The 50,134-nt window shown below is 28.9% G+C and carries 42 protein-coding genes, 12 tRNA genes and 1 riboswitch (1 of these 55 running past the window's edge); of the genes, 48 read left to right on the forward strand and 6 right to left on the reverse strand.

Features of this window, described 5'->3' with window-relative positions; translation table 11 throughout:
• The 3 genes from NGI68_RS13535 to NGI68_RS13545 all read left to right on the forward strand — a co-directional run.
• Positions 1–841, forward strand: the 3' portion of a protein-coding gene (locus NGI68_RS13535; protein WP_251862001.1) for a DNA-3-methyladenine glycosylase family protein. The gene continues 77 nt to the left of window position 1, outside the view; the window shows 841 of its 918 coding nt (coding positions 78–918); its start codon lies off the left edge, out of view; it ends in the stop codon at positions 839–841.
• 172 nt (positions 842–1,013) lie between these two features.
• Positions 1,014–2,507 (forward strand): 4Fe-4S dicluster domain-containing protein, encoded by a 1,494-nt coding sequence (locus NGI68_RS13540; RefSeq protein WP_251862002.1) that lies wholly within the window; start codon positions 1,014–1,016, stop codon positions 2,505–2,507.
• A 253-nt stretch (positions 2,508–2,760) separates the two neighbouring features.
• Positions 2,761–3,492 carry a TVP38/TMEM64 family protein gene (locus NGI68_RS13545; RefSeq protein ID WP_251862003.1) on the forward strand — a complete coding sequence of 244 codons (732 nt, stop codon included), beginning with the start codon at positions 2,761–2,763 and terminating at the stop codon, positions 3,490–3,492.
• Between the two features lie 177 nt (positions 3,493–3,669).
• On the opposite strand, the gene NGI68_RS13550 is transcribed toward NGI68_RS13545, so the two are convergent.
• Positions 3,670–4,326, reverse strand: coding sequence for a TIGR01906 family membrane protein (locus NGI68_RS13550; protein WP_251862004.1), 657 nt, complete (start codon positions 4,324–4,326; stop codon positions 3,670–3,672).
• Between the two features lie 314 nt (positions 4,327–4,640).
• Between NGI68_RS13550 and NGI68_RS13555 the strand changes: the two genes are divergently transcribed.
• The 15 genes from NGI68_RS13555 to NGI68_RS13625 all read left to right on the forward strand — a co-directional run bounded on the left by NGI68_RS13555 (position 4,641) and on the right by NGI68_RS13625 (position 24,808).
• Positions 4,641–4,928 (forward strand): co-chaperone GroES, encoded by a 288-nt coding sequence (locus NGI68_RS13555; RefSeq protein WP_003483267.1) that lies wholly within the window; start codon positions 4,641–4,643, stop codon positions 4,926–4,928.
• A 30-nt stretch (positions 4,929–4,958) separates the two neighbouring features.
• On the forward strand, positions 4,959–6,584 hold the full coding sequence (groL, locus tag NGI68_RS13560) for a chaperonin GroEL (RefSeq protein ID WP_251862005.1): 1,626 nt from the start codon (positions 4,959–4,961) through the stop codon (positions 6,582–6,584).
• A 396-nt stretch (positions 6,585–6,980) separates the two neighbouring features.
• A riboswitch (purine riboswitch) is annotated at positions 6,981–7,078 on the forward strand.
• A gap of 87 nt (positions 7,079–7,165) precedes the next feature.
• The gene (guaB, locus tag NGI68_RS13565; protein WP_251862006.1) at positions 7,166–8,620 is read left to right on the forward strand and encodes an IMP dehydrogenase; all 1,455 of its coding nucleotides are present in this window, start codon (positions 7,166–7,168) and stop codon (positions 8,618–8,620) included.
• Between the two features lie 11 nt (positions 8,621–8,631).
• Positions 8,632–10,164, forward strand: coding sequence for a glutamine-hydrolyzing GMP synthase (guaA, locus tag NGI68_RS13570; protein ID WP_251862007.1), 1,533 nt, complete (start codon positions 8,632–8,634; stop codon positions 10,162–10,164).
• Between the two features lie 659 nt (positions 10,165–10,823).
• Positions 10,824–12,146, forward strand: coding sequence for a branched-chain amino acid transport system II carrier protein (brnQ, locus tag NGI68_RS13575; protein ID WP_251862008.1), 1,323 nt, complete (start codon positions 10,824–10,826; stop codon positions 12,144–12,146).
• Between the two features lie 440 nt (positions 12,147–12,586).
• Positions 12,587–14,218 (forward strand): AMP-binding protein, encoded by a 1,632-nt coding sequence (locus NGI68_RS13580; RefSeq protein ID WP_251862009.1) that lies wholly within the window; start codon positions 12,587–12,589, stop codon positions 14,216–14,218.
• A 49-nt stretch (positions 14,219–14,267) separates the two neighbouring features.
• Entirely contained in the window at positions 14,268–15,506 is a 1,239-nt protein-coding gene (gene fldA / locus NGI68_RS13585; protein ID WP_251862010.1) for a 3-(aryl)acryloyl-CoA:(R)-3-(aryl)lactate CoA-transferase FldA, read from the forward strand.
• Positions 15,506–16,300 carry a phenyllactyl-CoA dehydratase activase FldI gene (gene fldI, locus NGI68_RS13590; RefSeq protein WP_251862011.1) on the forward strand — a complete coding sequence of 265 codons (795 nt, stop codon included), beginning with the start codon at positions 15,506–15,508 and terminating at the stop codon, positions 16,298–16,300. The genes fldA and fldI overlap by 1 nt, the downstream gene beginning before the upstream one ends.
• A gap of 4 nt (positions 16,301–16,304) precedes the next feature.
• The gene (fldB, locus tag NGI68_RS13595; protein WP_251862012.1) at positions 16,305–17,528 is read left to right on the forward strand and encodes a phenyllactyl-CoA dehydratase subunit FldB; all 1,224 of its coding nucleotides are present in this window, start codon (positions 16,305–16,307) and stop codon (positions 17,526–17,528) included.
• A gap of 1 nt (position 17,529) precedes the next feature.
• Entirely contained in the window at positions 17,530–18,654 is a 1,125-nt protein-coding gene (fldC, locus tag NGI68_RS13600) for a phenyllactyl-CoA dehydratase subunit FldC (protein ID WP_251862013.1), read from the forward strand.
• A 149-nt stretch (positions 18,655–18,803) separates the two neighbouring features.
• Positions 18,804–19,937 carry a 3-(aryl)acrylate reductase AcdA gene (gene acdA / locus NGI68_RS13605; RefSeq protein WP_251862014.1) on the forward strand — a complete coding sequence of 378 codons (1,134 nt, stop codon included), beginning with the start codon at positions 18,804–18,806 and terminating at the stop codon, positions 19,935–19,937.
• A gap of 12 nt (positions 19,938–19,949) precedes the next feature.
• The gene (gene etfB / locus NGI68_RS13610) at positions 19,950–20,744 is read left to right on the forward strand and encodes an electron transfer flavoprotein subunit beta (RefSeq protein ID WP_251862015.1); all 795 of its coding nucleotides are present in this window, start codon (positions 19,950–19,952) and stop codon (positions 20,742–20,744) included.
• Positions 20,745–20,761: 17 nt separating this feature from the next.
• Entirely contained in the window at positions 20,762–21,958 is a 1,197-nt protein-coding gene (locus NGI68_RS13615; RefSeq protein WP_251862016.1) for an electron transfer flavoprotein subunit alpha, read from the forward strand.
• A gap of 202 nt (positions 21,959–22,160) precedes the next feature.
• Entirely contained in the window at positions 22,161–23,324 is a 1,164-nt protein-coding gene (locus NGI68_RS13620) for a YkvI family membrane protein (RefSeq protein WP_251862017.1), read from the forward strand.
• A gap of 488 nt (positions 23,325–23,812) precedes the next feature.
• Positions 23,813–24,808 (forward strand): D-isomer specific 2-hydroxyacid dehydrogenase family protein, encoded by a 996-nt coding sequence (locus NGI68_RS13625; protein WP_251862018.1) that lies wholly within the window; start codon positions 23,813–23,815, stop codon positions 24,806–24,808.
• Between the two features lie 69 nt (positions 24,809–24,877).
• Here the strand turns inward: NGI68_RS13625 and NGI68_RS13630 are convergent, their stop codons facing one another.
• A complete protein-coding gene (locus NGI68_RS13630) occupies positions 24,878–25,882 on the reverse strand; it encodes a D-2-hydroxyacid dehydrogenase (RefSeq protein ID WP_251862019.1) in 1,005 nt (334 codons plus the stop codon).
• 502 nt (positions 25,883–26,384) lie between these two features.
• Complete coding sequence (locus NGI68_RS13635; RefSeq protein ID WP_251862020.1) at positions 26,385–26,792, reverse strand: GNAT family N-acetyltransferase; 408 nt, start codon at positions 26,790–26,792, stop codon at positions 26,385–26,387.
• A 435-nt stretch (positions 26,793–27,227) separates the two neighbouring features.
• On the opposite strand from NGI68_RS13635, the gene NGI68_RS13640 reads away from it, so the two are divergent.
• The 4 genes from NGI68_RS13640 (at position 27,228) to NGI68_RS13655 (ending at position 30,128) form a co-directional block, all read left to right on the forward strand.
• Positions 27,228–27,872, forward strand: a complete 645-nt coding sequence (locus tag NGI68_RS13640; RefSeq protein ID WP_251862021.1) for a TetR/AcrR family transcriptional regulator — start codon at positions 27,228–27,230, stop codon at positions 27,870–27,872.
• A gap of 206 nt (positions 27,873–28,078) precedes the next feature.
• A complete protein-coding gene (locus tag NGI68_RS13645; protein ID WP_251862022.1) occupies positions 28,079–28,246 on the forward strand; it encodes a zinc-ribbon domain-containing protein in 168 nt (55 codons plus the stop codon).
• Positions 28,247–28,328: 82 nt separating this feature from the next.
• Positions 28,329–29,681 carry a glucose-6-phosphate isomerase gene (locus tag NGI68_RS13650; RefSeq protein WP_251862023.1) on the forward strand — a complete coding sequence of 451 codons (1,353 nt, stop codon included), beginning with the start codon at positions 28,329–28,331 and terminating at the stop codon, positions 29,679–29,681.
• Positions 29,682–29,693: 12 nt separating this feature from the next.
• Complete coding sequence (locus NGI68_RS13655; RefSeq protein WP_251862024.1) at positions 29,694–30,128, forward strand: YaiI/YqxD family protein; 435 nt, start codon at positions 29,694–29,696, stop codon at positions 30,126–30,128.
• Positions 30,129–30,230: 102 nt separating this feature from the next.
• Here NGI68_RS13655 and NGI68_RS13660 read toward each other — a convergent pair whose 3' ends face one another.
• On the reverse strand, positions 30,231–30,392 hold the full coding sequence (locus tag NGI68_RS13660; protein ID WP_251862025.1) for a hypothetical protein: 162 nt from the start codon (positions 30,390–30,392) through the stop codon (positions 30,231–30,233).
• 134 nt (positions 30,393–30,526) lie between these two features.
• Here NGI68_RS13660 and NGI68_RS13665 point away from each other — a divergent pair, with 134 nt between their 5' ends.
• The 12 genes from NGI68_RS13665 to NGI68_RS13720 all read left to right on the forward strand — a co-directional run bounded on the left by NGI68_RS13665 (position 30,527) and on the right by NGI68_RS13720 (position 46,091).
• Positions 30,527–32,530, forward strand: coding sequence for a triple tyrosine motif-containing protein (locus NGI68_RS13665; protein ID WP_251862026.1), 2,004 nt, complete (start codon positions 30,527–30,529; stop codon positions 32,528–32,530).
• Between the two features lie 58 nt (positions 32,531–32,588).
• Complete coding sequence (locus tag NGI68_RS13670; protein ID WP_251862027.1) at positions 32,589–33,260, forward strand: lytic transglycosylase domain-containing protein; 672 nt, start codon at positions 32,589–32,591, stop codon at positions 33,258–33,260.
• An 83-nt stretch (positions 33,261–33,343) separates the two neighbouring features.
• Complete coding sequence (locus NGI68_RS13675) at positions 33,344–34,060, forward strand: pseudouridine synthase (protein ID WP_251862028.1); 717 nt, start codon at positions 33,344–33,346, stop codon at positions 34,058–34,060.
• Between the two features lie 305 nt (positions 34,061–34,365).
• The gene (locus NGI68_RS13680) at positions 34,366–34,665 is read left to right on the forward strand and encodes a YerC/YecD family TrpR-related protein (RefSeq protein WP_251862029.1); all 300 of its coding nucleotides are present in this window, start codon (positions 34,366–34,368) and stop codon (positions 34,663–34,665) included.
• A 126-nt stretch (positions 34,666–34,791) separates the two neighbouring features.
• Positions 34,792–37,008, forward strand: coding sequence for a DNA helicase PcrA (pcrA, locus tag NGI68_RS13685; RefSeq protein WP_251862030.1), 2,217 nt, complete (start codon positions 34,792–34,794; stop codon positions 37,006–37,008).
• A gap of 11 nt (positions 37,009–37,019) precedes the next feature.
• The gene (ligA, locus tag NGI68_RS13690; protein WP_251862031.1) at positions 37,020–39,014 is read left to right on the forward strand and encodes an NAD-dependent DNA ligase LigA; all 1,995 of its coding nucleotides are present in this window, start codon (positions 37,020–37,022) and stop codon (positions 39,012–39,014) included.
• A gap of 91 nt (positions 39,015–39,105) precedes the next feature.
• The gene (locus NGI68_RS13695; RefSeq protein WP_251862032.1) at positions 39,106–39,375 is read left to right on the forward strand and encodes a hypothetical protein; all 270 of its coding nucleotides are present in this window, start codon (positions 39,106–39,108) and stop codon (positions 39,373–39,375) included.
• Between the two features lie 401 nt (positions 39,376–39,776).
• A complete protein-coding gene (locus tag NGI68_RS13700) occupies positions 39,777–40,988 on the forward strand; it encodes a dicarboxylate/amino acid:cation symporter (RefSeq protein WP_251862033.1) in 1,212 nt (403 codons plus the stop codon).
• A 138-nt stretch (positions 40,989–41,126) separates the two neighbouring features.
• Positions 41,127–41,414: an Asp-tRNA(Asn)/Glu-tRNA(Gln) amidotransferase subunit GatC gene (gene gatC / locus NGI68_RS13705; protein WP_251862034.1), complete on the forward strand. Its 288-nt coding sequence runs from the start codon at positions 41,127–41,129 to the stop codon at positions 41,412–41,414.
• A 37-nt stretch (positions 41,415–41,451) separates the two neighbouring features.
• Positions 41,452–42,909, forward strand: a complete 1,458-nt coding sequence (gene gatA / locus NGI68_RS13710; RefSeq protein ID WP_251862035.1) for an Asp-tRNA(Asn)/Glu-tRNA(Gln) amidotransferase subunit GatA — start codon at positions 41,452–41,454, stop codon at positions 42,907–42,909.
• A gap of 34 nt (positions 42,910–42,943) precedes the next feature.
• Positions 42,944–44,374, forward strand: a complete 1,431-nt coding sequence (gene gatB / locus NGI68_RS13715) for an Asp-tRNA(Asn)/Glu-tRNA(Gln) amidotransferase subunit GatB (protein WP_251862036.1) — start codon at positions 42,944–42,946, stop codon at positions 44,372–44,374.
• 145 nt (positions 44,375–44,519) lie between these two features.
• Positions 44,520–46,091: an ABC transporter substrate-binding protein gene (locus NGI68_RS13720; protein WP_251862037.1), complete on the forward strand. Its 1,572-nt coding sequence runs from the start codon at positions 44,520–44,522 to the stop codon at positions 46,089–46,091.
• A 2-nt stretch (positions 46,092–46,093) separates the two neighbouring features.
• On the opposite strand, the gene NGI68_RS13725 is transcribed toward NGI68_RS13720, so the two are convergent.
• Entirely contained in the window at positions 46,094–46,249 is a 156-nt protein-coding gene (locus NGI68_RS13725) for a hydroxymyristoyl-ACP dehydratase (RefSeq protein WP_251862038.1), read from the reverse strand.
• A 112-nt stretch (positions 46,250–46,361) separates the two neighbouring features.
• Entirely contained in the window at positions 46,362–47,735 is a 1,374-nt protein-coding gene (locus NGI68_RS13730; protein ID WP_353505405.1) for a hypothetical protein, read from the reverse strand.
• A gap of 103 nt (positions 47,736–47,838) precedes the next feature.
• Here NGI68_RS13730 and NGI68_RS13735 point away from each other — a divergent pair, with 103 nt between their 5' ends.
• The 14 genes from NGI68_RS13735 (at position 47,839) to NGI68_RS13800 (ending at position 50,067) form a co-directional block, all read left to right on the forward strand.
• Positions 47,839–48,441: an XTP/dITP diphosphatase gene (locus NGI68_RS13735; protein WP_251862040.1), complete on the forward strand. Its 603-nt coding sequence runs from the start codon at positions 47,839–47,841 to the stop codon at positions 48,439–48,441.
• Positions 48,442–48,453: 12 nt separating this feature from the next.
• A complete protein-coding gene (locus NGI68_RS13740; RefSeq protein ID WP_251862041.1) occupies positions 48,454–48,924 on the forward strand; it encodes a metallophosphoesterase in 471 nt (156 codons plus the stop codon).
• Between the two features lie 139 nt (positions 48,925–49,063).
• Positions 49,064–49,139 (forward strand) — tRNA-Pro (locus NGI68_RS13745).
• Positions 49,140–49,146: 7 nt separating this feature from the next.
• Positions 49,147–49,220, forward strand: a tRNA-Gly gene (locus NGI68_RS13750).
• Positions 49,221–49,226: 6 nt separating this feature from the next.
• Positions 49,227–49,303, forward strand: a tRNA-Arg gene (locus NGI68_RS13755).
• A gap of 5 nt (positions 49,304–49,308) precedes the next feature.
• Positions 49,309–49,384: transfer RNA gene (locus NGI68_RS13760), tRNA-Lys, on the forward strand.
• A 15-nt stretch (positions 49,385–49,399) separates the two neighbouring features.
• Positions 49,400–49,475, forward strand: a tRNA-His gene (locus tag NGI68_RS13765).
• Between the two features lie 3 nt (positions 49,476–49,478).
• Positions 49,479–49,553 (forward strand) — tRNA-Gln (locus NGI68_RS13770).
• 4 nt (positions 49,554–49,557) lie between these two features.
• A tRNA-Lys gene (locus tag NGI68_RS13775) sits at positions 49,558–49,633 on the forward strand.
• 15 nt (positions 49,634–49,648) lie between these two features.
• Positions 49,649–49,732: transfer RNA gene (locus tag NGI68_RS13780), tRNA-Leu, on the forward strand.
• Between the two features lie 16 nt (positions 49,733–49,748).
• A tRNA-Gly gene (locus NGI68_RS13785) sits at positions 49,749–49,823 on the forward strand.
• A gap of 4 nt (positions 49,824–49,827) precedes the next feature.
• A tRNA-Gly gene (locus tag NGI68_RS13790) sits at positions 49,828–49,901 on the forward strand.
• A 6-nt stretch (positions 49,902–49,907) separates the two neighbouring features.
• Positions 49,908–49,984 (forward strand) — tRNA-Arg (locus NGI68_RS13795).
• Positions 49,985–49,991: 7 nt separating this feature from the next.
• Positions 49,992–50,067, forward strand: a tRNA-His gene (locus tag NGI68_RS13800).
• The last annotated feature ends 67 nt before the right edge of the window (positions 50,068–50,134 follow it).

The following is a 50,134-nucleotide window of genomic DNA, read 5'->3' on the forward strand; positions in this document are numbered from 1 at the left end:
TTTTGAATGTGGCCAATGCTTTAGATGGTATAAAGAGGAGAATGGTTCTTATATAGGTGTGGTACATGGAAAAGTTATAGAAATAGAAAAAGTTAATAATGATGTGGTATTATATAATGCAACGGAAGAAGATTTTAAAAAAATTTGGGTAGAATATTTTGATTTATACAGAGATTATGGTGAAGTGAAAAATATATTAAGCAAAGATGACATATTAGCTGAATCTGTTAAATTTGGTCACGGTATAAGACTTTTAAAACAAGATCCTTTTGAAATAATAGTTTCATTTATAATTTCTGCTAATAATAGAATACCTATGATTAAAAAAGCTATAAGAAATATAAGTGAAAGGTGGGGGGGAGCCATAGAATATAAAGGTAAGGTATACTATAGTTTCCCTAAAGTGGAAGAACTTAAAAATGCTACAGAAGATGAATTGAGGTCATGTGGTGTTGGTTTTAGAGCTAAATATATAAAAGATACAGTAAATAAAATATATCAAAATTCTATACAAGAATGTAAAGAATATAATAAAGAATACGATATGCTATGGATAAAAAATCAGGAAGATGATATATGTCATAAAATGTTACAAAACTATAGTGGTATAGGAGCTAAAGTTGCAGACTGTGTTATGTTGTTTTCTATGGGAAAATATTCTGCATTTCCAGTAGATGTTTGGGTTAAAAGGGCTATGCAATATTTTTATTTAGCTCCAGACGTATCTTTGAAAAAAATAAGAGATTTTGCACGAGAAAAATTTGGAAATTTGTCAGGATTTGCTCAGCAATATTTGTTTTATTATGCAAGAGAAAACAAAATTGATGTTAATCAGAAATAATGTTAATAAAATCACATATAGAAATTAATATTTATCTTAAAATAACTCAAAAATTTTGTTATAATTTAAATGTTTATGTATTAAAATTTTTTTGTTTGGTTTACTAATGAAAAAATATATACAAATTATAAAATGATGTTCAATGAACATTTAAGAATATGGAGGATGTTTCATGATAAAGTTTGAAACTGAACTAAAAAGGATAAAATATTTAGTTCTAAAAGATGTGGCTGAGTTAGCTCAACAAGATAATATTAATAAGCTAGAAATGTTAAAAATACCATACAAAATATTAAATGAAAAGCAAGCAGAATATAGATGCTGCGTTTATAGAGAAAGAACAGTAGTATACGAAAGGGCTCAGCTAGCTGCAGGAATAAACCCTGACGATAATTTAACAAATGAATTAGAAAGCATAAAGGATAGTAATCAAATAATGTATATAATAGCATCTGCCTGTGATCAGTGTCCTATAAACAGATTTACAGTAACAGAAGCTTGCAGGGGATGTATACAACATAAATGTATGGAGGTCTGTTCTGCTAAGGCTATAGCTAGAATAAATGGTAAAGCATATATAGATCAAAATAAATGTAGAGAATGCGGTTTATGTAAAAAGGTGTGTCCATATAATGCTATAGTAGAAGTTATGAGACCGTGTAAAAAAGTATGTCCTACTGGAGCATTAGAAATAAATCCAGAGGATAAAAGAGCTATGATAGAAAATGAAAATTGTATTAACTGTGGAGCTTGCATGGCTGCATGTCCATTTGGAGCTATTTCAGATAAGAGCTATATAGTTGATATAGTTAAATTATTAAAGGAAAAGAAAAAAGTGTATGCAGTAGTAGCACCAGCTATTACAGGACAATTTGGACCATTAGTAAAAGTTGGACAAGTGAAGAATGCTTTAAGAAAAGCAGGCTTTAAAGATATGGTAGAGGCTGCATGTGGAGCAGATGCAGTAGTATTTAGTGAGTCTGAAGAATTTGTAGAAAGAATGGGACAAGGCCAAAAATGCATGACAACATCTTGTTGTCCAGGCTTTGTAAATTATATAGAAAACCAATTTAAAGATTTAGCAGGAAATATATCTACTACAGTATCTCCTATGGTTGCTACTGGAAGAATGATAAAAGAAATGGACAAAGATGCCTATGTTATATTTATAGGACCTTGTACTGCTAAAAAGAGTGAAGTTTTAAAAGAAGAATTAAAAGATGCAGTAGATTATGTTATGACTTTTGAAGAAATAGCAGCACTTTTAGGTGCTTATAAAGTAGAACCATCAGAATGTGAAGAAGATCAGGTTCAAGATGCTTCTACTTTTGCCAGAGGTTTTGCTCAAAGTGGTGGGGTTATATCAGCAATACAAAACTTTATTGATTCTAAAGAAATAGATATAAAATTTAATCCAACTAAGGTTAGTGGAAAGGATGAAATCAAGAAAACTCTCATGTTAGCTAAAGCAGGAAAAATTCCTTTTAACTTTGTAGAGGGAATGATGTGTGAAGGTGGATGTATTGGAGGTCCGGCAACTATGGTTTCACCTATAAAAGCCAAAGGTCAATTAATTAAGTTTAGCAAGGAATCTGAAAGTAAGGATGTTGTAGAAAATAAGAAAATGGAAAATTTTGAAAAAGTAAATATGCATAAGCATAAATAATAAACAAAAGTATTTTATTTGATAAATAGCTATAAAATAAGTGATACCTATAATTGTATTGTACTTATTTATAGCTATTTATTTTCTAAAAAGTAAATTTTATTTTAATAATTTTAAAAATTTTCATATAAATTTAATATAATTTTAAAATATTAAAAAAATAATAAGATTTAAAAATGGTAATTTATAAAGCAAAATATGATATCATTTATATAAATAAAAAAATACTAATTCGTAAAAAATAGGAGAATTTATGATGAAAAATATAAAAAAATATATAGAAAAGAATGTAAATATTATTAAGCAATTATTAGTTGATAATAAGGCAACCATAATAGTATCCTTATTTTTTTTATTTATAATTTTTATAGGATATATATATTTTAAAAATTTTACTGTACTAAAAGATCCTAATAAGATCAAAAATATTATATTATCTTATGGTAGTTATGGGATTATCATATTTTTATTATTTCAAATAATTCAAGTGGTTGCTTTTTTTATACCAGGAGAGGTAATACAAATAACTGGGGGATATATATACGGGACTTTACTAGGAAGCATATATTCTCTTATAGCAATAGCATTAGGAAGTATATTAGTATTTTCACTGGCCCATGTATATGGTAGACCTTTGGTACATAAAATAATTTCTAAAAAAGATTTAAAATTTTTTGATAGATTGCTAAATATAAAAAATATAAAATTAATTGTATTTTTGTTATATTTAATACCTGGAATACCTAAAGATGCATTAGGATATATATGTGGTATATCTGATATTAAATTTAAGGATTTCTTTATATTATCTACATTAGGGCGAATTCCAGGCATTCTAGCCTCTGCTTATTTTGGAGCAAGTATACACAGAGGCAATAAATCTATTTTAATAATAGTAGGGGTTATAGCATCCTTGCTTTTCGTAGTAGGTGTATTAAAAGGAGAGAAGATGATAAGAAAGATAGGGAAAAATAGTGACAAGTAGAAAATGTTGGGACTTAAAAAATATGCTACAATTGGTATTAAAAACAGGATATGTGTTTAGAAGGTGGATATTATTTCAATTAGGATATTGGAATTTTCATATAATACCTTTTGTATCACATATCCATATTTTTTATGATGCTAATAGAGTATAGGGTTTTTATGTTTGGTAGCATAATTATTTTTTTAAATGTGCTTTATGTGTGTTTTTATACAATATATAACATATCAAAGAAGAAAGTATTATGAAAAATAGTATAAGTAATAAGCAATGAAAAAAGAAGGTCTCAGGTAATAAATCTATAATAGGATCTTTGTCAGGATCGAATAGCCAGTAGTTGTTAGAGAAAAAAATCTCATGGAAGATAGTAAACCCTTTATCAAAATTTAAAGCTAATGGAACAATTAATAATAAAGGAATAATAATAGACGAAATAGAAGAATATTTTAAAAACCTAACACTTTTAGTTATTTTTAATTTATAATATATAGCATGTATGGAAATAAAAATATTTATAATTAAAAATTTATCTAAGAAATTAAATATATTTTTAACATCCCTAAAATGTATTATCCCTTTTTTGGATGAAGGTAAGCTAGGAAGAGAGAATATAATGTTTTTATGACTATTTAAATAATAGACCAAATAATTGTAATTTTCTTTTATTTCTTTTATATTCAAATCTGTGTTTTTAGTTAAAGATAAATTTGTAATATCCCAGTAGTATAAGATTTTAAAATTAAGTGTTATTTTAACAGAAATAACTATAAATATAATAGTTAAAATAATTGATAATAGTATATCTATAAAAAAATCTTTGTTCTTTAATTTCATAACGGAATCTCCTTAGCTATAAAACGTATATGTATATTCTATAACAAATACGGTATAAAAAACATATTTTTGTGATAATAATACAAATATATAAAAACCATAGAAAATAATACTAAAATAACAAAATATCGATATATAGCATTATAAATTCAAAATATGGCTATAATTAAGCTATTAAATTCTTATTTCAAATTTGATATTATAAACGCTATTGCCTATTATAATAATTGTATTAGCACTCAAGATTAACGAGTGCTAACAAATAAAAGATAATAATTATTTAAAATATAAAAATATTTTAAGGAGGGGTTTAAATGAAGATTAGACCACTTGGAGACAGAGTAGTAATTAAAAGAGTAGAAGCAGAGGAAACCACAAAAAGTGGAATAGTATTACCAGGAGCTGCTAAAGAAAAACCACAGGTTGCAGAAGTAATAGCTGTAGGACCTGGTGGATTAGTTGATGGAAAAGAAGTTAAAATGGAATTAAAAGTAGGGGATAAGGTATTATTCTCAAAATATGCTGGTAACGAAGTTAAAATTGAAGGCGAAGAAGTAACTATACTAAAGCAAGATGATATATTAGCAGTAGTTGAAGGTTAATTAAATATTTTATATTAGGAGGTATGAGATATGGCAAAAAGTTTATTGTTTGGAGAAGAAGCTAGAAGATCAATGGAAGCTGGTGTTGATAAGTTAGCTAATACAGTAAAAGTAACACTTGGACCAAAGGGAAGAAATGTTGTTTTAGATAAAAAATTTGGATCACCATTAATAACAAATGATGGTGTTACAATAGCAAGAGAAATAGAACTAGAAGATCCATATGAAAATATGGGTGCACAACTTGTAAAAGAAGTTGCCACTAAAACAAATGATGTAGCAGGTGATGGTACTACTACAGCTACATTATTAGCTCAAGCTATAATAAGAGAAGGATTAAAAAATGTTACAGCAGGAGCTAATCCAATACAAATAAGAACAGGAATAAGAAAAGCTGTAGAAAAAGCTGTAGAAGAAATCAAAGCTATTTCTAAGCCTGTAAATGGGAAAGAAGATATTGCTAGAGTTGCTGCTATATCAGCTGCTAGCGAAGAAGTAGGAAAACTTATTGCAGATGCTATGGAAAAAGTAGGTAATGATGGAGTTATAACTGTAGAAGAATCAAAATCTATGGGAACTGAACTAGAAGTAGTTGAAGGTATGCAATTTGATAGAGGCTATGTAAGTTCATACATGGTAACTGATACTGAAAAAATGGAAGCAGTATTAGATGACGCGTATATCTTAATAACTGATAAGAAAATTTCTAATATACAAGAAATATTACCTATTTTAGAGCAAATAGTTCAACAAGGCAAAAAATTATTAATAATTAGTGAAGACATAGAAGGTGAAGCTCTAGGTACATTAGTAGTTAATAAATTAAGAGGAACATTCACTTGTGTAGGTGTAAAAGCACCAGGATTTGGAGATAGAAGAAAAGAAATGCTTCAAGATATAGCTGTTTTAACAGGCGGTCAAGTTATTTCTGAAGAATTAGGAAGAGATTTAAAAGATGTCACTATAGATATGTTAGGAACTGCAGATAGTGTAAAAGTTACTAAAGAAAACACTACAATAGTTAATGGTAAAGGTGATAAAACTGCTATAAAAGAAAGAATATCTCAAATAAGAACACAAATTGAAGATACAACTTCAGAATTTGATAAAGAAAAATTACAAGAAAGACTTGCAAAATTAGCAGGTGGAGTTGCGGTTATAAGAGTAGGCGCAGCTACAGAAACTGAATTAAAAGAACAAAAATTAAGAATAGAAGATGCTCTTGCAGCTACAAAAGCAGCAGTAGAAGAAGGAATAGTTCCAGGTGGTGGAACAGCATATATAGATATTATACCTAAAATGGCTGATTTAACTTCTGATGTTACAGATATTAAATTAGGAATAAACATAATAAGAAAAGCCCTAGAAGAACCTGTAAAACAAATAGCTAATAACGCAGGTGTTGAAGGATCAGTAATAATTGAAAAAGTTAAGGCTAGCGAACATGGTATGGGATATGATGCTTTAAATAATAAATATGTAGATATGCTAAAAGTTGGTATAGTTGATCCAACTAAGGTTACAAGATCAGCATTACAAAATGCTGCTTCAGTTGCATCTACTTTCTTAACAACAGAAGCTGCAGTAGCAGATATTCCAGAAAAAGAAAATTCAGCGCCAATGGCACCAGGAATGGGAATGGACGGAATGTATTAATAAAAATAAGAGACTCGATGTATCGAGTCTCTTATTTTTATTATTATATAATTACTTATATTTTCAAATGTTTTTTTGTATATATTACATAATTATTTATAAGATTTTTCATGGAACAGGAATAAGATTTTTCTAATTTGAACATTAAATTGTTCATTTTTTCTCTGATAATTTTCTTATCTTTAGGACATGTACTTATAAATTACATGTAATTTTTATAATATTATTACATGGATTCTTAATAATATTAATAAATGTTTAACATGAAAAATAAAATTTCAACACTAAAAATGAAATTGGTATTGAATTTATCTTTTTTATGAAGTATAATACTAACAAATATTTTTAATAAAAAGAATAAAAAAAATCATAATAAATTGTAAATGCAATAAAAAAATCAATATTTTAAAAGTAACTCATATATCCCCATAATAAGGATGGGAGTATCTACCGAAAACCGTAAATTTTCGACTATGAGTGATCATTAATGATGCTACAATAAGAGCGTATTAATTTTCACTTATAGTTTTAGTGTTAATTAATGTGTTTTTTTTTATATTTTTATAGAAGGGATGATTTAAATGGCAAAAATAATAAAACAAGCATATACTTTTGATGATGTTCTTTTAGTTCCAAATAAATCAGAAGTTTTACCAAAGGAAGTTAGTTTGAATACGTATTTAACTAAAAAAATAAAATTAAATATACCCCTTATGAGTGCAGGAATGGATACAGTTACGGAAGCCAAAATGGCAATTGCTATAGCTAGAGAAGGCGGCATTGGAATAATACATAAAAATATGACTATAGCAGAGCAAGCTAGTGAAGTGGATAAGGTAAAAAGACAAGAAAATGGAGTAATAACAGATCCATTTTATCTTGCACCGGATAATACCATACAAGATGCATTAAATCTTATGAGTAGATATAGAATATCTGGAGTACCTATAACTACAAATGGAAAATTAGTAGGAATAATAACTAATAGAGATATATTATTTGAAAATAATTATGAAAAAAAGATAGAGAAAGTTATGACTAAACAAAATCTTATAACTTCATCAGAAAATACAACTGTAGAAGAAGCAAAAGAAATATTAAAATCCCATAAGATAGAAAAGTTACCTTTAGTTGATAAAGATAATAATTTGTGTGGGCTTATTACTATAAAAGATATAGAAAAAATAAAGAAATTTCCTAACAGTGCCAAAGACTCTAGAGGAAGACTTTTATGTGGTGCAGCAGTCGGAGTTACAAAGGATATGATAGAAAGAGTAGATGCCTTGGTAAAAGCTCAAGTAGATGTAATAACAGTAGATACTGCACATGGCCACTCTAAAGGAGTTATAGAAGGAGTTAAGGAAATAAAGGCCAAGTATCCACAGATTCAAATTATTGCAGGAAATATTGCAACAGCTGAAGCAACTAAAGATCTAATAGATGCAGGAGCAGATTGTATAAAGGTTGGAATAGGACCAGGATCTATATGTACAACTAGAGTAGTTTCAGGGGTTGGAGTTCCTCAACTTACAGCAGTTATGGATTGTGTTGAAGAAGCAAATAAAAAGGGAATACCAGTAATAGCTGATGGTGGAATTAAATATTCAGGAGATATAGTTAAAGCATTAGCTGCTGGAGCTAAAGTTGTTATGATGGGTTCAATGTTTGCAGGTTGTGCAGAAGCACCAGGAGAGACAGAGATATATCAAGGAAGAAGTTATAAAGTATATAGAGGAATGGGATCATTAGCTGCTATGGCCTGTGGTAGTAAAGATAGATACTTCCAAGAAGATAATAAAAAATTGGTTCCAGAAGGTGTAGAAGGAAGAGTGCCATTTAAAGGAGCAGTAACAGAAACTATATATCAAATGTTAGGTGGTATTCGTTCTGGTATGGGATATTTAGGAGCTCCTACATTAAATGATTTATATGAGAATGCTACATTTGTAGTTCAAACATCTTCAGGTATAAGAGAAAGTCACCCTCATGATATTTCAATAACAAAAGAAGCACCAAATTATAGTGTTAATCAATAAAGGAGGCACATATGAATAAAGAATTAGTGTTAGTAGTGGACTTTGGAGGACAATATAATCAATTAATAGCAAGACGTGTAAGAGAAAACAAAGTGTATTGTGAGATTATACCTTATAGTACATCAGTAGAAAAAATAAAAGAAAGATCACCTAAAGGAATAATATTTACAGGTGGACCTAATAGTGTATATACACAAAATGCACCTAGAGTTCAAAAAGAGTTATTTGATTTAGGAATTCCAGTTCTAGGTATATGCTATGGAGATCAACTTATGGCTTACAGTTTAGATGGTGAAGTAAAAAGTCCTGATAAGAGAGAATATGGAAAAACAGAAGTAAACTTAAATAACAGTAGTTTATTGTTTAAGGGTATAAAAGAAAAAGATCAATGTTGGATGAGTCATACAGATTACATTTCAAAAGTGCCAAAAGGATTTAAAATTATAGCAACAACAGATGAGTGTCCTTGTGCAGCTATGGAGAATATAGAAAAAAAATTATACGGAGTTCAATTTCATCCAGAAGTAGAGCATACTTTGTTTGGAAAAAAAATGCTTGAAAATTTCTTGTTTGACATATGTGGTTTAAAAGGTGATTGGACTATGAGTTCCTTTGCAGAAGAACAAATAAAATCTATAAAGGAAAAAGTAGGAAATAAAAAAGTAATATGTGCTTTATCTGGTGGAGTAGATTCATCAGTAGCAGCGGTAATTGTTCATAAAGCCATAGGAAAACAATTAACTTGTGTATTTGTTGATCATGGTTTACTTAGAAAAGATGAAGGTGATCAAGTAGAAAAGATATTTAAAAATCAATTTGATATGAATTTGATAAGAGTTAATGCACAAGACAGATTTTTAGGAAAATTAAAAGGGATTTCAGATCCAGAGAAAAAGAGAAAAATAATAGGAGAGGAATTTATAAGAGTATTTGAGGAAGAAGCTAAAAAATTAGGTGACATAAGCTTCTTGGTTCAAGGTACTATATATCCTGATGTAGTAGAAAGTGGAACAAATACATCAGCTACTATAAAAAGTCATCATAATGTAGGTGGACTACCAGAAGACATGGAATTTAAATTAATAGAACCTTTAAGAGAATTATTTAAAGATGAAGTAAGAGCTGTGGGAGAAGAATTAGGTATACCACATAAATTAGTGTGGAGACAGCCTTTTCCAGGACCAGGTTTAGCTATAAGAGTATTAGGTGAGGTTACAGAAGAAAAACTAGCTATTACAAGAGAAGCAGATGCCATCTTTAGAGATGAGATAGCTAAAGCAGGCTTAGAAGAAAAGATATGGCAATACTTTGCTTGTCTTCCAAATATCCAGTCAGTTGGAGTTATGGGAGATGAAAGGACATACTGTCATACAATAGCTTTAAGAGCAGTTACATCTTCAGATGCTATGACTTCAGATTGGGCAAAAATACCTTATGAAGTATTAGACAAAGCATCAAGAAGAATAGTAAATGAAGTTAAAGAGGTTAACAGAATTGTTTATGATGTAACTTCTAAACCACCAGCAACTATTGAGTGGGAATAGAAAGGATTTTAGCTTCAGTTTTAATTTTAAAAGTATGTAATTTAAAATAATAAAAGACAGGGCATTACTTTAAAGTTTATGATTAGTATTAAAATAAGACAACAAATGTATGGTTTGGGGTAATTTTCATATATAAAATTAACTAAAGCAATATGAGAATTTAATTACTGTATGAAAGTTTTATTAAAATTGATATTTGTATGATATAAAAGGTGTTTTAATTTATTTTAAAGTTACCAAATATTAAGTAACTTTAAAACGCCTTTTATATTTTTTTGTATTAATTTCTGTAAAAATTTAAGTACTAAATAAAGATATTAAAAATTTAATATATTAAGCAAATTGAATTATTAATATTTTAAAAATTGAAAAATATATTTTCTATTTTTGAATATATTTATAATATTCATATAACAGAGTATTATATTTCAAAATTTATATATATTTGTCATGAAGATTTTAGTTGATAATAAGATAAGGTTAATGTAATATCGGCATGATTGTTCAGGTTATATTGCCCAACAATGATTTATGAAACAAAGATGAGAAACTGATAATTTTCAAATTTTGGTTAAATTCAGAATAATTGTTATATTGACTAGATTTTACTTATGTGGTACATTGATAAAGAATAAACAATTAAATAAGGAGTGTGAAAAATGACAAAACAAAAAACAAAAAAGGATATTTTTGTACCAGGATTCGCACTATTTGCTATTTTTTTTGGAGCTGGAAATCTAATTTTCCCACCTAGTTTAGGTATGGCTTCAGGGAAAAGTTGGGCTTTAGCTGCATTTGGATTTTTACTTACAGATCCGGTACTACCAATTTTAGGTGTTATTGCAACAGCTAAAGTAGGAGGAAAGGCTGAAGACTTAGGTAAAAGAGTTAGTCCTAAATTTGCAAAGGCTTTAGGAGCTTTGTGTATATTAGTTGTTGGCCCTTTATTTTCGATTCCAAGAACTGCAGCTACTGTATATGAGATAGCTATAAAGCCAGTAGCACCAAAAGTGCCAATTATAGTTGTATCATTGATATTTTTTATAATAACTTATATGTTAGTTAGTAATCAAAGTGGTGTAATGGACAAGATTGGCAAATATTTAACTCCATTATTGTTAATTTTTTTAGCTCTTATAGTAGTGGCAAGCATAGTAACACCTGTAGGAGAAATAGTACAAACAAAGCCTAATAAGTTTTTTTTAGTAGGTTTCCAAGAAGGTTATCAAACTATGGATGCACTAGGAGCGTCATTGATGTCTGGAATAGTGTTAACAGATTTAATTTATAGAGGATATAAAGATAGTAAAGATCAAGAATATATGACTATTAGAATAGGTTTAGTTGCAGGATTTTTATTATTATTAGTATATGGTGGACTTACATTTGTAGGAGCTACTGGAAGTGGAATATTTAAACCTGGCATTACTAGAGTTGATTTATTATTACGTTTAGTATCTGGACTTTTTGGAAAATTTGGTGCAGTTGCTATAGCTATAATAGTAGCATTAGCCTGTTTAACTACTGCAGCTGGTCTTACTACAACAGCAGCAAATTATTTTAATAGTATAAGTAATGGAAAACTTTCATACAAGGGTATTAGCATAGCTGTAGTATTATGTAGTATATTTTTATCTGTAATAGGCGTAGAGGGACTAATAAATATAGCTGTACCAATTTTATCAACTATATATCCAGTAATGATAGTTCTAATACTAATGACATTATTTGATAAGCATATTCCTAATGGTCACGCATATACAGGAGCAGTATTAGGAGCTTTCTTAGTTAGTCTTATTATAAACATAAATAGTACATTGGGAATATTAAATGGACCTATGAAAATAATAAAAAAATTACCTCTTTTTGATGGAGGATTTCCATGGATAGTACCAACTATTGTATTAGGTCTTATATTTATGATATATGGTAATATAAAGAACGCCAAAAATTTAGAACATGAAAATTCCTTAAAAGGTTAGGGTGCTAAAGCACAACAGTGATAGAAAGCAATTATATAAATATTAAAATTTTATACTAATATAACTATAAAATAGATAGTTTAAATGGAAGAAAAATATTGATAAAATTTCAACAGGGAAATTCATGAAATGAAAAATAAGGGATATAATTTATTAACTATGAAAAGTGCATTAAAGCTAGATAATCAACGGGATAAGCTTTAATACTACAAATATAAATATATGGGAATTCCAGTAAAAATGAAATTTTTACTGGAATTTTAATTCATTGATACTATTAAATTACAAATTAAATTGACAAAAATAAAACGATATGATAATCTGTCTTTGACAGAAAAACTTATTATATGATACTATATTCCATCATGCTATATTTAAACAGTTATTTTAATATTATTCTACCAATAAGTTGATAAATTTAACGAATCCGAGGTGTAGTTATGGGACTTTATAATGTTACTATAGGTGAGTATCTTAAAAAAACTTGTAGAAAATTCCCTAATGATGTTGCTATTCAGTCTTTAGAAGTACCTGATGGTATTTTATGGAGTGAATTAGATCAAATTACAGATGATATAGCTAAAGGCATGATTGTATTAGGACTTAAAAAGAAAGATAAGTTAGTTCTTTGGGGTTCCAATAAAAAGGAATGGATTTACATATTTTTAGCTGCAAGTAAAATAGGCGTATGTACAGTTACTTTGAATACTAATTACTTGCTACAAGAAGTTGAAAAAATTTTACAAATGGCTGATGCGAAAGCTATAGCCTTTATGGAATCATTTCACAATACAAGTTATATAGACATTATTGAAGAAATTAAAGAGAGATATGACAAAGGATTATCTAAAATACCACAAATAATGAAGTATTTTATCTATTTTGGAGAAAAAAATCGACCAGAATATACAGGAATAGAACATTTAATCTCTTTAGGCAAAAAATTAGAAGAAGATAAATTTATTTCAACTTGCAATGAAATAAAACCAGATGAAGTTGTTAATATTCAATTTACATCAGGGACTACCAGTTCTCCGAAAGGTGTTATGTTAACACATTATTCTCTTGTAAACAATTCATTTATAACTGGTGAGGCTTTAGATATTACAAATAAAGACAAGCTATGTTTAGTTGTTCCATTTTTCCACTGCTTTGGATTAACAGTAGGAATACTTTTATCTATAGGTAGAGGATGTTCCATGGCCTTAGTAGAATCTTATAAAATAGCTCCACTTATAAATACTATAGATACATTTAAATGTACAGTTCTACATGGCGTTCCTACAATGTTTTGTAGAATATTGGAGGATGACGGCACGAATATAAACGTTTTCAATACCGTAAGAACTGGAATATTAGCAGGAGCAAATACTACAGACGAGCTACTGGATGGAATTATAAAAAAGTTAAATATAAGAGATATTCAAGTGGCGTATGGACAAACGGAGACTTCTCCTGGATGTACTCAAACTTTAAAGAAAGATTCCATTGATAAAAAATATAATAGTGTTGGTAAGCCTTTACCCTATGTGGAAATGAAGGTTATTGATATAAATACAAAAAAAGACTTGCCCGTAAATAATGTTGGCGAAATATGTGTTCGAGGATTTAACGTTATGAAAGGCTACTACAAAAATGATGTATTAACTAGAAAAACCATAGATAGACAAGGCTGGCTTCATACTGGGGACCTAGGATTTGTAGATGAAGAAGGTTATTATCATATAACTAGTAGGATAAAAGATATAATTATAAGAGGTGGAGAAAATATAAATCCTCATGAAATTGAGGAAAAATTATTATGTCATCCTGAAGTTTCAGAGGTAGAAGTTATAGGTGTTCCAGATAAAACATATGGTGAAGAAATAGTAGCATGTATAATTCTTAAACCAGAAAGTTGTCTAACAGAAAAAGAAATAAAAACATATGTTTGTGAAAATTTAGCTCATTATAAGGTTCCCAAATACATAGAATTTTATGATGAGTTTCCTTTAACAGATACAGGAAAAATAAAAAGGTATGAACTACAAAAATGTTTTGAAAGAAAATTTGAATTAAGACAATCTATTTAAATTAATAATAAATTCTATTAATAAAAATCTATTTAAGGAGGCTTTTTTTATGGAAAACAATACAAATATGTTTAGTGGAGTAAAGGTTATCGAGTTAGCAAATTTCATAGCTGCTCCAGCAGCAGGTAGATTCTTCGCTGATGGTGGTGCAGAGGTAATAAAAATTGAATCACCTGCAGGCGATCCTTTAAGATATACAGCTCCATCAGAAGGAAGACCATTACTTGAAAATGAAAATACTACTTATGATTTAGAAAATGCAAACAAAAAAGCAGTAGTTGTAAATCTTAAGAGTGAAAAGGGTAAGAAGATTTTACATGAAATGTTACAAGGAGCAGATATATTATTAACTAACTGGAGAACTAAAGCTTTAGTTAAACAAGGATTAGATTATGAAACATTGAAAGAAAAATACCCTAAATTAGTTTATGCACAAATAACTGGTTACGGTGAAAAAGGTCCTGATAAAGATCTTCCAGGTTTTGATTATACTTCATTCTTTGCTAGAGGTGGTATTTCAGGTACTATTTATGAGAAAGGAACTGTGCCTCCAAATGTTGTTCCAGGTCTTGGAGATCACCAAGCTGGTATGTTCTTAGCAGCAGGTATGGCAGGAGCTTTATATAAAGCAAAAACAACAGGAAAAGGAGATAAGGTAACAGTAAGTCTAATGCATAGCGCTATGTATACATTAGGTATTATGATACAAGCTGCTCAATATCCAGATCATGGTTTAGTATATCCAATAAACCGTGAAGAAACTCCTAATCCATTTATAGTTTCATATAAATCCAAAGATGATTACTTTGTTCAAGTTTGTATGCCACCATATGATGTTTTCTATGATAGATTTATGACTGCTTTAGGTAGAGAAGATTTAGTTGGAGATGAAAGATATAACAAGATAGCAAATCTAAAAGATGGCGGTGCTAAAGAAGTAAGCAAGATAATAAAAGATCAAATGATTACAAAGACAAAAGATGAATGGGATAAGATATTTAGAGAAGCGGACATTCCATTTGCTATTGCACAGACTTGGGAAGATATATTAGAAGATGAACAAGCTTGGGAAAATGATTATTTATATAAGATGAAATATCCAACAGGCAATGAAAGAGCTTTAGTAAGACTTCCAGTATTCTTTAAAGAAGCAGGATTACCAGAATATAATCAAGCACCATTAATAGCAGAAAACACAGCAGAAGTTTTAAAAAATATGGGATACACAGAAGAACAAATTAAAGAATTAGAAGCAAATAAAGACATTATGCTAAGGGAAGAAAAATAATGAAAGATATTTATACTTTAGGTGTAGATATAGGTTCAACTGCTTCAAAAACAGTAATATTAAAAAACGGAAAAGAAATAGTAAGTCAAGCAGTAATAGATGTAGGGGCTGGAACAAGTGGCCCCAAGAGAGCTATAGATTCTGTGCTAAAGGAATCAAAATTATCCATTGAAGATTTAGACTATGTTGTATCTACTGGATATGGAAGAAATAGTTTGGAATTTGCTAATAAACAAATTTCGGAGTTAAGTTGTCATGCAAAGGGTGTCTATTTTGATAATAATAAAGCTAGAACAGTTATTGATATAGGCGGACAAGACATTAAAGTATTAAAACTAGCTAATAATGGAAGACTTTTAAATTTTATAATGAATGATAAATGTGCTGCAGGAACAGGAAGATTTTTAGATGTAATGTCTAGAGTAATAGAAATTCCAGTTGATGAATTAGGAAAAAGAGCATTGGAAAGTAATAACCCTTGTACTATTAGTTCTACTTGTACAGTATTTGCAGAATCAGAAGTAATTTCTCAACTTTCAAGAGGAGTTAAAACTGAAGATTTAATAGCGGGTATTTGCAAATCTGTTGCATCAAGAGTTGCTAGTCTTGCTAAAAGAAATGGCATTGAAGAACTAGTAGTTATGAGTGGAGGCGTAGCTAAGAATATAGGTGTAGTAAAAGCAATGGAAGTTGAATTGGGTAAGGAAATTTATATATCTAAAAATTCCCAATTAAATGGAGCATTAGGAGCAAGTCTATACGCTTATGAAAGTTTTCAAAAAGAAAGGAGCTAAAAACATGAGTGATAGAAATAAGGAAGTAAAAGAAAAAAAAGCAAAGCATTACCTTAGGGAAATCGTTGCTAAACATTATGAAGAGGCTCTTGAAGCTAAGAAAAATGGAGAAAAAGTTGGATGGTGTGCATCTAATTTCCCACAAGAAATAGCTACAACATTAGGGGTAAAAGTTGTTTATCCAGAAAATCATGCAGCAGCTGTAGCAGCTAGAGGAAATGGACAAAATATGTGTGAACATGCTGAAGCTATGGGATTTTCTAATGACGTATGTGGTTATGCAAGAGTAAACTTAGCTGTTATGGATATAGGTCATAGCGAAGATCAACCAATACCTATGCCAGATTTTGTACTTTGCTGTAACAATATCTGTAACCAAATGATTAAATGGTATGAACATATAGCTAAGACTTTAAACATACCAATGATTCTTATAGATATACCATACAATACAGAGGACACTATTTCAAAAGATAGAGTTAAATATATTAGAGCTCAATTTGATAATGCAATAAAACAACTAGAAGAAATAACAGGCAAAAAATGGGATGATAAGAGATTTGAAGAAGTAATGAAGATATCTCAAGAAAGTGCAAAACAATGGTTAAGAGCAGCATCCTATGCAAAATATAAACCATCACCATTTAGTGGGTTTGATTTATTTAATCATATGGCAGTGGCTGTCTGTGCAAGGGGTACACAAGAAGCTGCAGATGCATTTAAAATGTTAGCAGATGAATATGAAGAAAATGTAAGAACTGGCAAATCCACTTATAGAGGGGAAGAAAAACAACGTATATTATTTGAAGGAATTGCTTGTTGGCCATATTTAAGACATAAATTAACTAAACTTAGTGAGTATGGAATGAACGTAACAGCAACTGTTTATGCTGAAGCATTTGGTGTTATATATGAAAATACAGATGAATTAATGGCTGCGTATAATAAAGTTCCTAATTCAATTAATTTTGAAAATGCATTGAAGATGAGATTAAATGCTGTTACAAGCACTAATACAGAAGGTGCTGTGATTCATATAAATAGAAGCTGTAAACTATGGAGTGGATTTTTATATGAACTAGGAAGAAGATTAGAAAAGGAAACTGGAATTCCTATAGTATCATTTGATGGCGACCAAGCAGATCCAAGAAACTTCTCAGAGGCACAATATGATACTAGAATTCAAGGGCTGGATGAAGTAATGGTTGCTAAAAAGGAGGCTGAATAATATGTCAAATCCAGATAGATTCTTTAATGAGTTTAAGGATGTAGCGGAACATCCTAAGAAATATATAATGAAACATATGGAAGAAACTGGACAAAAGGCTATAGGATGTATGCCATTATATACTCCTGAAGAACTTATATTAGCTGCTGGAATGTTCCCAGTAGGTATATGGGGAAGCAATGTAGAACTTTCAAAAGCTAAAACATATTTTCCAGCTTTTATTTGTTCAATATTACAAACAACACTAGAAAGTGCATTAAATGGAGAATATGATATGTTATCAGGAATGATGATAACAAATTATTGTGATTCATTAAAATGTATGGGTCAAAATTTTAAACTAACTGTTGAAAATATAGATTTTATTCCAGTAACAGTTCCACAAAATAGAAAAATGGAAGCTGGAAAAGAATTCTTAAAGAGTCAATATAAAATGAATATTGAACAGCTAGAAAAGATATCTGGAAATAAAATAACAGATGAATCCTTAGAAAAAGCTATAGAAATATATGATGAGCATAGAAAAGCTATGAACGATTTTTCTTTGTTGGCATCAAAATATCCAAATGTAATAACACCAACTAAACGTAATTATGTTATGAAATCTGCTTATTATATGGATAAAAAAGATCATACTGAAAAAGTTAAACAATTAATGGATGAGATTAAAGCTACAGAGCCAACTGAATTTAAAGGAAAAAGAATTATAACTACAGGTATAATAGCAGATTCAGAAGATTTGCTTAAAATATTAGAAGAAAATAATATGGCTGTAGTTGGAGATGATGTAGCACATGAATCTAGACAATATAGAACATTGACACCAGAGGCAGGTAACCCAATGGATAGATTAGCAGAGCAATTTGCTAATAGAGAGTGTAGTACTCTATATGATCCAGAAAGAAAAAGAGGTCAAAATATAGTACAAATGGCTAAGGATAGAAATGCAGATGGAATCATATTCTTTATGACAAAATTCTGTGATCCAGAGGAATTTGATTATCCACAAATGAAGAAAGACTTTGAAGAAGCAGGTATTCCACATGTTGTAATAGAAACTGATATGCAAATGAAAAATTATGAACAAGCTAGAACTGCAATTCAGGCTTTTGGAGAAACACTTTAATAAAGATTTTCAATATTCACTGTGAACTTTATTAATTGAAGCATTGATTTCTTTTCACTAATATATTATTAAAATTTATACAAGGTGCATGGAAAGAAATCAATGTTTATATAAATTATCAAATTCATTAATATATTAGGAGGGATATAATGTTTTTCACAGAACAACATGAACTTATTAGAAAATTAGCAAGAGATTTTGCAGAGCAGGAAATAGAGCCTATTGCAGATGAAGTAGATAAAACTGCTGAATTCCCTAAAGAAATTGTGAAAAAAATGGCCGATAATGGTTTCTTCGGAATAAAAATGCCTAAAGAATATGGTGGTGCTGGAGCAGATAATAGAGCCTATGTAACTATAATGGAAGAAATATCAAGGGCATCTGGTGTAGCTGGTATATATTTATCATCACCAAATTCATTGCTTGGAACACCATTCTTATTAGTTGGTACAGAAGAACAAAAAGAAAAATATTTAAAACCAATGATTAAAGGAGAAAAAACATTAGCGTTCGCTCTAACAGAACCAGGTGCAGGTTCAGATGCAGGAGCACTTGCAACAACTGCTAGAGAAGAAGGCGATTATTATATATTAAATGGAAGAAAAACTTTTATTACTGGAGCACCAATATCTGATAATATTATAGTATTTGCAAAAACAGATATGAGTAAAGGCACAAAAGGAATTACTACATTTATAGTAGATAGTAAACAAGAAGGAGTGTCCTTTGGTAAACCTGAAGATAAGATGGGTATGATTGGTTGTCCTACTAGTGATATTATTTTAGAAAATGTAAAAGTCCATAAATCTGATATACTTGGAGAAGTAAATAAAGGATTTATAACAGCAATGAAGACTTTAAGTGTAGGTCGTATAGGAGTAGCTTCTCAAGCTATAGGATTAGCTCAAGCTGCTGTAGATGAAGCAGTAAAATATGCAAAACAAAGAAAGCAATTTAATCGACCTATTGCAAAATTCCAAGGAATTCAGTTTAAATTAGCTGATATGGAAACAAAATTAAATGCAGCAAAATTGTTGGTATATAATGCTGCATATAAAATGGATTGTGGTGAAAAGGCAGATAAAGAAGCATCTATGGCAAAATATTTTGCTGCAGAAGCTGCTATACAAATAGTAAATGATGCACTACAAATTCATGGTGGTTATGGATACATAAAAGATTATAAAATAGAAAGATTATACAGAGATGTTAGAGTAATTGCTATATATGAAGGAACTTCTCAAGTTCAGCAAATGGTAATCGCATCAAATCTTTTAAAGTAAGGAGTGGAGAAATTGAAGATAGTTGTATGTGTAAAACAAGTACCAGATACTAATGAAGTAAAGATAGATCCTGTAAAAGGAACTCTTATTCGTGAAGGTGTACCTGCAATATTAAATCCAGATGATGCTAATGCACTAGAAGAAGCTTTAAAATTAAAAGATAAATACGAGGATGTAAAGGTTACCGTTATTACAATGGGAATACCATCTTCTTCATATATGTTAAGAGAATGTTTAGCAATGGGAGCTGATGAAGCTATATTAGTAACAGATAGAGCTTTTGCAGGAGCAGATACCTGGGCAACATCTAATGCCTTAGCTTCAGCTTTAAGAAAAATTGGCGATTATGATTTAATATTCGCTGGAAGACAAGCTATAGATGGAGATACAGCTCAAGTTGGCCCACAAATAGCAGAAAGACTTAATATACCACAAGTAACTTATGCTATGGGCTTTGAGTATAACAAAGAAGATAATACTCTAATTGTAGACAGACAATTAGAAGATGGTTATGAAAGATTACAAATTAAATCTATGCCAGCATTGATTACTGCTATTAGTGAACTAAACAAACCTCGCTACATGACAGTTGGAGGTATAGTAGATGCATATAAAAAAGATATTAAGATATTTACAATTAAAGATTTAGATGTTACTCCAGATGAGGTAGGTTTAAATGCTTCTCCAACTTCAGTATTTAGATCTTTTGCACCAGATAAAAAATCAAAAGGCGTTATATTAGAAGGAACAGCTAAAGAAAAAGTAGAAAAATTAGTATCAGCACTTCAATCTAAACACTATATTTAAGTTTTGGGAGGTTTATTATGGCTATCAAGATTATAAAAGAAAAATGTAAAGCATGTGGTATATGTGAAAAACAATGCCCATTTGATGCTATTCATGTAATTAACGGATTAGCAGAAGTAAATGAAAAATGTACAATATGTGGAGCCTGCGTAGAAGCTTGCCCATTTGATGCAATAGAAAAAGAAGAAAAGAAAGTTGTGAAAAAAGATATCAGTGATTATAAAGGCGTATGGGTATATGCAGAGCAAAGACAAGGAGAACTTACTCCAGTTGTAATAGAATTATTAGGAGAAGGTAAAAAATTAGCTAATGAAATAGGCACAGATTTATCTGCAATTTTATTAGGAGATAATGTGGCTGAGTTATCAAAGGAATTAATAAAGTACGGAGCAGATAAAGTATATGTAGCCAATGATAAAAAGCTAGAAAATTATACAACAGATGCGTATACAACAGTAATTTCAAATGCTATAAATGAATACAAGCCAGAATCAGTTTTATTTGGTGCAACTCATATTGGAAGAGATTTAGCTCCTAGAATTGCAGCAAGGGTTGATACTGGACTTACAGCGGACTGTACTAAATTAGAAATAGATCCTGAACAGAAAAACGTAAAACAAACTAGACCTGCTTTTGGTGGAAATCTAATGGCAACTATAGTATGCAAAAACCACAGACCACAAATGTCTACAGTAAGACCTGGTGTTATGGAAAAAGCAAAATATGATGAAGGTAATAAAGGGGAAATAATAGATATAAAGGTAACACTAAGCGAAGATGAAATAAGAACCAAAGTTCTGGAAATAATTAAATCTTCTAAAAAGCAAGTTTCTTTAGTTGATGCAGAGTTTATTGTATCTGGTGGTAAAGGACTTGGAAATCCAGATGGATTTAAATTACTACAAGAATTAGCTGATTTGTTAGGTGGAGTAGTTGGTAGCAGTCGTGCAGCAGTTGATATAGGATGGATAGATCATTCACATCAAGTTGGACAAACTGGAACTACAGTAAAACCTGTTATTTATGTTGCATGTGGTATATCAGGAGCTATTCAACACGTTGCTGGTATGTCAAATTCTGATATAACAATAGCTATTAATAAAGATGAAAATGCTCCAATATTTGAACTTGCAGACTATGGAATTGTTGGAGATTTATATGACATAGTTCCAATATTAATAGAAGAAGTGAAAAAAATTAAAAAGGCTAATTAATTACATCAATAATAAGAAGCAAAATGAGTTTTCCCTCATTTTGTTTCTTATATACTTTATATGTAATAGTTAAAAAAATAATAATATTTATTAATTATTATAATAATTTCAAATTTGGCCTATATGTAATATACCTAAATAAACTTATAGATCATGACATATTGGTTTATATAAAATATAAATTTTGAAAGGAGAAGATAAAATGTCAGCAGATAAAAAAAATATAACAGCAGGAACAAAGCAGAAAAAATCAGGTATTCCAATATATCTAGGAATCGCTAGCGTATGGTTTGGAGCACATTGTGGACCAGGGATAGCTTCAGGTAAACAAACGGCTGTTTTTTATAGCGAATTTGGCAAATGGGCATTTATAACTCCTATCATTGCAATGATATTAATGGGACTTTGTATTTATTATTCTGTGGAATATGCTCGTCTAACAAATGCCAAAAATTTTAGAGAATTAACAGATAACTTATTTCATCCATATGAAAAAGTGTTTTCTACATTCTTTGAGATTACATTTATAGCAACTGTTCTTATGGTTGTAGGTGGATGTATAGCAACAGGAGCGGCTGTTTTAAATGAGTATGTTGGTCTTCCAATACTTGTAGGAAGTATAATACTAGTAGTAATTACTATATTATTATCAATGTATGGTGCTAATTTAGTTCGTTCTTCATCAACCGTTATGACTGTATTCATTATAGCTTGTTTAGTAGCTATGGTAGTGGTTGGATTGTTTTCTACAAAAGGTGATTTTTCTGGTAATTGGTCAGCTAAGTCATTTAGTGATGTTTCACCAATGAAAGCTATAATAATGGCTATAGTTTATACTGGCTTTCAGTCAGCTGGAAATATTGCAAATGCTATATCTGTTTGTGGGGGGATAGAAAGCAAAAAGGAATCTAGAAAAGCAGCTATTTTAGGTACTGTATTAAATACATTACTTATTTTAGGAATCGTATTTTTATTATTTGCATACCCAGATTCAGTAAAGAAAACTTTACCAAACTATTTTGTAGCAGATAAAGTTGGATCTTCTGTATTATTATTTTCATATGTAGTAATGGTATTACTAGCAGTTATGAGCACCAATGTTTCTTTTTCATTTTCCGTGGTTGCACGATATGGAGAAAAGCTTCCTATGAAACCAGGAATAAAAAGAGATTTTGCTATAACATTAATTTTAATGATACTTTGCGTAGTAGTATCTGCTTTAGGGCTAGATGCTATTGTAAGTAAAGGATATAAATATTTAGGATATGCTTGTATATTCGTAGTAGTTATTCCAATAATATTAATTGGATATAAGAAAACAAGACGATTATATAAAGCTGAAAGCAAGAGTGAATTTAAAATGTAAAAATAGACTTATTAAAGTCTGTTCTATATGTATTTGATATGAATAATGTGCCTTATTATATTTGACAAATTAAACCCTTATCGTATAAAATATGACAGTGCTAAAGCAATATTTATATATTAGTTTAATATTAAATTAACAATGTCATAAATAATCTGTAATATTATTAATTTAATATAAAGACAATAAAGCTATGATAATGTTAAAATATCATTTGATATTAGATAAAAGCGTAATATTTATAAACTATAACATCTGTTTAGAAATACTTGAATTCATGAGTGAAATAGCGTATAACAGTAATAACATATAATATTAGATATAACCATTTGAATAATAAAAATTTAACAAAAAAAAGTTTCTAAACTTGTATTTTATACTATAATTATGGAATATATTATTTATATTGACAAATAATAAACAATATGATAGGCTGAATTTGGTAGAAAATTATGAAAAAGACAACTTAATATATGGGGGGTATAATTATGAAAATTTTAGCTTACTGTGTTAGACCTGATGAGGTAGACTCATTTAAGAAATTTTCTGAAAAGTATGGACATACTGTTGATTTGATATCAGATTCTTTTGGTCCTAATGTAGCTCATTTAGCTAAAGGATACGATGGTATCTCTATTTTAGGAAATGATACTGCCAATAGAGAAGCATTAGAAAAAATCAAGGATTGTGGTATAAAATATTTAGCCACTAGAACTGCTGGAGTAAACAATATAGATTTTGAAGCTGCTAAAGAATTTGGTATAAATGTAGCTAATGTTCCAGCTTATTCTCCTAATTCAGTTTCTGAATTAACAGTAGGTGTTGCTTTATGCCTAACAAGAAAAATACCATTTGCATTAAAGAGAGTAGAGCTTAATAACTTTGCATTAAATGGATTAATAGGTGTAGAATTAAGAAACCTAACTTTAGGAATCATAGGAACAGGAAGAATAGGATTAAAAGTAATTGAAGGTTTTTCAGGGTTTGGTATGAAAAAAATGATAGGTTATGATATCTTTGAAAATGAAAAAGCTAAAGAATACATTGAATATAAATCTTTAGATGAAATATATAAAGAAGCAGATATAATAACATTACACACACCTCTAACAGATGATAATTATCATATGATAGGAAAAGAAGCTATTGCTAAAATGAAGGATGGTGTTTTCATAATTAATGCAGCACGTGGAGCGTTAATTGATAGTGAAGCTTTAATAGATGGCTTAAAATCAGGTAAAATAGCAGGAGCTGCTTTAGATTCTTATGAATTCGAACAAGGAGTTTTCCATAATAATAAAATGAATGAAATCATGAGAGATGATACATTAGAAAGACTTAAGAGTTTCCCGAATGTGGTTATCACTCCTCATTTAGGATTTTATACAGATGAAGCTGTATCAAATATGGTAGAAATTACTCTTATGAATTTACAAGAGTTTGAATTAAAAGGAACTTGTAAAAATCAAAGAATGTCTAAATAATCCATAGAAAACGTTTTCAAACAGCTTGTGAATTAGCTTGCTTGGAAAACGTTTTCAATAATTAAAAAATTAATTTACTTTGTTTATACTATCACTAGTTTTCAAAACATGCATCACACTATCTAAACTAGTATCTACTATATTTTGAACTGCAGTAGTGGTGAAGAATCCAACATGGTGAGATACTAAAACTTGATCCATTTTTAATAACTTATCTAGTTGAGGATCAGGAATTTTAGTTGGATCTACTATTTTATTTAAGAATAATCCTTCATTTTCAAAAGTATCCAGAGCAGCTCCTGCTATTTTCTTTTCTTCTAAAGCTTCAATAAGATCTTCTGTATTGATAATTCCACCACGACCAGTATTTACTATAAAGGCATCAGATTTCATATATTTTAAATTATCTTTGTTTATCATATGTTTTGTGCTTTTAAGTAGAGGGGTGTGCAGAGTTATAACATCAGCTTCTTTTAATACATCTTCTAATGATTCTTTATAAGTAAGAAGATTATCCTCTTCTAATTTTTTATCAGGATAAGCATCATAAGCTATAACATTAGCTCCCAAACCTTTAAAAAGCTTTGCAGATGTTCTACCTATCTTACCAGTACCAACTACACCAACTGTTATAGATCTGACTTCTCTAGCTATAAGATCAGCTGACCAACGATAGTCACCAAAAGCTATTCTTTTATTAATGGCCTTTATGTTTCTAAGTAAATTCATTGTGTGAGTTACGGCCAGTTCTGCAATAGCATTTGGAGAATAAGCAGGAACATTAGTTACAATAATATTGTAAGCTGAAGCCATTTTTAGATCAATCATATCAACACCGGCAGTTCTTGAAGCTATTTGGTTGATGCCATACTGTTTAAGACAGGAATAAACAGTTTCTCCACCTAGACTATTTGTTTGTTGAATTGCAATTCCATCATATCCTTTTGCTTTAGATACAGTATCTTCGGAAAGAGCTCCATCATATAGGTCAATCTGCACTTCAGGGTTAGCTTCTAGCCATTTCTTAACAGCTGGCTTTTCGTGCTCACGCACACTATACATTAATATTTTCATAATAAATTTACCCCCTTAATAAATTACATATATTTTAAACATAAAAGTTTATCAGAACAGATTAGCGCAAAAGCATAAGAGGAATGTTAATTTTTTGTCTTGAAAAGTTAGAGTCCTATAGTATATATAAATATGAACATAGCTTAGATAATATGACTCTTATACGCTATAAATATATTATTGTAGTTTAAAACATATATAATGACATAAATGAATTATATAAAATGGATGGGAGTATAATAAAAATTACATGTTTATATGGATAGTATTATAATTATAGATGGGAATGGAATTTAAATAGGATGATTACTTCACATTGAAGAAATCATCCTATGTTTTGTAAAGTTAAAATAAATTATTAAAAATAATGAGTATTTAAATTAATAATCCCATAGCTATTAAATCGTTGTACACTCCATCATTAAATGATTCTTTTTTTAATATACCTTCTTTTTCAAATCCAAATTTTTCGTAAAGTTTTATAGCTGTAGGATTATTTTCATTAAGTAAAAAGATTTATTTTTTTAGTTACACCATTTGATTTTGCCCAGTTTATAAGACAATCCATGAGTTCTGTACCTAGGCCTAGTACCCAAAAATCTTTGCTTATAACTATTCCAAAGGTTCCCACGTGTTTACCTTTTTCCTTATATGTAGATTCTATTGATACTATACTTATTATTTTATTTCCATTTAGGGCTAATAGTATTATTGAATTATTCTGTTGATTAGTTAATTCTATTGATTCTTCATAATCTTTTAAAGGAATCTTAAACTCATCTTTGCTAAAGGAGAGAAAATCTGTTTCTCCGCCTACTAAGTTATAGAAATTGATCATAGACTGGGCATCTTCTTTTTTAGCTTTTCTTATGGTTATTTCTTTCCCATTTTTTAAAATTACATTTTTCATATGCTTAATCTCCTTTTAAATTGAAATTATTTTTATTTAATATGAACATTGATTCCTCAAAACTTATTAATATATAAACGTTTTAATAATAAAATATTACCCCTAAAAACGTAAGAGCATTCAACACTAAAAGACAACAAAAGATAAAATTCTTAAAATTTTAATAACTATTTAAAAAAATGTATATTTTAACTAAGATTATTTATATAATATATGTACAGTTTATAAAATGAGCATAAATAATTTTCTATCTTTAGTATGTAATTTGTTATGTTGTAAATAATTTTACACTTATTTATAATATAATTTATTGTGAAATAAAATTAGTTTATAAAAATTTTATAGGAAAATCTATTGATACTATTAAAAAAAGTTATATAATTAAATTAAGAGAAAAATGACTTTAAGTCAATAATTTAGTTGGGAGGACTTAAAATGGTTCTAAAATCTAAGATTAAATCTACTTATGGTGGAAAGTTTTTAGAAAAAAAACTATTAAAAGAAAAAAATTTATATGAATCAGCGTATGAACTTTTTATAACAAAGGGCATAAAAGATACTTCTATAGATGATATAGTAAAAAAAGCAGGGGTAGCTAAGGGGACTTTTTATCTATATTTTAACAATAAATATGATATTATTGATAGGATAATTATAAAAAAAAGTTTGAGTATAATTAAGGAAGCACTGAAATATACTATGACTGAAAGCAAGGGCGATTTTATAGAATCTGTACTTTGTTTTACAGATTATATAATAGAATATCTAAAAAATAATAAAAGATTGTTAAAGCTTATACATAAAAATTTATCCTGGGGTATATTTAGGAAGGCGTTATTAAATTCTAGTCAAACAAAGGAAATTACAGATATAAGAAATATATTTAAGCATATAATAATGGAACAACATTTAGATGAAAAAGAATTTGAAAAAAGATTATTTATGATTATAGAATTAACGGGTACAGTTTGTTATAGCTCTATAATATTAGAAGAACCTTATCCTATAGAGGAGATGAAAGCATCTCTATTTGATGTTATAAGAAAGATAATACAGCCTCTAACCCAAAAGAATTTATAGGATAAAACTATCTGAAACATGGAATAAAATGTAACAAAATAGGAGCCGTTTCTATTGATTAGGCATGAATATTTTGTTATAATATATTAAAATAATAAAATCATGTGAGATTTAAACTGGTAATATAAAGAAGTACATCCCCTTTATTTGGGAATTATGTTCTTTTTGACTGGTTATAAATCCTAAATAAAGGAGGATGTAATACAATGGCAGATAAGACTTTAACATGTGAAGATTGTGGAAAAGAATTTGTATTTACTGAAGGAGAACAAGAATTCTACAAAGAAAAAGGATTCGAAAATGAACCAAAAAGATGTCCAGAATGCAGAAAATCTAGAAAACAAGAAAGAAACAATAGAGGCTTCAGAAGATAATAGAATAATGAGAAAATGGCTGTTGAATTACTTCAACAGCTTTTTATATTAAAATGTAAATAATTACATTGGAGGTATTAATATGAATAAATCTTTAAGTTTAGACCTAAGAAAAGTTAAGTCATATGTAGAGGATCATGAATTACAGTATTTAGAATCAATGATAAAGGAAATGGATAAAAATCTTTCTAGTAAAACAGGTGCAGGAAATAAATTTTTAGGTTGGTTAGATCTGCCAGTAAATTATAATAAAGAGGAATTTGCACGAATAAAAAAATCAGCAGAAAAAATAAAAAATACGTGTGATGTTCTTATTGTTATAGGAATAGGTGGGTCCTATTTAGGAGCAAGAGCTACCATAGAAGCTTTAACTAATACATTTTATAATGATTTAGATAAAAGTGATAGAAAAGCTCCACAAATATATTTTGCAGGTAACAACATAAGTTCTACTTACATGGCTGATTTATTACAATTAGTTAAAGGTAAGGATATATGTGTAAATGTAATTTCTAAATCAGGTACAACTACAGAACCAGCTATAGCTTTTAGAATATTTAAAGAATTATTAGAAAAGAAATATGGAAAAGAAGGAGCAAAGGAAAGAATATTTGCTACTACAGATGGAGCTAAAGGTGCACTAAGAACTTTAGCTGATTCAGAAGGATATGAAACATTTATAATACCAGATGATGTAGGAGGGAGATTCTCAGTTCTAACTCCAGTTGGGTTATTACCTATAGCTGTATCAGGAATAGACATAGATGAAATAATGAAAGGTGCAGCAGCAGCCAGAGAAGAATATTCTTCTAAAAATTTAGAACAAAATGACATATATAGATATGTAGCAGTAAGAAATTCTTTATATAGAAAAGGAAAAACTACAGAAATGTTAGTTAATTTTGAACCATGCTTACATTATTTTGGAGAGTGGTGGAAGCAACTATATGGAGAAAGTGAAGGAAAAGATGGAAAGGGAATATTCCCAGCAGCAGCAGACTTTTCAACAGATCTACATTCAATGGGACAATATATACAAGATGGTCTAAGAAATATGTTTGAAACATTTATAAATGTAGAAAATCCTAGAAAATCAATTATAATAAAAGAAGATGAAGATAATTTGGATGGTCTTAATTTCTTAGCAGGTAAAGATATGGACTATGTAAATCATCAAGCATCAAGAGGTACAGTTTTAGCTCATAATGATGGGGGAGTTCCATCCATAGTGTTAAATGTACCAGAATTGACAGCTTATTACTTAGGACAATTAATTTATTTCTTTGAAAAGGCTTGTGGAATAAGTGGATATGTATTAGGAGTTAATCCTTTTGATCAACCAGGAGTAGAAGCTTATAAAAAGAATATGTTTGCTCTTTTAGGAAAACCAGGTTATGAAGACATGAAAGCTGCACTAGAAGAAAGCTTTAATTAATAGGATTTTTCTATGAGAATATTAGTAGATGCAGATGCTTGTCCTGGAAGAGATATAATAGAAAAAGTAGCTAAAAAATACAAAATAGATATTATAATGTTTTGTGATATAAATCATGTTTTAAAAAGTAATTATAGTATTATTAAATATGTAGATCATGGTTTTCAAAGTGTGGATATGGCTTTAATAAATGAAGCTAAGAAAGAAGATATAATAATAACACAAGATTTTGGAGTAGCTGCTATGGCACTTGGAAAAAAAGCCAAGGCTATAAATCCCAAAGGATATATATTTAGTGATAGTAATATAGATAGAATGCTATTTGAAAGGCATGTAAGTGGAAAAATGAGAAGGGCAGGTAAAAAAAATAATTCTGGTCCTCGAAAAAGAAATTTTGAAGATGATGTTAGACTAGAAAAAAATCTTATAAAACTAATAATTCAGTAGAAAAAATAACATATAAATATATTACTAAATTCTTTTAAATATAATTAAAAGAATTAGCAATGAAATACATGTAATTCATTGCTAATTCTTATTTTTATGTGTTTATTTCATATCTTTAAATTCTAAATTATCTTGAGGCCCTTCAGGAAATATTAATCCATTATTTAATCTTTCTATTATAGGATATCCTTTTTTTGACTTACCAGTAAAAACAGAGGATTTTTTATATACATAATCTCCATCATATCTATCTAATTCTTTCATAAATTTATCAACCTCCTTATAATAAGTTTTCCCAAGGTGGTATAATAATATAAATAGAATAAAATACTATTACATAATTTGGTATTATAGTATAATGTATTTGTTAATGTTTTTAAGAGAGGATGGTATTAATAGTGGAAGAGTTAAATATTATTTTTGATAAGGAAAGTCCTCAGCAAAAAAATTCTAGCATAAAGATTAAAGCTTTTATAGAAAACAATGAAAAATTTTTATATAAATTTATAATAGGAAAAGAAGGTATGTGGAATACAGTTAGTGATTTTAATTATGAGAACACTATAGATTGGTCACCTAAAGAAGAAGGCAAATACATAATAATGGTACAAGCTAAGAAAGAGGACAGTTCCAAACCTTTTGATTTCATTAGTAAATTTGATTATGTAATAGGTGAAATAGACGAAAAATTTATAAGAAATGTGTATTTAAATAAAGATAATCTTAATATAGGAGAAAGAATAGAAGCGGTAGTTGAAAGTAATAGATTCCCTTTGATGTTTAAATATTGGATAAAAGAAGATGATAATTGGAAGCTTATAAAAGATTATTCTACAGAAAATAGTATAACTTTTGTAGTAAAAAAGCCGGGTATACAAGAACTTATGGTTGAATGTAAAGACTTAAAATCTGTTAAAGATTATGATGATTATTTTAAAGTAGCTTTTAAAGTTAATTCTATAGAGAATGTCGAAATAGTAGACTTTAATTGTTTAACTAAGGAATTAATATGTGATGAAGATTTAGTTTTTAAGGTAGAATCTGTTTATGAAGAAGGTAGAGATATATTATATAAATTTATAAAGATAAATAGTAATGGTACACAGGAATGTATACAAGATTATTCTAGTAACAATGTAGTATCATACATAGAAAAAAATAGTGGAGATTACAAGTTATTATGTCTGGTAAAGGATATGTATTCTCAAAACGAATTTGATGATAGAGCCATGCTGAAATTTACTGTTAAGCCTTATAGAGACATTGTTATAAGAAAGTTTACTACTAACTTAAATTCACCTCAAATGACGGATACAGCCATAGAATTAAAAATAAATGCAGAAGGTGGAAAGGAACTTTTATACAAGTTTATAATAGCTGGGAATCATATAGAAGATTCAGGATATATAAGAAATAATATATATACGTGGAAGTCATCTGTACCAGGTAAGTATTCTATAGAGGCATTGGTAAAAGATGCTTCCAGTGAAAATGAATACGATGATAAATCTTCTATAGAATATACAATAAATTTAGAATACATTAAAGAACCTATAAAAATTGAAAAAGTAATATTAGATAAAGGGAAACATGTTTTAAAAGGAGAAGAAGTAGAAATAAGAGCTATAAGTAATGGAGGAAATAGTGTAAGATATGCCTTTTCTATAAAAAAGGATGGTAAGCAGCAAGAAAAGATAGATTTTGGTACTTGTAATTGGGCTAAATTTATACCAAAAGAAACAGGTATATATGAACTAGAAGTTTTAGCAAAACACAAATATTCATCTAGAGAATATGATTCTCATTATGTAGCATATATAAATAGTCATAACTATATACCGGCAATAATTGATTATGTTATATATCCTATCAAAACTAGTTATATAGTGGGAGATGAAATATTACTAAAAGTTATAATTCAAAATACAAAGGATAATTTAATAAAGTATATTTTAAAGATAAATAATGAAAAGGTAGAAGAAACGGATTACATTGAAGATAAAAATTTTAAATATGTACCTAAATGCAGCGGATATTATACTATAGAGGTATTAGCTAAAAATAAAGAGAGCAAAGAAATTTATGATTCTAAAAAAGAAATAAAATTTTATGTAAGAGAAGCTTTACCTATAACAAATACAAAAATAAAAATTAGTAGAACAGACGTAAAATGCAATGAAACTGTAACTTTCAGTGTGGATAGTGATGGTGGAAATGCAGTTCTTTATCAATTTTATATTATGAATAAGGGCGAATGGAATTTAGTTCAAGATTATAGTAGAAAAAAATATTATACATTTATGCCATTTAATAAAGGGAAATATGAAGTTTTGGTATTGTCTAAAAGTAGTTTCTTAAAATGCGCTTATGAGGATTATGATATATTTAAGTTTAAAGTATAAATAAAGCAGTAATATAGACGATAATAGTAAATATATGTTTAAAAGTGGTGGTGAGTTTATGAAAATAAATGGTAGCGAAATGGTATTGCAACAAATGTTACAGATGCAATTGATGGGGCAAATATTAAAATCATCTTTTGGGGATTCATCAAATTTTCAAATAGTTTTAGATAGTCTATTAAAGGCTATGGAAAATAAAGAAAATGGTGATTTAAATAATATATTGTCATTAGATGGAGAAACAAATAGTAAAAATAAATATTACGGTGCAGGACAAAGATTAGAAGAAGCAAAAAGAGAAATAAACAATATAAAAACTGAAGTAAGAACAGGAAATACTACTATAGATAGTGCTGTAGAAAAAGCCTCAAGGAAGTATGGAATAGATAAAAGTTTGTTAATGGCAGTTATAAAACAAGAATCAGATTTTAATCCTAATTGTGTTTCAAATGCTGGAGCTAAAGGATTAATGCAGCTTATGCCAGATACTGCTAGAGAAGTTGGAGTTAAAAATCCTTTTGATATACAGCAAAATATAGATGGTGGAGCAAGATATTTAAAGAGAATGTTAGATATGCACGGAAATGTAAAAGAATTAGCCTTGGCAGCATATAATGCAGGGCCAGGAACACTTCAATGGAGAGGTGTAAAAGATGTTTCTGATATAAGCAAATTACCTAGTGAGACAAAACATTATGTAAAAAATATAATGAGAAATTACGGAAAATAAAAAGGAAAGTGCAACGCACTTTTCTTTTTATTTGTTATAATGGTAATACTGATAGTATAATAATCAAAACTAGGAGGAATTCAATGGAACGTTTAGATAAAATACTAGCTAATTTAGGATATGGTACAAGAAAAGAAGTTAAAGCATTGATAAAAAAAGGCCAGATAAATGTAGATGGTAAAGTTGCTAAAGATAACGGAATGCAAATAGATCCAGAAAAGAATAGAATATCTATATTCGGTAAAGAAATAGTTTATAAAAAGTATATTTATTTGATGATGAATAAGCCAGAGGGAGTAATTTCTGCGACTTTTGATAATCATGATGAAACCGTTGTGGATCTATTAGAAGATGAGGATAGAATTTTTGAACCTTTTCCTGTAGGTAGATTGGATAAAAATACAGTAGGATTACTTTTACTTACCAATGATGGTGAACTAAATCATAGACTTATATCTCCTAGATGGCATGTAGATAAAATATATTATGCTAAAATTAATAAAAAAGTAACTGATGAAGATGTAGAAAAATTTAGAAAAGGGATAGTATTGGATGATGGATATAAATGTTTTCCTGCAAAGCTTGAAATAATAAAATCATATAATGAAGGATCAGAAGTTAGAGTTACTATACATGAAGGAAAATTCCATCAAGTTAAAAGAATGTTTGAAAGTGTTGATAAAAAAGTAATTTACTTGAAAAGAGAACAATTTGGACCACTGACATTAGATGAAAGCTTGAAACAAGGAGAATATAGAGAACTAACAGATGAGGAAATGGATATATTAAAGAACATATAAAATATTAAATATAAATAAAATAATTATAAAATTATGAATTGGAAAGCATCATTTAAAAAAAAGTTTACAATAAAATTTGCAAAAAAATGTTGCATTTATTAATGTCATTCATTATAATAGGTAATGCAAGGATAAGTAAAAAGAATAAATAGCCCCCTTTTTATTTATTAACAGCAGCCTATAACCCCAATAGGCTGTTTTATTTTTTATTATTATATATTTATCTGATTTTATAGATTAATATATTAATACATGATAAAATTAAGGTAATAATAAAGCCGAGTTTGAATAAGGAGCTGAAACATATGGATCAGTATAAATCTAAATTGGAAAGCCAAGAAATGGACTTTCTGTGTGATGCTTTTTTAAGTTTAAAAACCAAAGAGGAATGTTATAGATTTTTCGAAGATATATGTACTATTAATGAGATAAAAGCTTTAGAGCAAAGAATTGAAGTGGCTAGAATGCTTAGAAAGAAAATTACATATTTAGAAATAGCATCAGCTACAGGGGCAAGTACTGCAACCATAAGTAGGGTAAATAGATGCCTTAATTATGGAAGTGACGGTTACAAAATAGTATTAGATAGAATAGAAAATAAATAGATCAAATTAATTATTATGTGCTAGTTTTTGCTAGCACATTTTAAATTTATAATAATGTTTAACTAATATTTAAAATGATATAATATTAAAAGAGTGTAAAACAGATAAACTTAGGGAGCTGATTAAATGGATTTAAAAAATAAATTAAATAAAGAACAATATGAAGCTGCTACTACCATAGATGGGCCTTTATTAATACTAGCTGGAGCAGGATCAGGTAAGACAAGGGTTTTAACTCATAGAATAGCTCATATGATAGAAAATTTAAATATATATCCTTCTAAAATTTTGGCTATAACTTTTACAAATAAAGCTGCTGGAGAAATGAAAGAAAGAATAAAAGCTTTAGTAGGAGATGTAGTAGAAGGAATGTGGGTTTCCACTTTTCACTCTAGCTGTGTAAGAATATTAAGAAGAGAAATAGATAAATTAGGATATGATAAAAATTTTACTATATACGATACTTATGATCAAAAAACTTTAGTTAAGCAATGCATGGAAGAACTTAATATAAATGATAAAGAAATTACAGATAGAGAGATAATAAATACCATAAGTAATCAAAAGGATAATTTAATATCACCAAAAGAATTTAAAAGAATTTCTAGCGGAAATTATAGAACAGATAAGATTGCAGATGCGTATGTTTTATATCAAAAAAAATTAAAGACTAATAATGCATTGGATTTTGATGATTTGATATATAAAACTGTGGAATTATTTAAGACAAACAAAGAAGTGCTAGAGTTTTATCAAAGAAAATTTAAGTATATAATGGTAGATGAATACCAAGATACTAATAAATCTCAATATGAGTTAGTAAAGTTATTAGCTTCTGTTCATAGAAATATATGTGTAGTTGGTGATGATGACCAATGTATATATGAATGGAGAGGCGCTGATATAAGTAATATATTAGATTTTGAGAAAGACTATAAAGAGGCTAAAGTTATAAAATTAGAGCAGAATTATAGATCAAAAGGAAATATACTAAATGCTGCTAATGAAGTTATAAGAAATAATTGCCAAAGAAAAAACAAAGTTTTAAGAACGGAAAATGAAAGCGGAAATAAAATAAAGATATTTAGAGCATATTCTGATATAGATGAAGCAAAATTTGTAGCATCTGAGATTAAAAAAATAATATCAGATAGTGATAAATCTTTTAATGACATTGCTATTTTATATAGAACTAATGCACAATCACGTATTTTTGAAGATGTGTTTATGAAAAGAGATATACCTTATAGATTAATAGGTGGATTAAAATTCTATGATAGAAAAGAAATAAAAGATATAATGGCGTATTTAAAACTTATAAACAATCCATTAGATGATATAAGTTTAAGAAGAATAATAAATGTTCCTAAAAGAAGTATAGGTGATGCTACGGTAAAAAAGGTTCAAGAATTTGCAAATGAAATGGATGAATGTATGTATAGTGTGCTCTTAGATGTAGATCAAATATTTACATTGTCTCAAAGAAGTATAACGTCAATTAAAAAATTTGTAAGTATAATGAATAGTTTTATAAGAAAAAAAGATGAAATGAGTGTGTCTTCTATTATAAAACAAATATTAGATGAAACAGGATACTTAAAAGAATTAAAGAATTCCAAAAATCCAGATGATATAAGCAGAGTAGAAAACTTAAAGGAACTGGTTTCTGCTGCTACTGATTTTGAAAGAGAATCAGAGGATAAATCCTTAGGAATGTTCTTAGAAAAAGTAGCATTGGTTACGGATATAGATAATTATGATGAAAATTCAGATAGTGTAGCTATGATGACTGTACATAGCGCTAAAGGACTAGAATTTCCTGAAGTATTTATGGTTGGTATGGAAAATGGAATATTCCCAGGTACACAATCATTATCAGATCCAAAAGAAATGGAAGAATCAAGACGATTATGTTATGTTGGAATCACAAGGGCAAAAGAGGAGTTATATATAACATCAGCAGAGATCAGAAAAGTATTTGGAAGAACTGTAGCTTATGCCTTATCTGATTTTGTAAGTGAAATATCAAAAGATTTAAAAGAAAACGTAAATATTACTGGAGAAGTTGGTACTAGCAAGGTGTTACCTAAAGATTTTGGTATAAGGTCACAAAGAACAAACAGTATTAATTCCTTTAAAGCTCCTATTCAAAATAATGCACCTAAAAATCATATAGATTCTAATATTCTTAATATAGGTTCAAAGGTAAAACATAAAGATTTTGGAATAGGAACTATAGTTAGTATGAATAAGGTTTCAGGTGATATAAAGCTAACAATTGCTTTTGATCGTAGAGGGATTAAAATATTGATGCTTAGTATGGCTCCAATCGAAGCAGTTTAGGAGGTGTATATATGGATAGCAAATTAGAAAAAATGAAAGTGCTTGTGGAAGAATTAAACCAATATGCCTATGAGTATTATTCATTAGATAATCCTAGTGTATCTGATAAAGAATATGATTTAAAATATGATGAACTGGTATTATTAGAAAAAGAAACTAAAACAACATTGCCATATTCACCAACTCAAAGGGTAGGTGATAGCATATTAGGAGAATTTAATAAATATACTCATAAAGGAAGACTTTGGAGTTTGGATAAAGCTCAGAGTATGGAGCAGTTAATAGAATGGCATAATAGAAATTTAAAAGCTATAGATCAGTACAATTCAATAAATGAAGAAAAATTGCCTCCTTTAAGATATATAGTTACAAAAAAATTTGATGGATTAACAATAAACTGTACTTATGATGAAGATGGAATTTTGATAAAAGGAGCCACAAGAGGAACGGGCATTATAGGAGAAAATATAACAGCTCAAATAAAAACCATAAAAACAATACCGCTAAAGATAAAAAATAATCATGTTATAGAAGTGCATGGAGAAGCTATAATGACTAAAGGGGCTTTTGAAGAGTATAATAAAACCGCTGAAGTTCCTTTAAAAAATTTAAGAAATGGTGCAGCGGGAGCACTTAGAAATTTAGACATTAAAGAGACTTCAAAAAGAAATTTATCAGCATTTTTTTATGATGTAGGTTATAACGAAGGTCCTGAATTTGAAAGTTATACAGAAATGATGGAATTTATAAAAAATATGGGATTGCCACAGGATAAGTACATTAAAGTATGTACTAATATGGAAGAAATAGAAAAGGAAATTCAACATATAGAATCTATAAGAGAAGACTTAGATTATGATATAGACGGTGCAGTAATTGTTATAGATGATATTAAAACAAGAGAAGTATTAGGATATACAATAAAATTCCCTAAATGGGCTATAGCTTATAAATTTGAAGCTAAAGAAATTACTACAAAACTTTTAGATGTAGAGTGGAATGTTGGAAGAAGCGGGAGAGTTACTCCAACAGCTTTATTAGAACCAGTAGAATTAGGTGGAGTTACAGTAAAAAGAGCTACGCTAAATAACATGGATGATATTCAAAGAAAAAATGTAAAGCTAGGGGCTAAGGTTTTGGTTAGAAGATCTAATGATGTTATACCAGAGATAATGGGTGTGGTAGAGGAATCACTTGAAGGCACTAAAGAAATAGAAGCTCCAGAGATATGCCCATATTGTAATAGTCATTTAGTTCAAAATGGAGTGCATTATTATTGTGATAATACATTATCTTGTAAACCTCAAATGGTAAAAAGTATAGTTCATTTTGCTACTAGAGAAGCAATGAATATAGCAGGATTTAGTGAGAAAACAGCAGAACAACTTTTTGAAAAATTAGATATAAAATCTATATCAGATTTATACAAGATAAAAAAAGAACAATTATTAACTTTAGATAAATTTGGGGATAAGAAATCTCAAAATCTCATAGAGGCTATACAAAATAGCAAGAATTGTGATTTGCCATCTTTTATATATGCGTTAGGAATTCCTAATGTGGGTAAAAAGACTACTAATGACTTGGTAGTAAAATTCAAAACTTTAGAAAATATAAAAAAAGCAACAATAGAACAATTAGTAGAAGTTCCGGATGTAGGTGAAATAGTAGCTAAGAGTGTTTATGATTTTTTTCAAGATGAAAAAATTATTAATAATATAGAAGAGCTCTTGAATTTAGGGGTAAATCCTCATTATGAAGAAGCTAAAATTGATGAAAACCCTTTTATGAGTAAGACTATAGTTGTTACAGGCAGCTTAGTTAATTATAGCAGGGGAGAAATAAAAGATAAGTTACAGTCTTTAGGAGCTAAAGTTTCCAGTAGCGTAAGTAAAAATACAGATTATGTATTAGTAGGGGATAACCCAGGATCTAAATATGAAAAGGCAGTTAAACTAGGAGTAAAAATAATAACTGAAGAAGAATTTTCTAATGAAATAAAATAATTACATTACGGTAACGTATATTTACAATGAATTAGAAATAGTATATTATTTAATTTATAGTTATAGCTCAAAGAATGTGGAGAGGATAAGAATGAGAAAGTATATAAACATATTGGGATGGATAATGGTTATGATAACCACTGTGGCTTTGCTAGCTACTTTACTTACTATATATCAATTTACATATATAAAATATTTTGATAGCTATTATACTCTTCAATGGTGTATGTTTTTTACTATGATTGTTTGGGCTATTAAGATGTTGAATTTTTCAAAAGGAACCAGGGATAAATTTTATTCTTTAGTTTGTGTTTTCCTTGCTGTAGCTAATATATTTTTTATATATATGAAAGTATATTAATAAAAATAACTATATTAAACATTAATTGCTATAAGTGAGGTAAATAAATTATCTATTAAATAATTATATTTAATATTTTAGACTTTATTATAAAAAATAATTAACTTTAAAATAGGAAAATCCTATCTAGTTACATTAATACGACTAGATAGGATTTTTATTTATAAGTATTAATATGAAACAATACTACAAATATATTGTAAATTAACTGATTCATTGATTAGAAGCCTTTACAATATAAATTATATTGAATATTTATGTTCTTTATATAAATACATTTGTATAAAAATATAAACAAAAATTATTGACAAAAATAAAGGCAGATGTTATTATATTTTTGTGTTCAAACCGAGGACATGTGTATATATAATAGATACATAGAAGCTAAAGGGGGCAGAAAAATGAAAAAGCTAGGTCTTTTAAGTAAATTAATTTTAGGAATTATATTTGGTATTTTACTAGGAACAATATCTAAGACTTTAGGAATGTACAATGTTGTTAGAGCTTTAAATACATTTTCAGGTTTATTTGGAGGATTTCTTAATTTTTGCATACCATTAATTATAATAGGTTTTGTAGCACCAGGTATTGCAGACTTGGGAAAAGGATCAGGAAAGTTATTAGGAATCACTGTATTATTTTCTTATATATCTACTATAATAGCTGGAATGGCTGCGTTTTTATTAGGACAATCTATACTTCCTAAACTAATTAGAAGTGGTGGAAATGTGTTTAAATCCAATATATATTTAGAACCATTTTTTAAAGTAGATATACCACCAATTATGGGGGTTATGTCAGCACTAGTACTTGCTTTTGCTCTAGGAATTTGTCTTCCTTATTTAAAGGGGAAAAATCTTTTAGAGGCTACAAAGGATTTTAAAGGAATAGTTGAAATAATAGTTAGAAGTGTAATAATACCATTAGTGCCTATTCATATAGCAGGTATATTTTCAAAACTAACAGCTTCTGGAGAAATAGTACAAACATTAAAGACCTTTTCATCTGTATATTTAATAATAATACCACTTCAAATGGGATATATACTATTACAATATATTATAGCTTATGTTGTTTCAAGAAAAAATCCAACTAAAGCCATAAGGAATATGATACCAGGATATATTACTGCTTTAGGAACTCAATCTTCAGCGGCAACTATACCTGTAAATTTACAATGTGCTAAGAAAAATTGTTCATCAGATGATATAGTTGACTTTGTAATACCATTATGTGCAACAATACACTTGGCGGGAGATACTATAACTTTAGTATTAGGGGCTATGGGCATAATGATTATGTCAGGTCAAATACCAACAGCATCTATGATGGTGCCATACATATTTATGTTAGGAATTACTATGGTAGCAGCGCCAGGTATACCTGGTGGCGGGGTATATGCTAGCTTAGGATTACTAAAAGATATGCTTATGTTTAATCCAGTACAACAAGGATTAATGATAGCCATACATTTTGCACAAGATAGTTTTGGAACAGCTACAAATGTTTGTGGAGATGGAGCTATAGCTATAGTTATAGATAAGCTGTTTAAAAAGAAAATAATTTCTGAAGAAAAAACTATTAAAGGAGAGTCTTTAGGGAAGGCTATATAATATAATAAATAAACTACCTAATTTTTACAGGTGGTTTTTTTATTTCTATGTAAAAAACATATATTTGTGGTAAAATAAAAATATTAGCCTTCATAAGGTAAAAAATAATGTTTATATAGTAAGGAAGTGATGGATAAAATGTCAGTTTCAAAAAAGGATGTAGAATATGTAGCAGAGCTTGCAAGGTTAGAATTTAAAGAAGAAGAAAAAGATAATATCCTAGATGACCTAAATAAAATATTAAGCTATATGGAAAAATTAGATGAATTAAATACTGATAATGAGGATATAGTAGTAAACCCATATTATATTGAAAACAAATATAGAGAAGATAATGTAGAAAAATCTATGGAATTAAAAGAAGTTATAGATAATGCACCGGAAAGCTTAGAGGAATATGTAATTGTTCCTAAAGTTATAGATTAATAATGATTCTTTTGATTTCTTAAAAAGGAGGAAAACAATGGATTTAACTAAACTAACTGCACACCAATTAAAAGGTATGCTTAAAAATAAAGAAGTTAAAGCAGAAGAAATTACAAAAGCTTTTTTAGATAGAATACATTCAGAAGATGATAAATTAGGAGCATACTTATATGTTTCTCAGGAAGAAGCTATAAAAGAAGCTAAAAAAGTTGATGAAAAAATAGCAAAAAATGAAGAATTAAAAGTATTAGCAGGTATACCAGTAGGTATAAAAGATAATATAAGTGTAAAAGGAATGCAAAATACATGTGCATCCAAAATACTACAAGGATATACTTCACCTTATAATGCTCATGTAGTAGAAAAAATTAAAGAAGAAGAAGGAATAATCCTTGGTAAGCTAAACATGGATGAATTCGCTATGGGATCATCTACAGAAAATAGTGCATTCAAACTTGCAAAAAATCCATGGGATTTAGAAAGAGTACCAGGAGGGTCTTCAGGTGGATCTGCAGTGGCAGTAGCAGGATGTGAAGCACCATTAGCATTGGGAACAGATACTGGTGGTTCTGTAAGACAACCTGCATCATTTTGTGGCATAGTTGGATTAAAACCTACATATGGAAGAATATCAAGATCAGGAGTTATAGCTTTTGGATCTACATTGGACCAAGTTGGACCAATGGGAAAAGATGTTGAAGATTGTGCATTATTAACATCAGCTATATCTGGCTTAGATAAAAAGGACTTTACAACAGCAGATAAAGAAGTACCAGATTATAAAAAAAGTTTAACAAAAGATATAAAAGGTAAAAAGATTGGTATTCCTAAGGAGTTCTTTGGAGAAGGGCTAGATAAAAATGTAAGGAAATCTGTAGAAGAGGCCATAAAAGTATTAGAAGAAAATGGAGCAGAAGTTAAACCATGCTCTTTACCATTAATGGATTATGGACTATCAGCTTATTACATAATATCTAGTGCAGAAGCTTCATCAAATTTGGCTAGATTTGATGGTATAAGATATGGATATAGATCAAAGAATTTTAAAGATGCTCAAGATATATATTTAAAATCTAGAAGTGAAGGATTTGGAGATGAAGTTAAAAGAAGAATAATGCTTGGAACTTATGTGTTATCAGCAGGATACTACGATGCTTACTATAAGAAAGCACTGAAGGTAAGAAAGCTTATAAAAAATGATTTCCAAAGAGTATTTAAAGAGTTTGATGCTATAGTGTCGCCAACATCTCCAACTACGGCATTTAAAATAGGTGAAAAGAAAGATGATGTAATGGCTATGTATCTCTCAGATATATACACTGTTCCAATTAGTGTGGCAGGAGTACCAGCTATATCATTACCATGTGGCATGGTAGATGGTCTACCAACTGGGCTTCAAATTATATCAGATTATTTTAAAGAAGATGTTTTGTTTAATTTAGCATATAGTTATGAGCAATCAGTAGATTTTCATAAAATGAGAGCAGATTTTTAAGTATATAGTAAAAATAAAGGAGTGAAAAACATAGATGGATTTTGAAGCAGTCATAGGATTGGAAGTACATTGTGAACTTTCAACAAATACTAAAATATATTGTGGGTGCACTACAGAATTTGGTGGTAAACCTAATACTCATGTTTGTCCAATATGTTTAGGACTACCAGGTTCACTACCTCAATTAAATAAAAGAGTAGTAGAATACGGAATTAAAGCAGGATTAGCTTTAAATTGTTCTATAAATAAAGTTTGTAGAATGGACAGAAAAAATTATTTTTATCCAGATTGCCCTAAAAATTATCAAATAACTCAAGATGAAGTTCCAATATGTAGAGACGGATATATTGAAATAGAGCTAGAAAATGGTGAAAAGAAAAAAATCGGTATAGAGAGAATACATATGGAAGAAGATGCAGGAAAGCTGCTTCATACTAATGCTGGAACATTAGTAGATTATAATAGAGCAGGAGTTCCTCTAATAGAGATAGTATCAAAACCAGATATTAGAACTCCAGAAGAAGCTACAAAATATTTAGAAAAATTAAAGAGTATATTATCTTCAATAGAAGTTTCAGATTGTAAGATGGAACAAGGTTCTTTAAGATGCGATGGTAATATATCTGTAAGACCTATGGGCAGTGAAAAGTTTGGAGTAAGATCAGAAATAAAAAATATGAATTCATTTAAAGCTTTAGAGAAGGCTCTATCATATGAATATAATAGACATGTAGAAGCTGTAACTAAAGGAGAAATCTTAGAGCAAGAGACAAGAAGATGGGATGAAGCTAATTCTGTTACAGTACTTATGAGAAGTAAAGAAAAAGCTAATGATTACAGATATTTCCCAGAAGGGGATTTGGTTACATTAAATATTTCACATGAATGGGTAGAAGAAGTAAGAAAGACTATACCAGAATTACCATATGAAAAAGCTGAAAGATTTGTACAACAATTTAAAATACCTAAATACGATGCATCAGTATTAACTCTAACTATGGGTATGGCTAAATTTTTCGAAGAAACAGCTATAAAGAGTGAAGATGCAAAAGCTGCTTCTAACTGGTTAATGGGAGATATTTCAAGACTTATGAACGAAAAAAATATGGAAGTTAAAGAATTGAAATTTAATCCAGAACAACTAGCAGATTTAATTAAATTAATAAATGCTGGAACTATATCTAACAACATAGGTAAAAAGGTTTTAAATGATATGTTTAAGTCAGGTAAAAATCCTAAAGATATAGTTGAAGAAAAAGGTTTAGTTCAGAATAATGATGAAGGTGCTATATTAGAAGTAGTTCAAAGAATTATAGCAGATAATCCACAATCTATAGAAGATTTCAAAAATGGAAAAAAAAGAGCTTTAGGATTCCTTGTAGGTCTTGTAATGAAAGAAACAAAAGGGAAAGCCAATCCTCAAATAGTAAATAAACTAGTAAGTGAAGAAGCAAATAAAATGTAAATATCAAAAATCCTCATATAAAAATATGAGGATTTTTTTATGAAAAATAATTTAAATATATGTAAAGTTTAAAATTATTGTTTATTTTACCTACTAAGTGTGAATAATTAGATATAGCATAACACTTTTGTAACGGGGGGGTAGAATGAAAAAAATTATATGCTTCTTATTAAGTATTACGTTAATTTTATTGACTGGTTGCATAGAAAAAAATAAAGAGGCTAATTCAAATAATTTCAATGAAGGCATAAGAGATTATTTAATATATAATATAGAAACTATGCCCAAGGATCTCATAATGTTAGATGAAACTTCTCCAAGACAAGAAGATTTATTAATAAGTCTATTTGATGGTCTAGTGGGAGTAGATAAAAATAATAATATTGTACCAGAATTAGCTGAAAAATGGGAAATTAGTAAAGATGGTATAGATTACAAATTCCATATTAAAGATAATTTATTTTGGAGTAATGGTAATAAAATAGTAGCTAGAGATTTTGAGGATTTTTTTAAAGATGTTTTTATATATTTCAAAGAAAATAACATAAAATTTAATGAATTAAATTCTATATATGGAGTAAAAGATTATTGGATAAATGGAAATTTAGATAATATAGCTATAAGGGCTAAAAAAAATAACATATTGGAAATAAGATTGAATAATAAAGATTCTGATTTTTTAAAGATTTTATCTAAACCTAAATATAAGTTAAGAAAAATAGATGATGAAACTAAGAACTATAAAGAAAATTTTAATAATATACAATATACTGGAGCATTTCAGATAAGCAAAATAGATAAAGAGAATATAACTATAAATAAAAATAATAAATATTGGGATAAAGAAAATATAAAAATGAATAAAGTAGTATTTAAATCTATAAAAAATAGTGAAGAAGCATTAGCTTATTTAAGAACTGATAAATTAGATTTGTTTATGAATCCTCCTATAGTTGAGCTTGAGAATTTAAATAAAGAAGGATTCATATCTAAAAAATTATCCTTAGAAACAGCAAATATAGTATTTAATAAAAAAGATTATATAGATTTAAATTTAAGAAGAGCCTTGGATGCTTGTATTAATAGACAACAGATATGTTCAGATATATTATATAATAAAGCAGTGCCATCGGTAGCCTATGTACCAAATAACCTAGAAGAAAATGATGGTGTAAACTATAGTAAAAATTATTTTAGTATAAATGAGAATTTAAAAAGAGCAAAAGAGTTTTTACAAAAGAGTGAATATAAAAAATCAAATAAAGATCTAAAAATTATATCAATGGAGGATCCTATTTCTAATAAAATAATTAACAACTTAATAGAAAAAATAAAAGACAATTTAGATATAAACATCCTATTGATTAATTGTAAGAATGAAAAAGAATTGAAACAAAAAATGAAAAATGGAGATTATGATTTAGCTTTTATTGTAAATAAGTCTAATAAAAATAACCCCTTAAAATTTTTGTACAGTTATACTGGCTATTCTGTTCAGTATAGAGAAGCTCTAAATAAAATTGAATCGGAAGATAACATGTGGAAAAAAAGAGAACACATAAATAAAGCACAAGATATTTTAGTTAAAGACTTATATAGCATACCGGTTTGTTTCTTTTACGATATATTGTGTAAAAAAAGTAGGGTACAAGGACAGTATATTGATATGAATGGCAATATTGTTATAAAAAAAATAACCCTAGTACCCTATAATTAATATTATTTTATAGTAGTTTTATTTTTAGCGGAGTTAATAGGAAGAAAATAAGCACAATTAGCATTTTCTTCGTGAATACTTAAAAAGGGACTAATATAATTTAATATGCATCTTCCATTTCTATTGTTTTTACATTTTTCAGAACAAGGTATATTCATACAAAGCCCTCCTGTAAAGTATTTTATTACCAATGCTTGTACTTATTGATATATGATTATTATATCCAAAAAATAAATTAATATGAGGATATTGCACTGCAATATCCTCATATTAATCTTTAAGAGTATATAAAGTTAAGAACCATATAAATAAATTTTTGTCACTATCAAAAGAAGTTCTAACATTAGTAAATTGCTGCTTCTTTATATTGTACTGTACATATTTACCTAGAACTGGTGCTATTTCAATATCCTCTGGACATGGTATAGATGCCATTCTAAAGTATTGTTCATCTAGCAAATCTTCTGATTTTAAAGAAAAATTTTTATATCTTTGAATATCATTTAGAGCAGGCTCTTGGGGCCAGCTTAATATTATTCCAGAATTTATTATCTGATTTCTGTAAAATTTAAGTAATAGGTTTTTATCTGAGTTTTCTTTATCGAATTTACGTTCATTAAGCAATACTAAAAGATATAATATTAATTCATCAGAAGAATATTTTATTTCTTTTTTATCAGTATTTTTAATGAACATGCTTAAATTATCATTATATAATTTTGTTAATGATGCATATATTTTTTTACTTAAATGTTTAAATTTTAGTATGCCTAAGTTATGGTATGACATTAAAAAGTTTATATAGGATAGGCAATAAGTATCAACTTTTTTCTCAGTATTTAAATCTTTTTCTTTTAATTTCTCATATAAAAGTTCTGATAAATCAAGTAATAATACCTTGCTATCATCATTTTTGGAATATTTATAGAATACATTCATTCCTAAGCATAATTTAGATATTTCATCTGTAGAAAGATTATAAAGTTCATCCTTATATTCTAAGAACATATTAAGTATATCTAGAGAAAAATCTTTATAGTTAGAACAATAATCGTCTTTATCCAATAAAGAAACACCATAGTAAGCGCACATTAAAAAACATTGATCTGAAAAGTTAAACTTTTTATCTTTTTCCTTAAAATTTATATTAGATAATATGCTATCGCATGCATCTACTTTATTAACAAATACTCCTTCTTCATTTCTAAAGTAAGTTACAAAGAATTCTAATTGTTTTTTACATAATTTATTGTATAATTTAGTATAAGAGTATAAATTTTTATCTTTATCTTTAAATTGTTCATAATATTCTATTAATTGAAGAAGAGATAAAACCATAAAGCTATTACCTAATATGTTTACTTCTTTTTTGAATTTACTATCATTCCATACTAATTTTTTATCTGAATTTATAAGTTTAGGATTAGCTTTTTTATATATACATAATAACGGTGTTAATGAATTTAAGTTTTTAACATTGCTACAATCATTTTTCAATTTTAATTCGCTAATTGGTATACAAATACCACAGTTGGAATGAAGTATTATGTTTTCTAGAGATTCCTTAGCTAGAAAGTTCATTTGGGAGTAAATGTTACTTGTATTTAATGTATTCATTCTTAAAAAAGGACCTATATATTTCAAAAAACACACCTACCATAAATTAATTCTTATACTATAATATGTTATAGAAGGGTGATTTAGTGATACATAAATAAAATATTTAATTTGTTCGGAGGATTGACATATGAAAAAGAAAGTTATTGTTGCAAGTAATAATAAAGATAAAATAAGAGAAATAAAACAAATATTAAAAGAATTTAATATAGATGCTATATCAATGAAAGAAGCTGGTATTGATATGGATATAGTAGAGGATGGTAATACATTTTTAGAAAATGCGTACAAAAAAGCATCAACTATACATAAAATCTTACCAAATTATATGGTAATAGCAGATGATTCTGGACTTATGGTGGATGCTTTAAATGGAGCTCCAGGAATATATTCTGCTAGATTTGCAGGTGAGCATGGAAATTATAAAAAAAATAATGAAAAATTATTAAAAGAGCTAGAAGGGAAACAGGAAGAGGAAAGAACAGCTAAATTTGTTTGTGCCATAGTATTTATAATAGATGTAGATAATGTAATAAAAGTTCAAGGAGAAATTAATGGTGTTATAAGAGAAAAAGAAGAAGGACAAGATGGATTTGGTTATGATCCTTTATTCTATGTACCAGAGTATAAAAAAACTTTTGCCCAAATGGATTCACAAATCAAAAATTCTATAAGTCATAGAGGAAAGGCTTTTGAAAAATTAAAGTGTGAATTAAAAAACATATATAGATAAGGAGGGTAAATTTTGAAGATTGGCGTTATTAGTGATACACATAGATATATAGGAGATGTTAACCATTTTATAAATGTTTTAGGCAATGTAGATTTAATAGTCCATTTAGGAGATAACGTAGAGGATGTAAAAATATTATCTTCTGTTTATAGAGGGAAAATAATTAATGTGCGAGGAAACTGTGATTTTTCAAAGGTAGCTCCATCAGAATTAATAGAAGAAATAGGAGGAAAAAGATTTTTTATAACTCATGGGAATAAGTATGATGTAAAATATGATTTATCTAGATTAAGATATAGAGCATTGGAATTGGGAGTGGATATAGTACTATTTGGGCATACTCATGTATCACAAATAGAGTATATAGATGGCATATGGTTTATTAATCCTGGCAGTCCATCATTACCCAGAAATGGAGTTAAAAGCGTTGCAATTATAGGCCTTGAAGGGGATAAAATCGTTCCTGTTATAAAGAATATATAATAAAGTTTTAAAAAAAGATAAAAAAAAGTATTGACGAATATAAATATATGATGTAGAATAGTCTATGTCGTTGAGAGTTGTAACAGCAACGAAAAAAATGACAAAATAAAATAATAACTCGAAAAAAACTCTTTAATATCGGGGTGTGGCGCAGATGGGAGCGCGCGTGGTTTGGGACCATGAGGTCGCAGGTTCGAGCCCTGTCACCCCGACCAAAAGAGTGCGGGTGTAACTCAATGGTAGAGTGCTAGCCTTCCAAGCTAGTTACGAGGGTTCGATTCCCTTCACCCGCTCCATAATATGCGTCTTTAGCTCAGATGGATAGAGCAACGCCCTTCTAAGGCGTGGGCCAGGGGTTCGAATCCCTTAAGACGCACCAAATAAGTGCCATTAGCTCAGTTGGTAGAGCACCTGACTCTTAATCAGGGTGCCCAGGGTTCGAATCCCTGATGGCGCACCAATTTAACCTAATATGGTGGGCATAGTTCAGTTGGTAGAGCGCCAGATTGTGGTTCTGGTTGTCAAGGGTTCGAGTCCCTTTGTTCACCCCATAATGGGATGTCGCCAAGCGGTAAGGCATAGCACTTTGACTGCTACACGCGTAGGTTCGAATCCTGCCATCCCAGCCATTATGATTCACTAGCTCAGTTGGTAGAGCACATGACTTTTAATCATGTTGTCCGGGGTTCGATTCCCCGGTGGATCACCAATAATCAAATAATATGCAGGTGTGGCGGAATTGGCAGACGCACTAGACTTAGGATCTAGCGCCTATGGCGTGGGGGTTCGACTCCCTTCACCTGCACCATATTTTTAAAAACAATGCGGGAGTGGCTCAGTGGTAGAGCGTCACCTTGCCAAGGTGAACGTCGCGAGTTCGAATCTCGTCTTCCGCTCCAATATGCGGGTGTAACTCAATGGTAGAGTGCTAGCCTTCCAAGCTAGTTACGAGGGTTCGATTCCCTTCACCCGCTCCATAATATGCGTCTTTAGCTCAGATGGATAGAGCAACGCCCTTCTAAGGCGTGGGCCAGGGGTTCGAATCCCTTAAGACGCACCAAAATACGGTGGGCATAGTTCAGCTGGTAGAGCGCCAGATTGTGGTTCTGGTTGTCAAGGGTTCGAGTCCCTTTGTTCACCCCATAATGGGATGTCGCCAAGCGGTAAGGCATAGCACTTTGACTGCTACACGCGTAGGTTCGAATCCTGC

The organism is Clostridium sp. Marseille-Q2269 (assembly GCF_943736985.1).
GTDB lineage: Bacteria > Bacillota > Clostridia > Clostridiales > Clostridiaceae > Clostridium_F.

Coding starts and splice junctions, on each gene's coding strand:
- fldA (WP_251862010.1), top strand. CDS start 14,268: ATGGAAAACAATACAAATATGTTTAGTGGAGTAAAGGTTATCGAGTTA.
- NGI68_RS13540 (WP_251862002.1), top strand. CDS start 1,014: ATGATAAAGTTTGAAACTGAACTAAAAAGGATAAAATATTTAGTTCTA.
- NGI68_RS13625 (WP_251862018.1), top strand. CDS start 23,813: ATGAAAATTTTAGCTTACTGTGTTAGACCTGATGAGGTAGACTCATTT.
- NGI68_RS13720 (WP_251862037.1), top strand. CDS start 44,520: ATGAAAAAAATTATATGCTTCTTATTAAGTATTACGTTAATTTTATTG.
- NGI68_RS13660 (WP_251862025.1), bottom strand. CDS start 30,392: ATGAAAGAATTAGATAGATATGATGGAGATTATGTATATAAAAAATCC.
- NGI68_RS13700 (WP_251862033.1), top strand. CDS start 39,777: ATGAAAAAGCTAGGTCTTTTAAGTAAATTAATTTTAGGAATTATATTT.
- NGI68_RS13655 (WP_251862024.1), top strand. CDS start 29,694: ATGAGAATATTAGTAGATGCAGATGCTTGTCCTGGAAGAGATATAATA.
- gatA (WP_251862035.1), top strand. CDS start 41,452: ATGGATTTAACTAAACTAACTGCACACCAATTAAAAGGTATGCTTAAA.
- NGI68_RS13670 (WP_251862027.1), top strand. CDS start 32,589: ATGAAAATAAATGGTAGCGAAATGGTATTGCAACAAATGTTACAGATG.
- NGI68_RS13550 (WP_251862004.1), bottom strand. CDS start 4,326: ATGAAATTAAAGAACAAAGATTTTTTTATAGATATACTATTATCAATT.
- NGI68_RS13695 (WP_251862032.1), top strand. CDS start 39,106: ATGAGAAAGTATATAAACATATTGGGATGGATAATGGTTATGATAACC.
- pcrA (WP_251862030.1), top strand. CDS start 34,792: ATGGATTTAAAAAATAAATTAAATAAAGAACAATATGAAGCTGCTACT.
- gatC (WP_251862034.1), top strand. CDS start 41,127: ATGTCAGTTTCAAAAAAGGATGTAGAATATGTAGCAGAGCTTGCAAGG.
- gatB (WP_251862036.1), top strand. CDS start 42,944: ATGGATTTTGAAGCAGTCATAGGATTGGAAGTACATTGTGAACTTTCA.
- brnQ (WP_251862008.1), top strand. CDS start 10,824: ATGACAAAACAAAAAACAAAAAAGGATATTTTTGTACCAGGATTCGCA.
- NGI68_RS13650 (WP_251862023.1), top strand. CDS start 28,329: ATGAATAAATCTTTAAGTTTAGACCTAAGAAAAGTTAAGTCATATGTA.
- NGI68_RS13555 (WP_003483267.1), top strand. CDS start 4,641: ATGAAGATTAGACCACTTGGAGACAGAGTAGTAATTAAAAGAGTAGAA.
- NGI68_RS13545 (WP_251862003.1), top strand. CDS start 2,761: ATGATGAAAAATATAAAAAAATATATAGAAAAGAATGTAAATATTATT.
- NGI68_RS13680 (WP_251862029.1), top strand. CDS start 34,366: ATGGATCAGTATAAATCTAAATTGGAAAGCCAAGAAATGGACTTTCTG.
- fldI (WP_251862011.1), top strand. CDS start 15,506: ATGAAAGATATTTATACTTTAGGTGTAGATATAGGTTCAACTGCTTCA.
- NGI68_RS13615 (WP_251862016.1), top strand. CDS start 20,762: ATGGCTATCAAGATTATAAAAGAAAAATGTAAAGCATGTGGTATATGT.
- NGI68_RS13675 (WP_251862028.1), top strand. CDS start 33,344: ATGGAACGTTTAGATAAAATACTAGCTAATTTAGGATATGGTACAAGA.
- NGI68_RS13630 (WP_251862019.1), bottom strand. CDS start 25,882: ATGAAAATATTAATGTATAGTGTGCGTGAGCACGAAAAGCCAGCTGTT.
- NGI68_RS13645 (WP_251862022.1), top strand. CDS start 28,079: ATGGCAGATAAGACTTTAACATGTGAAGATTGTGGAAAAGAATTTGTA.
- guaA (WP_251862007.1), top strand. CDS start 8,632: ATGAATAAAGAATTAGTGTTAGTAGTGGACTTTGGAGGACAATATAAT.
- fldC (WP_251862013.1), top strand. CDS start 17,530: ATGTCAAATCCAGATAGATTCTTTAATGAGTTTAAGGATGTAGCGGAA.
- NGI68_RS13735 (WP_251862040.1), top strand. CDS start 47,839: ATGAAAAAGAAAGTTATTGTTGCAAGTAATAATAAAGATAAAATAAGA.
- NGI68_RS13620 (WP_251862017.1), top strand. CDS start 22,161: ATGTCAGCAGATAAAAAAAATATAACAGCAGGAACAAAGCAGAAAAAA.
- NGI68_RS13640 (WP_251862021.1), top strand. CDS start 27,228: ATGGTTCTAAAATCTAAGATTAAATCTACTTATGGTGGAAAGTTTTTA.
- fldB (WP_251862012.1), top strand. CDS start 16,305: ATGAGTGATAGAAATAAGGAAGTAAAAGAAAAAAAAGCAAAGCATTAC.
- NGI68_RS13635 (WP_251862020.1), bottom strand. CDS start 26,792: ATGAAAAATGTAATTTTAAAAAATGGGAAAGAAATAACCATAAGAAAA.
- ligA (WP_251862031.1), top strand. CDS start 37,020: ATGGATAGCAAATTAGAAAAAATGAAAGTGCTTGTGGAAGAATTAAAC.
- guaB (WP_251862006.1), top strand. CDS start 7,166: ATGGCAAAAATAATAAAACAAGCATATACTTTTGATGATGTTCTTTTA.
- acdA (WP_251862014.1), top strand. CDS start 18,804: ATGTTTTTCACAGAACAACATGAACTTATTAGAAAATTAGCAAGAGAT.
- groL (WP_251862005.1), top strand. CDS start 4,959: ATGGCAAAAAGTTTATTGTTTGGAGAAGAAGCTAGAAGATCAATGGAA.
- NGI68_RS13580 (WP_251862009.1), top strand. CDS start 12,587: ATGGGACTTTATAATGTTACTATAGGTGAGTATCTTAAAAAAACTTGT.
- NGI68_RS13725 (WP_251862038.1), bottom strand. CDS start 46,249: ATGAATATACCTTGTTCTGAAAAATGTAAAAACAATAGAAATGGAAGA.